We start from the raw sequence: 43,571 nt of genomic DNA, 5'->3' as shown, positions 1-43,571 counted from the left end.
TACGCCTCCGCGCCGAGCGAAAAGCTCTCTTGTCGGCAACGGACCAGTTGAGCCGTTTACCCGATGACGTCCTTGGCGACATCGGCATCTCACGTGACGAAATTATGTGCGATTTGCGAAGCCGCGCCATCCGTCATGCGGAGGCAGGCGCGGCCGGCACGACGATCGAGCGCACCAGGATCGTTTCGGCCTCGATCCCGAGACGGTTGGCTGCCGGCAGTGGCTACGCCTCGGCCGAGATCCCCTTTGGCTGGTCCACGAGCGCGCGATCGAGCCTTACATCGCGGCTTCGACAAGCAGCGGCGCGCGGACGGGACCTTCGAACGGCACTACACCTGCGACCCCAAGGACTGAATGTTGACCGACGGGAGCTGGGGAGGATCTCAAAATGATCATGTCAGTTGTTAAGTCCCTCGCCTGTGACGCTCGGCACCGTGCTGATCGCAATCAGTCCGGCTTCATTGTCGGCTTCTGACGCTCGGGATCTCGCGTTCGCTCACGCTGACATGCCAATCAAACAGCTGAAAGACGTCTATTTGGATTGCGAGCGGGGAGGCCGCCGGTGCGCTGGGGACGGAAGACGTGATGTACTGTTCGATGCGCGAGTTCCGACTAGGCGCGAGATAGCAGTTTGCGCATAATCAACGATGCATGGCCTTCTGCACCGTGCGACGCGGCCCTGCGATCGATCACTTCGAACCATGTTTGCGGTAAAAGGCCATTGCCCGGTCGTTTCCCTCGAGCACTTCGAGTGCGATGCTCGGGATGCCGGAATGGGAGGCAAAGACAGCGTGCAATATATTAGCGGCTAGCCCGGTGCCGTACTCGCTTTGATCGATGTGGAGCCCGTCAAGCATGACGTCGCCGGCTTCATTCAGCCATCGCGTAGCCGGCAATCGAGCCGTCTGGCCGTTCTGCCACGAACGACATTTTGTTGGTGTCTGTCAGTTTCGCCGCAATCCGCTGCAGCGTGTGATCTTCATCCGAAATCCGGGCCGCGGTCTCGGCACCCATGATTGGCGAGTACGTCCTGCGCCAAGACTCTCCAATGAGCAGCGATACCGACGGCACGTCCTGCTCAGTCATGGCTCTGATTTGCGTCATCGATAATGTCCCCTGCCGGTCAATTATAGCGTTGCCGGACGGGCCGCTCAAATTCGGAGCGGCGGCCTACCGCCGCTTCATCGCATGGGGGTCACGCCGTTCCCTTACACCTACCATCAGGCATGGTCCGCAGGTCGACTCCTACCGATGAGCTAACGTCCGCTCTGGAGAAGCACCGCGAATGTCTGAACATGGCGCTCCTTGCCCGTTCGGGTGGACAAACGAACAGCCGCTGTCCACCTCTGAGCGGCAGTTTAGTTGGGTGCCAAGCGTTAGATTTTGGCAGGAAGCGGCCGGCTTTGCGACCGCCAAGCCGACCGCGGTCGATCAGCCCGCGCAGTTCTGGAACAGGTTCGGTAGCCGGTGGACCTCGTCGAGCATAACCAGCTTGTCCTGATGCTCGGCCAAATAAAGCTCCGGCTCGGCAAGCCGTGCGCGGTCGGCGTCCGACTCGAGGTCAAGGTAGATCGAAGGACGCCGTTCGGCTATTTCCGGCGCCAGGGTTGTCTTGCCGACCTGAAGCGGCCCGAGCAGCGCAACAGCGGGCATGCTGTCCAGCGTCTCGGTGAGTTCTAGGCTGATGCGGCGTCCAATTATCCTTGCAATTATGGAGTACAGTTCCAGTTTTGCAAGGAAACCGGCAGCCCAGCCGTGCAAGACGCGCAGAGGCAAGGGCGTTAAAAGGCGCCGACGCCTTAGTTGTGAGATTGGCCCGGAACCGATCCCGCCGATGCTGACCCGGTTCATCACAATAAACAGAGCATTCGCCAAGGCACGACGGACTCTGAAACCGGGTTGATTGTCCGACCATGACGGTCGGATAACTGTCAGGACGAATACCGATCGCGCAGGAACGCGACGAAGATCGGTAAGGCAGGATTGGCGTTGTCGGGTCGCCAACGGGCTAAACTGGAGATCTGAATTGGTTTGCCCCGATCCGCAGCTTACGACAGATCGCATCTTTAAGAACCCTGTCGGCATCTCGGTCGTGGATCAGAGCGACTACAAGCCCGTTTCCGACGAGGCGCAAAGATGCCTGCACTGACGTGATGTTCGAGGATTGGAGGATGCTGCACGCCGCGTCCAACAGCGTCGGCGAGCAGAAATGCTTCGCCTCTGCGGACGAGCAACGTCGCTTGCTCCAGATCCTGCCACTCGATCACGGAATGGCTTGCGAGAGAATGATTTGAAGCAAGAACGACAGCCAGAGTGTCTTTCCACAGTGTCAGTTCGCATGCGCCGCCGGTGAATCGGGAGGAGAAGGACACGACGACGTCGGCCTGGGTGGCACCCAGAGCAGCCTTCGGCGAAGGATAAGAACTCTCTATCAAGCTGACGGTCACATTTGCATGAGATTGCCCGAACTCGATGACTGCATCCAAGCCTCGCCCGGCGAGGATGATTCCGTTGGAGCCGATGGAAAGCTTTCATGTTCATCTTTGGTGGCGGTCCTGGCCAGAGTGAGAGTATCATCAAGCTCGAGCAGCACGGAGCGCGGACGCTCCAGGAAAGCGCTCGCCTGCCGGGGTTGGGCCGATGTCGCGGGCATGGCGGCGAAATCCTCGTTCCCATGGCGTATTCGAGATCGCGTATGCGCCGGCTGACGGCGGAGTGATCGATCCCTGCGCGTCGCGAGGCGCGAAGAAAGCTGCCCTCCTCCGCGACCACAAGTGCATAATTGAGGGTCGCGAGTTGGACGGAGCTCCGCATCTCTGCTCAAAGTCAAGTTGGCGACAAAACGCGTTTGAGCGCTTTTGGCCGCTGCGGACTATCGCCAGATCTCAGTATTGACAAAGGGTGGGCAGTCCAACCCTCCTTAGAAGAACAATACTGAAAACACCGTGCATGGCCGCACTCGTTTCGGATTGCTTGGCGCATGGCCAACCGTTCCCGAAACGAGTGCTGCTGTGTTTAGTCCAGTATTGGAGGCTCCAATTGGTGGGGTAATCTTGTCCGTATCTTTGCACGATGTGCTTGCCAATGGCACTACCAAGATTTGGCGAGTGACAGCACGGGTCAGTCGCACGCATCATCGCCCAATGCCATGGTGAGGAGATGATGCGGTGATACAGACAAGCACACCGAGATCCGGCCAGCAGACACATTCGAGCAACATCAACAACGAGACTGTCGCGTGGCCTCTGGTGGTAGGAGTCGGTCGGGCACACGCCCATCACGGGGAATTCCTCCAAGGCGTCTTTGAAGCGGAAAACGGACGGCTTTGTCGCGGACTCGTCACGCTTCCGCTGACGTCGCAAGAGTCGCTAGTGACCTTCTGGCCGGATGAACAAGATGGCATTCGGCCGCGACCCGCAAACCGGATCAAAGCGGCGCGCGCGGCGGCCCTCACGCTCGAGCATGTCGGGGTAGCTGGAAGAGGGGGAGAATTGACGATCGAAAGCTCTATCCCGATAGGGCACGGCTACGGTTCCTCTACGGCAGACGTCATTGCGTCGATCCGCGCGGTCGCGGCTTCGGCGCGCGTCGCGCTGCGCCAGTCAACTGTTGCGCGACTGGCGGTGGCCGCGGAAGGCGCAAGCGACGCCATCGCCTACTGCGACCAAGCTCTCCTCTTCGCTCACCGGGAAGGCCGTACAATCGAACATTTCGGAGGCGAGTTCCCGCCCTTTCTCGTTGTGGGTTTCAGGGACGGCAGTGCCCGGCCCATCGACACGCTGGGCATGCGACGAGCACGCTACGATAGTGAGGAAATCGGAGTCTTCCGTGTTCTGCGCGGATTGGCGTGTCGCTCAATTAGGCAACAAGATCCCCGCCTGCTTGGACGTGTCGCAACCATCAGCGCCAGGATAAGTCAGAGGTATCTGCCGAAGGCAGCTTTCAACACTGTTCTGGACATAGCGCGCGGGCATGACGCATGCGGCGTGCAAGTGGCTCACAGTGGCACTTTGATCGGCATCCTCCTGGATGCTGCCGCACCGCGACCCGCCATGCGCGCCGTCGAACTCGCAACGCAGTTGAGGGGCGCAGGCTTCACAGATGTTCATACATTTGGCCTTAACGCCGAAACGAGAGTAATCCAGTGAGCGCAGGTGAAGACTACTTACGCGCCTATGAAACACCGCGATTTGCCCAGCTCGCGCCTAACCTCAACGCCGCCTGCTTTTCCCTCATGAAGCTGCTGCCCGCCCGATTCATGGTGGACCGTGCAGAAGCATCAGGACGCCTTAAGCGCGGTGGGCACATCATTGAAACGACGTCGGGCACGTTCGGCCTGGCCATCGCCATGCTAGCTGCCGCCCGTGGGTATGGGCTTACGCTCGTCACGGCCTCCAGCCTCATCGACGTGAAACTCAAGAGACGGCTGGAACAGCTCGGTGCCAAAGTGATGGCCATCGATGATCCTCAGGGAGACGGCAATCAGCGTGGTCGGCTCGAGTACCTTCAGAAGACCTTGCAAGATAACCCGGACACGTATTGGCCACGACAGTACGACAGTCCGGAAAACCGGCTTGCCTACGCGCGCCTGGCGGATCTCGTTGTTCGTTCACTCGGCCGCGTCGATTGCCTCGTCGGCTGCGTGGGAACAGGGGGATCGCTGTGTGGAACCGGAGGTTTCCTTCGTGAGCTCTTTCCAGATCTCAGGATGATTGCTGTCGATACCCACAGAAGCATGCTCTTCGGCCAGCCTGTCGGAAGGCGCATGCTGCGCGGGCTCGGCAACAGCGTTTTGCCGGACAATGTTCGACATGAGATGATCGACGATATTCATTGGGTGGGCGCATTACCAGCTTACGCCATGGCGCATGGGCTTTTTCGCGATCACGGGCTGTTCATGGGCCCGACCAGCGGCGCCGCAGCCCTGGTCGGCGCATGGTTCGCCAAGCAAAATCCCGAAGCCTCCACCGTCGTCATAATGCCAGATGAAGGGCATCGTCATTCCGATACAGTCTATAACCCGGATTGGCTCGCCGGCTTGAAGGACTGGCCAATCTCAATTCCACTTGAGCCAACAGTTCTCAAGCGAATTCACCCGGCCGAGGAGACGGCATGGACCAGATTTCCTTGGGACCGTAGAACTCTAAGCGCCGTTCTCGCAGAGTTTGAGGGCTCGTCCCCGGCGGAGCGACAGGTCTGAATTCAGAGCTTTGACGCGACAAGGCAGCACCGGCCAAGAGTCAGACGGGGTGCATCACCCGGTGAAGAAAATCCCTAGTGCGTTCGTGCTTCGGGTGTCGAAGGAGCTCCTTGGCCGGACCTTGCTCGACGATCCGGCCGCCGTCGAGAAAGAGGACACTATCGGAAACCTCGCGGGCGAACTGAATTTCGTGCGTAACCACGAGCATGGTCATGTTCTCGTGTGCGAGCGCGCGCATGACCTGCAGGACCTCGCCGACCGTTTCCGGGTCAAGTGCGGAGGTGGGCTCGTCGAAAAGAATGGCCTGTGGGCGCATCGCCAGGGCGCGGGCGATGGCCACGCGCTGCTGTTGGCCGCCCGACAATGACGCGGGATAGGCATTCGTCTTATCGGCCAAGCCGACGCGATTGAGCAATGCCGTGGCCCGCTCCCGGACCTGCTTCCTATTTTCCTTCAGTACGTAGAGCGGCCCTTCAATGACATTTTCCAGGGCTGTGCGGTGCGGAAACAGGTTGAAACGTTGGAAAACCATGGAAACGCGGGCGCAGATGGCGTGAACCTGGGGCGAGGCGGCATCGACCACGGTGCCGTCGATGCTGATGCGACCGCGCTGATAGGTCTCAAGCCCGTTCACACATCGTAGAAGCGTCGATTTGCCGGAACCCGAGGGCCCAATCAGACATACGACCTGTCCTTTGGCGATCTCGGCGTTGATCCCCTTGAGGACTTCGTGGGCACCGAAGGACTTGTGCACGTTGTCAAAGGTGATCATCCCGCCGCCCCAAGATAGCTTTCGACTCTGCGCATAAACAAGTTCAGCGGAACCGTCAGGCACAGGTAAAGCAGTGCCACCAAGGTAAAAACTGTCATGTTGTCGAATGTGGACGACGCAAGCATCTTGCCTTGCATGGTCAGCTCCTGAACCGAAATCACCGACACAAGCGAGGAGTCCTTCAGCAGCATGACCATGTTGTTGGCGTAAGGCGGCAGGATAATCTTGAATGCCTGCGGCAGCACGACGCGGCGCATCATCAACGGACGCTTCATTCCGATCGATTTTGCCGCTTCGACCTGACCCTTATCGACCGCCTCGATGCCAGCCCGGAAAGTTTCCCCGAGATAGCAGGAGTGAGCCAGCCCCAGCCCGATCGTGCCAGCCTGGAGCGCAGTCAGGTTGATGCCGATCTCGGGCGCGACAAAGTAGATATAAAAGAGAACCACCAACAGTGGTATGCCGCGCACGAAGTCGACAAGTAGCCGCGTCGGCACGGCGACACAGCGTATCCCCGATGTCCTGAACAGCGCCCAGACAAGGCCGAGCGCCGTCGCAAGACACAGCGCAAGAAAGGTTATCATGACGGTCAGCCAAACGCCGTTAAGAAGAAGCGGCAGATATTCCGTTGCATGCGCGATGAATTTGGTCATGGCCGGCTTCCTCTTGGCACGTACCCCGGCCGTCAAAGCCGGTCATTCCGATGCGATCCTTTGGTCCTGCCAGCCGGCGCTTCTGTCGAGGTCAGTGCGGGTTGGCCTCAAAGGCCATATTTGGCAAATATTCGGCTTAATTCGCCGCTTTCCTTCAGCTTGGCGATGGAGGCATTCACCTTTTCGAGAAGCAGTGGATTTTCCTTGGCAACCGCCAACGCGACCTCGCCTTTTTTCATCGGCTGATAGCCGTCGACGAGGCGAACACCCAGGTCGGGATTCTTTGAAAGCTGATATGCGACGATCGGGGCGTCACCGAAACCGGCCTTGATGCGGCCCAGAACCACATCGCGCATCATGTCAGCGATTGAGTCGTAGAGCTTGACTTGACCGAAGACGCCAAGCGCTTCCAGAGCGTCAGCGTAGGTCGAGCCGATCTGCGCCCCGACGGTCGCACCTCTGAGCTCCTCGATCGTGTAGTTTTTGCTATCGCCGGCAGCAACAAACATCGCCTCGCCATACGCGTAAACCGGCGTGCTGAAATCGATCACCTGCTTTCGTTTGTCCGTTATGAACATGCTGGCGGAAATCAGATTGATTTTGTCGGTCGTCAATGCCGGGATCAGGGCTGGAAAAGCGTTTATTTGAAAATCGGCGGTCGTACCAAGGCTCGCGGCAATCGCACTTGCCAGATCGACCATCGCGCCTGTCGGCTTTTGGGTTGCGGTGTCGACAAACGTGAACGGCACTCCGGTTGGCGTGACGCCGACTCTGAGCGTTTCCTCAGCCATCGTCTGAGTTGCCATTGCGACACTGAGGGCTGCGAGCCAGCCGATGAGTGTTTTGCGAAGCATGAAAATTCCCCTTTCATCATGTTTGAATCGAGGTTCCGCTCGCTAAGCGAGTTGAATTTGCCTCTCGTGGATAGCTTTTGGAAGTCGCAATTACGTCCAGTGGCGGACGAGATCATCAGTCGATCAGAAGTCGTATCTGTTCATGATCGTCTCTATCTTCTCTTCAGGACATCTTGGCCGCGCGTTGTTCATCAGAGGGCGTGAAATAGTCGCTGTCCTGGGCAAGGTGTTCCCACGCTTCGGCAACTGACCGAAACGATTGTTGTGCTTGGCCCGCGCCGGTCGAACGATCCAAATCCTTGAGGCCGCTCGCTGTCACGATGGCAACGACGCTGTCCGACCGCGCGATGGTGCCTTCTCGCCTCAAGGATTCGATAGCTGCAAATGGCGTCACCGAGGCAAGCTCGGCAAAAACACCCTCGGTGGCCGCAAGCTGCTGCTGCATGGCTATCAAGCCGATATTGCCGACCGGCATTGCCGTGCCGCCAGATTCACGCAGGGCGTTGAGCGCCTGAAACGTGCTTCGTGTGGTGCCGATCGAGATGGCAAGCGTGTTGAAGCTTGCGGGGACTTCGGCAACCAGATCTCCCTTGCCGGCAAGGGCTCTGGCCAAAGATCCATGCACTTCCGCCGCCACGAGTCTCGGCAACCGCTCGATCTTGCCTTGGCTAAGAAGGTCCTTAAATCCGGCCCACAGCCCGGCAAGCGCGTCCCCATAGCAAACAGGCAAGGCGCACCAGTCCGGCACGGCACCGTGCATTTGTTCGACGATTTCGTAAGCCAGGGTCTTGTAGCCCTCGATCCCGACAGGATGACTGCCCACCACGGGGCTGTGAAACGGTGATGTTGCAAACCATCCGAGGCGCTCGGTACCAGCGGCAAGCAATGGCCAGCGATGGGACTTGTCGGCCAGGGATACGACGCTTGCGCCGTATTTGCGGATCTGCGCCAACATTGCGCCGGCGGTGCCTGAGAATGTGACAACGACGCATTTCAGGCCCGCCCGTGCAGCATAGGCGGCAAGTGAGGCCCCGGCGTTCCCCGACGAAGCAGTCGCCACCACGCGTGCGCCACTCAAACGTGCCATCGACACCGCCACGGTCGAGAAGCGGTCCTTGTGGGACCAGGTAGGGTTTGCGCCCTCGTCCTTGATAAGAAGCTTGGGGACGCCGAGCTGCTTTCCCAGCTTCTCGGCGCTCAGCAACGGCGTCAGGCCCTCGCCCAAGGAGATTGCATCGCTGAGTCCACAAGGAAGCATGTCGGCATAGCGCCAGAGCGAGGGCAGGGCGGCACCCGCTGCGGAAGCGGCCGATGTAGCTCCGGATGGATCGTAGGCGACCTTAAGATTGGCCGGTGCTTCGGCACAGCATATCGGGCAGCCGCGTGAGTCGATTTTGGTATCGATCCGGAACAAGGCGCCGCATCGAATACAGGAAAACCCTGCCGCGCGGCTCATAACGGCACCCGGGTGATTGCATCGTGCGTCTGCGTCAGCCGCTCCACTCCGCGCTGGCGAACAACCACCGTGTCCTCCACCTGGAGTCCCCAGCGGCCGATTTCGTAGTAGGGGGTCTCCACGCACAGCACCATTCCTTCTTCAAGGATGTCTGTACTGCGCGCCGAGAGCGTCGGCGCATCATAACCATCAAGGCCGATGCCATGTCCGACGTGATCGCGCTGGTAGTGGGCAATTCCTTCGCGCTTCACCACACGCACGACCGTCTCGAAGAGCTGTGCTGCTGCCATGCCCGGCCGGATAATGTCGCAGGCATGCTGAACGCCGCGCAGCAGCGCCTGCTGAAGCCGATGCGCCTGCGGCGGCGGCTCGCCCAGCGCGGCGATGCGGGCAATGTCGGCGCGGTAGTGCCGAAACCGGCCACCGACGTCGAAGCGGATGATTTCTCCAGCGCGCAACCTGCGGTCAGACGGCTGGACGTTCATGAGCGCGCTGCGCTCGCCAAAGCCGATGCATCCCAGTACGGGCAGGGCGCCTTCCTCGACCGTCCTGACATGAAAAGCGCGCGCCAGATCTGCTTCGGTGGCGCCTTCCTGAGCAACGCCGAGTGCTGCTTGAATGGAGCGTTCGGCAATCTGGGCAACTTGGCCGAGCCGTTCGATTTCATCTGCCGTTTTTACGGCACGAACCTCGCGAAGCAATGCGGTGGCTGGTAGGAACGACGCATTGGGAAAATGGGCTCTGAGGGTTTCCTGGTATCCTGGCGCGAGTCCCGCCTCGTCTATGCCGATCCGCCCACGGGTGAGCTTGGCTTCCTCCAATGCGGCGACCAAAGCCGCAATGGCATCGCCATGCCTCGGCAGGTCTCGAAGCTGGAGGTGTCGTTCATTGGCGAGGTCCACGGTGGCCGAGGAACCGACATTGGCGTAAAAGTCGCCATAGCGCCGAACCTTGCTTACCCACAGTTCCTGATCGGCAACGAGGTCGAGGGTGCTGGAGCTGGCGATGATTTCAGGCGTGCCCTTGTCAGGAGCCGGCCACACCACATAAGCCTGCGGGCCGCGACGGATCCATTGCGGCAGAGCCCAGAAGCCGCTCATATAGGTCACGTTTTCCGGGGCAGTCGCTATAATTGCGTCAAGCCCGGCTGCCGTCATGCATTGTTTCAGGCGCGCTTCGTTAAGCAGCATGATGGGAATCCCGTGCCTGTTTTGCTTCCAGAAAGCCGAGACCGGCGGAAATGCGCGCCGCAGCCGCCATTACTGCCTCTCCAATCTCAGCAATCTCCACATGCGGTCCCACTGACCGGGGGTAGGCCGCACTTATCGCCGCGATGATTGTGCCTGACGCATCTCGAAGCGGTGCGCCGACCGCAATCAGCCCGGTAAAGTTCTCGTCCAGGGATGTTGTGTAACCAATGGGCTCGGACGCTCTGATTTGAGCAACGAGCTTGTGCGGATCGGTGACTGTGCGTGCGGCAACCTGCTCCAGTGGACCTCGTCCAAGAATCCCAATGACCGCCTCGCCGCTCAGCTCCATCAGGAGCGCCTTGCCCAACGCGGTGGAATGCAAGGGGAAGGTCTCGCCAGGTGAAGAACGAATGACGACCGGACTCTTGCTTTGCACTGTCAAGAGATAAATTCCGCAGCTGCCCCGCCTGATACCGAGGAATGCGTTGAAGCACCCTTCGGCGGCCAGCGCCTGCAGTTCGATTTCAGCCAAACCAACCAGGCGATCTCTGCCCAGGACCTTCCGCGCCAGCGCCAGCACGGAGTGACCCAGCCGGTAGCGCCGCGAGTCTGGCGACTGCTCGACATAGCCCTGCTCTGCCAGGGTATTCAGAATTCGCTGCACGGCGGGAGCACTCTGCTCAAGCCGGCGGGCTAGTTCGCGCACCCCGACAGCTTCGTCCGCTTCCTTGAGGACATTGAGAACCGCAAGCCCACGTTCCAACGAAAGATTTCCTGTCACTGGCGTTCCTTATTTCGGAATGGCGTTCCGTAATATGACGAGAAAAGCAGCAATGGCAGCGCCTGTCAATGATGAATGTTCACTATAGTGTGTCGTCCTAAAGTGTACGCAGCGACGACCATGCCCTCATGGACCTACGGGTGGTTGTCGGCCTGAACGTACAGAGGATTCGGCGCGCACAAGCCCTCTCTCAAGAGGAACTGTCGTTCCGTTCAGGGTTCACGCGCGCCTATCTGAGCGGTCTCGAGGCCGGCCGGCGCAATCCCACACTCCTGTCGCTCGCAAAGCTTGCCACTGCATTGAGCGTCGACATCGAGGAGCTGACGAAACTGCCCGGCAGAAACGCCCGAGCCTCAGCTGGCGATGGTGCTGTGGCGGCGCGTGAGCGGCGCAAGAGTAAGTGCTGATGCTCTCGGCGGCCTGCTGGCCGGTGCATCATGGCGAGTTTCGACGGATGAGCTGCTCCACGTCAACTTGCAATGCCAGCGCCAGGACCTCCAGCGTGTCGACGGTCGGTGAGTTTTCCTCCCGCTCGAGCTTGCCGACATAGTTGCGATCAAGGCCGGCAAGGTCCGCGAGCTGCTCCTGCGACAAGCCGGTACCCTGGCGAAGCAACCTCAGATTGCGAGCAAAAACAGACCTCAGCCTCATGCGGCGAGGCAGTCAGAACGCGCCCTTTAGTGCCACCTACTATAGTAGTCAAAAGTCATGCCGGACGTTGCGGTCGGACCTAAGTTATTTATTTTGTTTTCTTTGTTTCAGTACATTGAAAGGGCCTACAATGGCGGCGGTTCACGGGAGCGTCTTACAGGATCAGCTAATACAAATCTTTGAAGCAACCGCGCAGATTGACCGTGCAACCAGCGCCGCCGAGATCATTCGGCAACTGCGCAAGAGCATCGAACGTCACGGCTACGCAGCCTGTCTCGTCACCGAATTGCCACGCCAGGACACCGGATCGCTGGATGGACACATCCTTGTCAACGGTTGGCCGCAGGAATGGTACGACCGCTACATGGCTGCCGGACACTATCGCCATGACCCTTGTGTTGCTGTGTGCCGTGGTGCGATCGGGCCCTTCCTTTAGCGGGACGTCCATCACGGCTTGACGGACGGAAATGCCAGGAGGGTGATGGATGAAGCGAAAGAGTTTGGGCTTTGCGACGGGATCTGCATCCCGATCCAGGCTGCGTTTGGCGATCCGGCCTGTGTAACGGTTGCCGGAAATGAAATTGATTTGGCGCCGACGGTGCGCTGCACCATTCATGCCCTTGCGCGCCATGCCTATTCGGCTGCCGAACGACTCGTTGGCAACTCGCGCAGGCGGCCGAGACAAAAGCTTTCCCAACGAGAACGTGAAATCCTGCAGTGGGTCGCGGGAGGAAAGACCGCATGGGAGGTTTCCCGAATACTTGGCATCTCGGAAAACACTGTGACGACCCACCTGCGCAACATCAAGCAGAAGCTCAGCACCGCCAACGTCGTGCACGCAATCGTCGAGGCTTTTCGCAGGCACGAAATCGAGCTTTGATCCATCCTCAGATCTGGGTATTTCACGGGCAATCGTCGCGTGGTCGGATGGGGTTCCATCTCGAGGAACCACAATGATTCAGGTCCATGTCGTCGACGCGTCAAACTGCTTTGCCTATCGAGAGGATCTCGACAGCTACTTCCGCCTGAGACATGAAATCTATGTCGATGAACGTGGCTGGCATGAGCTGAGCCGCCCCGACAGTCGCGAGATCGACCCGTTTGATACATCCGAGGCGATTCATCTGCTCGGCATCCAGCCGGGAAGAGGTGTCGTTGCCGGATCCCGCCTGGTGCCGAGCCTCAGACCGCATCTGATGAGCGAAATCTTTCCGCAACTTGCCGATGGTGGCGTTCCGCGCCGACCCGATATCTATGAGTGGACGAGATTTTTCGTGGCCCGGGATTTTCGCGAGCCCGGCCGGCCCTGCCAGGCCGCCGGCGTGATCTACTGCGGAATTCTGGAATTCTGCATTCAAAGAGGCATTAGCAATCTGACGATTGTCTGTGAGGACTACTGGTTCGACCGCTTGGCATCGATCGGGTGGTGCCCGAAAAGGCTCGGCGCTCCATTCAAATGCGATGACATGACCATCATCGGCGTGATGGTCGACGTCGGCCCGTCCGCCTTGGCCGCGACGCGACAATTCTACCGCATAACGGACCCAGTGCTTTGGGCCGACACGCCAATCAAGCAGCTGGCCTGACCGTAGGCCGTCGCTGGGCGTTACGCCTCGAACGACCATGCTGCCTGGCGGACAAGTTGGTGCATGCCGGCGAATGCGCATCCACCTTTCAGCCATAACGCTAGTCGCAAAATCGGCCGCTCCAGTCACCACCGGGCGAAATCGTGCTGTTCGAAACCGAAAACTAAGCGATTGACTGGCCAACGTTTGGAAAAAATCATGTCTCGACCGGCAGCCGGTTCGACCGCTTGATCTGCGCAAGCGCGAAGCTGGACTCGATGGAGGAGACGCCATCGAGCCGCGTCAGCTTTTCCTTCAGGAAGCGCTCATAGGCGTGCAGATCGCGCACCACCACACGCAACAGATAGTCGCGCTGGCCAGTCATCAGATAGCAATCGACCACCTCCGGCCAGCGTGCGATCGCCGCGTTGAACCGCTTCAGCTCGTTCTCGCGCTGGCGCTCAAGCTTGATTGAGGCAAACACCGAGATCGGCAGATCGACCATGTCCTGGTCAATCAGGGCGGCATAGCCGGTGATCACGCCCATATCCTCCATCAGGCGGACCCGGCGGGCGCAGGGCGAGGCCGAAAGGCCGACCCGCTCGGCAAGCTGCTGCGCCGTCATCCTGCCGTCGACCTGCAGCGCGGCAATGATCTTTCGGTCGATATCGTCCAGTCGACTTTTTGGCATCGAACGTTACTCCATTGGTCGATATTGGCGAAACCAGCTAACGCAGCTGCCAATCTCATGCAAGTTTAGCGACAATTGGTTTTTGCTCAGCCCTATGATTGCGACATCGCAACCGGGAGTCTTGCAGCATGGACAAACAAAAACTGGAGGCACTTTCGGCGCTGGAGAAGAAGGTGCTCTGGCTGTCGACATGGATGATCCATAACGCCAATCACCTGCGGGAAAATACGGACGGCTTGAAGGTTGGCGGACACCAGGCGTCCTCGGCGTCGCTCGCCACCATCATGACCGCGCTTTATTTCTCGATATTGAGGCCGCAGGACCGTATCGCGGTGAAGCCGCATGCCTCGCCGGTATTCCACGCCATCCAGTATCTTCTGGGCAATCAGACCAGGGAGAAGCTCGAAGGTTTTCGCGCCTTCGGTGGCGCGCAAAGCTATCCGTCGCGGACCAAGGATGTCGACGACGTCGATTTCTCCACCGGTTCCGTAGGCCTCGGCGTCGCGCAGACGCTGTTTGCCTCGCTTGTGCAGGATTATCTCGTTGCCCGCGATGAAACCCTGTCCGAGGGCCGGATGGTGGCGCTGATCGGCGACGCCGAGATGGACGAAGGTAATATCTTCGAGGCGCTTTTGGAAGGGTGGAAACACGGCCTGCGCAACTGCTGGTGGATCGTCGACTACAACCGACAGAGCCTCGACGCCGTGGTTCGCGAAGGTCTTTGGGAACGCTTCGAAAACATTTTCCGGAATTTCGGCTGGGATGTCGTGATCCTGAAATACGGCTCCTTGCTCGATGCCGCTTTTGCCGAACCGGGCGGCGAGGCGCTGAAGGTTTGGATCGACGCCTGCCCCAACCAGCTCTATTCGGCGCTGATCTTTCAAGGCGGCGGCGCCTGGCGCAAGCGGCTGTTGGCCGACATTGGAGACAAGCCGGGCCTGGCATCGCTTCTCGACCGGCGCTCCGATGCCGAACTCGCCGCGCTGATGACCAATCTCGGCGGCCACGACCTACCAGGCCTGATCGAGGCCTTCGGGACGGCACGCGGCAACGATCGACCGACATGCTTCATTGCATATACGATCAAGGGCTTCGGCCTGCCGCTCGCCGGCCACAAAGACAACCACGCCGGCCTGATGACCAGGGATCAGATGGCGGTCCTCCGCGCCTCGATGTCGGTCGGCGACGGGCGGGAATGGAACGCCTTCGAGGGATTGGCTGTTGGGGATTTGGAGCTGCAACGGTTCCTCGATGCCGTTCCGTTCGCGGCAAAGGGCCAGCGGCGCCGGCACGCCCAGCGCATCGTGGTCCCTGGTCGTCTCGTCGCGGAAGCCAAAGGCAGCGTCTCCACGCAGGTCGGCTTCGGCAGAATTCTGGACGAGATTGCGCGGGCTGGCGGGCCGCTCGCCGACGCGATCGTCACGGCATCGCCCGATGTCACGGTTTCGACCAATCTCGGCCCCTGGGTCAACCGGCGCGGCCTGTTCGCGCGTCAGTCACTCGCCGACACTTTCCGCAGCGAACGCATCGCCTCGGCGCAGAAATGGGAATTCGGCACCTCCGGCCAGCACATCGAACTCGGCATCGCCGAGAACAATCTGTTCATCCTGCTGTCGGCACTTGGGCTGTCGCATTCGATTTTCGGCAAACGGCTACTGCCGATCGGCACGCTCTACGATCCGTTCATCCAGCGCGGTCTCGATGCGCTCAATTACGCCTGCTATCAGGACGCGCGCTTCCTGCTGGTCGCCACGCCGTCCGGGGTCACATTGGCGCCGGAAGGCGGGGCGCATCAGTCGATCGCCACACCGTTGATCGGCATAGCGCAAGACGGGCTTGCCGCCTACGAGCCGGCTTTCGTCGACGAGTTGGGCGTCATCATGCGCTTTGCGCTGGATTATATGCAGCGCGACGGCGACGCCGTGCAGTCGGAGCGCACCTGGCTGCGCGACGAGACGGGCGGTTCGGTCTATCTGCGGCTCTCGACGCGCCCGGTCGAGCAGATCACGCGTAGCGTGACGCCCGTACTCGAGCAGGACATCATCGACGGGGGCTACTGGCTGCGGCCTCCGGGTCCCAATGCCGAAGTGATTGTTGCCTATACCGGCGCCGTTGCGCCGGAGGCCATCGAGGCTATCGGCATGATGGCGGAGGACCGTCGCGATGTCGGTCTCCTGGCGGTGACCTCGGCCGATCGGCTGAACGCAGGCTGGACTGCCGCGAGCCGGGCACGCGAACGCGGCGTTGTTCACGCCAGGAGCCATGTCGAAAGGTTGTTTGCCGACCTCCCGGCGCATTGCGCCATCGTCACCGTCACCGACGGCCATCCGGCCGCGCTCGGCTGGTTGGGCTCGGTCTACGGCCATCGCACGCGCAGTCTCGGCGTCGAGCATTTTGGCCAGTCGGGCACGATCGGCGACCTTTACCGGCATTTCGGCATCGACGCCAATTCCATAGCCACAGCGGCCGACCGGATTGCCGGTGGCCGCCCTATCCGCTATCTGCGCGCTCTAGATTGATGCTGGCGACATTCTCTGGCCGGGGCCTGATCGTGGATCTGAAGTCATGCCACTCGCTGCTCGGGTAAGGCAATATCTGAACGGCGCGCCTCTGTCGGACCGGGCTAGTGCTGAAGCCCGGTGATCATGGCGACGATCTCGTTCTTGTCGGTCTCGCTGGTCTTGCGCACGCCGATCTGTTTGCCACGTCTCAGAACACAGATCCGATCTGAGAGCCTGAACACCTGGTCGAGGCTGTGGCTGATGATCAGCACGCCGATATTGCGCTGCTTCAGCGACAGAACAATCGTCTCGACCTTGGCGGTCTCGGCAACGCCGAGCGCGGCGGTTGGCTCGTCGAGCAGGATCAGCTTGCTTGCCCAGTGCGTGGCGCGCGCGATCGCCACGCCCTGGCGCTGGCCGCCCGAAAGATCGCGGATGGTAGCGTGAGCCGATGGGATGCGAACGTCGAGATCCTTCACCAGCTTTTCGGTGTCGTCGATCATCCGGCGTCGGTCTAGCAGGCCGAAGCGGTTCACCGGCTCGCGGCCAAGAAACATGTTCATGTAGACGGTCTGCTGATCGGCGAGCGCCAGGTCCTGATAGACCACCTCAATGCCGTGTGCGCGCGCCATGGTGGCGCTCGACATTGCCACCGCCTGCCCCTCGATGATGATCGTCCCGGATGTCGGAGCATGCACCCCTGTCACGATCTTGACCAGCGTCGACTTGCCGGCACCGTTATCACCGACCAACGCCACTATCTCGCCGGGATAGAGCTCGAGCGAGAAATTTTCGATGGCGGTGAGGCCGCCGAAATTCTTGCGGATGTCGCGCAGCTGCAAAACAGGGGGCGTGCCGGTCGTGGTCGCGTTCATCACTTGCTCCTAGACAGGCCAGGCAGCGGTTTCGCCAAAACCGTTTTCGATCGTTTCGACTTGGGGCGCCCCCTTTGAGACACCGGAGATGCCGACCACGTAGGCGCGGGTCACGAACGCCTGGCCGCGAAAGCCGAACACCGCCGTGTCGCCGGGGCGTGGAGCATTGGCGCCGCTAGCGTCAATCATTGCGTAATAGTCGATTGCCGCAGGCGGCGGCACCTCGACGCTTCTGAGCGCGGCGGCGGCCGTGGTGGGTTCTGCGGACACGATTGCCTTCACCTCGTAGTCCGGAAAGATCGGATCGATATAGAAGCCGCCACCCAGGCAGTAGGCTTTGCCGCCAGACAAATGCGAGACCTCGGTCAAATACAGAACGGCAGGGAGCTCCGGCAGATCCTCCATGACGTGCAGCGCGGTGGTGCCGGCCAAGCCATTGCCCGGTTCACATTGCGTGGCGCCGGCTTCGGCCAGCGCGCCAAGCAGGACACTCGACGTTGTGCCGGGCGCGTTCACCTCTATGTTGCTGCGGCCGGACTTGGCGAGCGCTTCGGCAGCTCTGCCCAGTGTCGCCAGATTGTGTGTCGGCAGGACTGTTCGCGTGGTCTGGTCGAACAACAGCGCCGGGAAGGTGGTGATACCAGCGAACCGTGCGCCGTCGAGACCATCCAGTTTTTCGGCGACCGCGGCGATATCGGCCGCCTCAAAACCACCTTCGTGGCCGCGGTAGAAAACGTCACCATCGGCGCGGATGCGGGCAAGCAGGTTTTGCGTGTACCCGGCGAGCCTTGCGCCGGCAGCGGCTTCTTCAGCCTTGGTGTCGTTGAAGACGGTCCAATAGTCCGGCCTGAACGTTTTGGCCGCCGCATTGGCCTCGTGCCTTGCGATCTGCTGCAGGTGGCCAAGATGACCGAGCCTCAGGCCGGCTCTGTGCGTTGCCCGCGCGCAGGCCATGTCGACGGCAACGGCCTGATCGATGCCGCCACGCTTGAGCGCATGGCAGAACGAACTGGCGCGGCCGACCTGCTTGGTCATGGCGAAAATCTTCAGGCCGAACCGGTCGGCCTCGCGCTTCAGGACCCGAGCGTTGCTTTCGACGGCATCGAGGTCGAGCACATAGGAATTAGCCGGCAGCTTTCCTTCCTGGTGCAGGCGCGTGGCGCTTTCTATAAAGCTCGGATTGCGGCGCCGCAGAACATCGAGGAACATGACAAAACTCCTTCAACGGGACTTTTCGCGCAGCGATACGGCGACCGCCGCAAGAATGATCAAGCCGCGCACGATCATCTGGTCGGAGACGGACAGGCCCATCAGGATGAGGCCGTTGTTCAGCATGCCCATCATCAGCGAGCCCACCAGCGCACCGACAATCGATCCCTTGCCGCCGTTAAGCAGGGTTCCGCCAACAATGACGGCCGCTATCACCGTCATAAGGTCGGTTTCGCCGAGCGTATATTTCGCGGCCTGCAGCCGGCCGGCATAGAGCAGCCCGGCAAGGCCGGCGAGCCCGCCGCTTATGGTCAGAACGGCCAGCCTTATCTGCGCCACGCTGATGCCGGAAACACTGGCGGCACGGCTGTTGTCGCCGGTGGCCAGCACATGGGCGCCGAAGCGCGTCTCGCGAAAGATGAGATGCGCGATCGCAACGGCAATGACCGTCCACCAGATCAACGACGGAACACCCAGCAAAGAACCTGAGCCGAAGAAGCCGGTGAAGGCGTCGTTGGTGACCGGGATCGACCGCAAATCGGTCATCGAGCGAGATACGCCGGCAAACAACCCGAGCGTCGCCAGCGTTACCAGGAATGAAGGCAACTTGACGTAAGCCACGAGGGCGCCGTTGAGCAGGCCGATCAGCAGGCCGGCGCCGAGGCCGGCCAGTACCCCGGCCAACAAGCCGTAGGCGTTTATCGCCACCGCGGCGGCAAGGGCTGCCACGGCAACGATCGAACCTATCGAAAGATCAATCTCGCCCGCCGACATGACAAAGACGAGGCCGATCGCCATGATCGTCACGGGTGCCGTCTGCAGCACGATGTTCGATAGGTTGCGGACCGTCAGAAAACCGCTGTCCTTCAGTATGATCGCGAAGAACAGAAAGATCGCCAGAAATCCGAGATAGACGACATATTGCTGCAGGTTGAAGCGGCTGACCAAGCTCGCTGCCCGGCCGGGGCTGGTGTTGACACTCGACATTCTCACTTCCTCCGGCGGGGCGCCATCGTCTGCCGCTATTTCATGGCGGCCGCGATGGTCGCGGGCACGTCCTTGTTGAGGGACCGCTTCCACCCGTCTTTGACAGTGTCCTTGGTGACGGCGATGGAATCGACCACGATGAACGGCGCGGCCTTCTTGCCGATCAACGAGGCGGCCGTGGCGCGCGCCAGCGTCACGCCGATATCGTAGGCTTCGTCTGCGATGAGTGCCGCAACGTTGCCGCCTTTCACCATGTCCAGTGCCGCCGGTTCGTTCAGGTCGAGCGTGACGATTTTGGTGTGGCTGTTGCCGGCCGCCCGCAATGTGGACAGCACGCTAAGCGCCGGCTCAGCCCAGGTAACGTAGATACCGTCGAGGTCTGGGTGCTGTGTGATCATCGCCTGCGCGATTTCCTCGCTGCGCGCGGGGTCGGCCATTCCGGCCTCGGCCACGATCTTCATGCCCGGATAGTCCTGCTCGATCGTGTGCTTGAACGCTCCATCGCGCTGGTTGGTGACGTAGAAATCGGCATCGTGAAAGATGTAGCCGACCTTGCCCTGCTTGCCGAGCGCGTCGGCCATTGCGATCCCGGCCTTGTTGCCCATCTGGAAAAGGTCGTCCGAAACGATGGTCACATAGTCCTTGTCCTGAACGTAGCCTGCCGGCGAATTGTCGACGAATCCCAATTTCACGCCGGCCTGGCGCGCAGGATCATAGACGGTGGCCGCACTTGCGGGATCGACCGGTAGGGACAGTATGATCGAGGGCTTTTTGGCGAGTACTGTCTCGACGTCGGATTTCTGCCGGGCTGCATCAAAGCCAGCGTCGGTTTGAGCGACCACCCTGATGGCGAGCCGCTTCAACTCGTCCTGGGCGCCGCTGTTCACCGCGTTGGTGTATTCGCTCATCTCATGCCAGACCAGCGCGGCGGTGTATTTGCCGTCCTTGATCTGCTGCTCCTCAGCTGGTGTGAGCACGACGCTCTTTGCCGGCGTCGGCTTTTCCCCGTTCGGTCCCGTGGTGGTGCCCTCGGCTGCGAAGGCGTTGGCGGCGACGAGCGCTACCAGTGCCGACAACATTCCAATTGCTGTGCGCATGTCAGTTCCCCTTGCTTTTATGGTGTCGGCGGCCCTGATTGGCCGCCGGGCATTCGCCTGTCACTTGGCCGCGTCGAGCACCGATTGCGGCGCGTCGCGGTTCAACGAGTCCTTCCAGCCCTGCGCAACGTTCTGCTTGGTCACGGTAAGCGCCGGGGCAACGACGAAGGCCGGCGTCTCCTGGCCGAGCAGCGCCTTGATGCCGACAGCGGCCATGGCGCGACCGAGCTCATACGCCTTGTCGGCCACCAGTGCGGTCACGTTGCCGCCCTTGACCATATCGAGCGCGACCGGTTCGGCGAGGTCGAGCGTAACGATCTTGGTCTTGGTGTTTCCGCTTGCCCGCAAGGCCGACAGCACGCCGTCGGCCGGTTCGGCCCAGGTGACGTAGATGCCGTCAAGGTCGGGATGCTGCACGAGCATGGCGCTGGCCAGCTCTTCTGCCCGCGCCGGATCGGAGATCCCCTGCTCGGCGACGATCTTGATACCGGGATAATCCTTCTCGATCGTTGTCTTGAAAGCCTGGTCGCGCTGGTTCGTCACATAGTAACTGGCGTCGTGGAAGATGTAGCCGACCTTGCCCTTGCCATCGAGCGCCTTGGCCAGTGCATCGGCCGCCTGCTTGCCCATCTGGAACAGGTCGTCAGTGACGATGGCGGCATAGTCGGTTCCGTGCTTGTAGCCTTTCGGCAGATTGGAAAGGAATACCAGCTTGGTGCCGTCGGTGAGCGCCTGACGGAACGCCTCGGCCGAAGTGACCGGATCGAGGGGCAGCGACAGGATGACGTTTGGCTTCGCCGCGAGCGCGGTTTCGATGTCGCTGCGCTGGCGCGCGGCGTCAAAGCCCGCGTCGGTGGTGGCGACGATTTGAATGCCGGCACGGGCAAATTCATCCTTGGCACCGGACGTGACCGCATTGGTGAAGTCGGAGGAGGTGTGCCACAGCAGCGCCGCCTTGTAGCCCTTCTCCTTTACTGCGGCCAGGTCTGCGTCCGACAATCTAACCTCGGCGCTGGGTGTCGCCGTCTCGCCGCTTGGTCCCACTGTCTGTGCGCCGGCTCCGCCGGCCAACAGCATAAGGCTGCCTGCAAGTGCTGTAGCAACAAGTCTGTCTATCAGCATGGTAGTTCTCCCATTTTCGCTCTCAGTTGTCCTTCATTCCGTAACGCCGCAATACTCCACCATGAACCGGGCGAAGCCTACGACGCCCGCCAGATATTCCTCGACATCGACGTGTTCGTCGAAGGTGTGGCAGTTGCGAATGTCGCCTGGCGCGCAGTACACGGCGGGGATGCCGAGCCGGTTGGTGAAAAATGACGACTCTGACCAGAATGGCGCGCCTTCGATGGCGCCGCGACCAGCCATCGATCGGGCCATGGCGGCAGCAAGAGCGCCGACCTCCGGCCTGTCAGGTGCAATCTCGGCGGCGTTACCCCCGAGCGGATGATCGCGGCCTGCCAGATAGGCGAACGCCAACGTAATTTCGGGATCGGTGATGGCGCCGCGCACCACTGCCTCGATTTCGGCGGCGGCCTCGTCCAGCGACTCGCCGGGCAACAGCTTGCGGATCAGCGACAACGTGCAGCGTTCGGGCACAGCGATGTAGCCGCCGCCCGCAAGCCCGGTGATCAGCAGGAAGCCACGCCCAATCAGCGGGTGCTCGGCTCTTGTTGCAACATCTTCCGAATGCTTCCATAGCGCGCTCATGACGGCGTGGCTTGCACGCAAGGCATCCTTGCCGAGTTCGGGTACGCCGAAATAGGCTGATCGTCCGGTGATGGTGATGTCGGTAATGAAGAAGCCAATTTGGGCCGGATAAACCGAAAGGCGGGTAGGCTCCACATAGACGACGAAATCGGGCGCCAAGACTTCGCCTCTCTCAATGCGGCCGACGAAGTCCTTGATACCGGCGGAGACGCCGGTTCCAGGCTGGCCGCTCTCCTCGTCGCCGACGAAGGCAAAGGCAACGTCGCTGGCCAGTTGGATGTCGGCTGTGTCGAGCAGAGAGAGTGCCGACAGCGCGGAGCAGATCCCGGCCTTGAGGTCGCCAGCGCCGCGGCCCCAGATCTGCCCGTCGATCATTGGCGCGGCAAACGGATCCCGCTTGGCGGTGCCAGCCCAGTGCTCGCGCCAGCCCTCGACATGGACCGTATCGGTGTGGCCGATGAAGAGCAGCCGCTTGCCGGCGCCAGCACCTTTGCGCTCACCCCAGACGTTGGGCCGGCCGGGCGCGAATTCCGCACGCCGAATTTCGCTCAAGCCAAGCACGCGCATCCGGTCTTCAAGGAAGGCGACAAAGTTTTCTTCGTGACCGGTTATGCTTTCGCGGCCGATTGCCCCCTGCAGAAGCTTCACCGCTGCGTCGCAATCGAGGGCGTCGCGCAAGCGGGCGGTAATGTCCTTTAAGGCGGTCATAACGTGGCCTCGCGCAGCACGGCCGAACTGGCTGGGGGAAGCGAAATGCGTCCGTCGGGCGCGTCGACGCCGAACAGTGTGTTGTGCAGCTGGCCGAGCCCGATGGCGGCAGCGCCGATGAGCGCTGCCCGCGACCCGAGTTCGCTGGCCTCAACGGCGATAGGATAGGGGAAGCAGCGCGGCAGCAGGTCCCTAACGCGCAACAGGATTTCCGGCCGCAGCCCGATCGAGCCGCCCAGGACGACCTTTTGCGGATTGGCAATTGCCGCTATGGCCACAATGCCTTGCGCGAGGTAGCGTGCGGTTTCGTCGAGCACCGTCGCGGCATGCCGGTCTCCGGCCAATGCACTGTGGAAAATCGTCGGCACGTTGACGATGTTGCCCGTCAGCGCTGCGTAGCGTTCAACCATGGCGTTGGTTGCGACCACGCGCTCGAAAGCGCCGGCGCGCAATGATGTCGGCGCGAAAGGATCGGCGCCAATCGGCAAAAAGCCCATCTCGCCGGCTGCATTGCTGGCGCCCCGCACCAGATTGCCTCCAACCATGAGGCCGCTGCCGATACCGGTACCCAGCGCTATGAAGGCGAGATTGTCGATACCGCGGCCGCACCCCTGCCAGTTCTCGCCGAGCACCGCCAGGTTGACATCGTTCTCGATCACCACATGAAACCCGAATGCGTTCTCGAAAGCGCGAACGACATTCATCGTGCCAAAGCCGGCAATATTCGGGGCAAGCAGGACGCGGCCCGTCTTCTTGTCGGGTGCACCGGGAACACCAATCACCGCCAGCCTTATCTTTGTGCGCGAGATTCGGTGCCTCTCGGCCGCCTGAAGCGCTAGATCCACGATCTGGTCGACGATGAACTGTCCGCCCCGAGGATCGGTCGGCGCCGTTTCCTCTGCGAATATCTGGCAGGCAAGATCGGTGAGGGCGACCCGGACTTTGGCGCCGCCGAGGTCGACCGCCGCGATGTAGGCCGCGTTAAATACGAGTTCGTAAGTGACAGCCGTGCGTCCGACATGTCCGCTCGTGCGCCCTGTTTCCTGTACCCAGCCTTCCTGCTCGAGTGTCCTGACGATCTCGGAGATTGTCTGCTTGGACAAGCCGGTCTGCTTTGCGATTGAAGCGCGCGAGATCGGCCCGCCTTGCACGATCGCCTCCATGACGGAGCGCTGCGAGAACTGACGAGAAATGCGCGGCAAGTCGTTCAACGGCAGCTCCGATTAATTCGTTCTGTGACCGAACTTAATAATCATTTTAGACGGCAGTCAACTGGCCGCTCAAAAAAGGGTTTTTTTGCCACAAGCTCGCGCTGCAGATCTCGCGGCAAGCTCCAAGGTGCGCAAGTACGCAGACGTGATCGGTCGCCTTACAGCTCCGGTCGTCGCGGGCGACCATGTGCATGTTCACAACCTTGAAAGTCTGCGCGAAGTTTGAACTGCGCCCGCTCTCGAAGCGCACGGCGATGTGTGCGTGATGTACTTGGGGTCGACCGTCGAGAGCGGGTCGACTGATCTCATTTTTCTTCTGAGCCAGGCGTCAGTACACCGCAGTCGGTCCTTGGAGCGATCTAGCGTCAAATAATCGTTGTTTGCAATTGCGCAGGCCGAATTTTCCAAATAGGAACGCCGGAGATCAACAAGGGAACGATTTTGATGGATGAAGCAATTGGGCAGAGAAGGGCTGATCTGCTAGGGATGACAGCAGATATCGTCGCAGCCTATGTCCAGAGCAACGCAACGCCCGTGGCGGATCTGCCGAATTTGATCGCCAGCGTTAATTCTGCGTTGTCTGGCCTGGCTAAGCCGGTCGCTGCACCATCGCCAATACTTACGCCCGCGGTAAATCCTAAGAAGTCGATCTTTCCCGAATACATTATAAGCCTTGAGAACGGGCGCAAGTTCAAGTCGATGAAGCGCCACCTGGGCTTGCTTGGCATGACACCTGATGAGTACAGAGCCAAGTGGGGTTTGGCGTGGGACTATCCTATGGTAGCGCCCAGCTATGCGGCTCAGCGGTCTGCGCTTGCCAAAGCTGCCGGTCTCGGCCGCAAGGCGGTTGCCAAAACGCCAAAGAAAGCACCAGCAAAGCGCAAGGCCAAAGCCTGACAGTGCACGACTTCGGGCCATGCCATCAGGTCTGGATGGTCCAGATGGCCTGACTGGGAATGAGCTACCTAGTTTCGCGGTTCAGTAAGCACCGCTCACGCCACAACACAAGCTTCAGCACGGCTTGCGTCTTCACGTCCTCGCATCCTGGCGGGGCAGGGGAGGCCGATCAATGTGCGATCGACAAGTCGAGCCGATACATCGTCGCCCTCGACAGACAATCAAATCATATCGATAAAATCGCACTACATCGACACATCACGCTCTGCTCGATGCCACAAAGCAACAACGCCGCTGAATCCAGCAGCGCTCCGTGCTTCAAGGGCATGGCCATACGGATGCTGGGTAAGCCTAAATTTCTTCCCCGAGCAATATCCTGGCCTCCTTGGCAGCAGCGATGAAGGCCTGGCGCGCTATCCTTGGTGGTTTTTCTCCACGGATTACGGCGAGGCATGCTTCGATTGCGGCGAGCCGCGACTTGCCCTCCGGCCTCGGCCAATCCCTCAGCAGAACTTCGGCCGCGTCGGATACCGACGCAACAACTCTGTCGCGATCGATCCGGCCGGGTTGAACGACGACGGGCTTTCTGAAACGTTTCGTACGCACGACAGCCTCCAAGAACAAGATATGTTAACTTCTGCTGATCCTTTGCGCCACATCAAACGTCCGCAAGTAACAGAAGGCATCCGCTTGGCCCAGAAGCTGCCGCCGCGATGGACGCTGGCCAGTGCTTCAGCCGTCGGGCTTGGCCCCGACTTCGAAGAGCGCATCGCCAATAGCGGCGTTACCCAATAAATGATCCACAAATAACCATTGAAGGGGAGTTCTCCGAACACCGCGAAATGGAATCTCGGGGCTGAATTTACTCCATATCCGGCACGTCACCGCTGGTGAATAGCACGGTCGGCGGGCCATAATCGCCAATGGCCGGGTCGGCGTCGCGGCTCCATGCTATTACGCCAACGTGCTTCACTGCGAGCGCCTGACCGGTGCGGATTGCGCGTTCCTCGCTTTGCTGATCGGCGGGACCAAAGGCGGGAAACAGTTCGCCGTCCTCGCCACGATCGAACGCCACTACGACGATTAGCTTGGGCTTCTTTTGACCGGGCAGAATATGATCAGACATGGCAGGAACCTATCACATGACCGAGAATTGAGTCGCGTTTCGAGACTCGGGAGGTGCGCGTGCAAGACCACCGTTTTGAGGAGCCTGTGCGCGTTGCACTCGGCAGGTCGCGGAACACTGTCTACACCGTGGAGCGGGTTGCCCAAGCCGCCGATATCCTTCTGAACAGATGGCCGACGACGACCAGCAAGAAGCACGTCGCGGCCCGGAAAGCCTGTCTTGGTGCTCTCCAAGGACTGAAGGAAGCTCACCTCGTCCGTAAGGCTTTCGTTGAGGCCGCGAAGGAGGCGGACATCTTGGTTGAACTGGGTCCGCGGGCCTGAGGTGGCAGTCAGAGGAAGTGCTCTCCGTCGGCACGGTGTTCAAAACAGAGCCCAATGCAATGGCTGTCTGGACTTGGCGCATCCCCATCCAACATCCTTGCCACAATCGGCATGCTCGCACTTATGATGCTGAATACCTGGGCGCGTGTGACGGGTTCTATGGCGCTGGGAACGCGAATGACCTGTTCGTTGCTCATTGGCAAGCCCGTTAGAGTAGCCACCCTTGTGCCGGGCTCTGCTGCGGGATTTTGATCTGGGTGGCGGGTTTCTCGACGATCACCAAGGCGTCGTCGGGAGCTGGGCGCTGTAGCTGCTTTGCTTCGGTCCATGGCGCGGTCAACCAAGTCTCGATGTCCTCTCGCGTGGTCAGGATCACCGGCATCGCCTTTTCGTGGATTGGCGCGATCAGCGCGTTGGGTTTGGTGGTCATGAATGCGTAGACCTCGTGTTCGCCCGGACCTTCCTTGACCTTTCGGACTCCCTGCCAGCGCGGCCAGAGGCCAGCGAAGAAGAACAGCGGCCGCTCCTCGCTGAGCGCGAACCAGAAGTTCCGCTGTACGCCGCCTGTCTCCGGGTCCCTATCGCCAGGCGTGGGGCTGCTCTGCGAAGCTCGTCACTGGCACCACGCAACGATGCTCGATGCCGACATATTGCTGCCAGTGGCCATATTGCGGGTTGCGGATATTCGTCGTGCCGGAATCGGCGTTGCCTTTGACGCGCTCCAAGGGCGTCGGCATTCCCCAGCGCAGTTTAGCCAGTTCGCGCTCCCCGTCCGCTGCGTTGCGAACGATCGGGCCGAACTGGTTGGGGTAGATGTCGATCGACGGCTCCAGGTTGCCCAGAATGTCGCGCAACGCCCCGGTCCATTGGCGGATCGCCTCTTGGCTGGTGGTGATGCTGTAAAGATTACACATGTCGTTGCCTTAGTTGCGGAGGGCCTCGGGAACACTCAGCGGCCCGAGATCGAGAATTCTCTTGTATTCGCCTGTCCGGCGCCAGACCCCGTTTGGGTGGCCGTTTTCTCGATCACACCTAGGATCGAATGATGCCTCCGAAGTGCTGAAGGAACAGCTGTGCGGACGCCTGGTCGGCGAAGCAGTAGAGTCTCCAGTTCTTTTTTTAAGATTCGGCCATGTCGCCTGCACCCGCCTTACCATTCCGGCCAGCCCGCGCTCTCCGCAGAATTCACGGATCAGCGCAAAGCTGTGTCCGGTACATAGGTCGTCGGGCAGCACGATCTGACTAGGGCCATTCCCGGTCGATCCTGGCCGGCGTGGGCCCTGGGCTGCGCATCGCATCACTGCGCGGTCGGTTTCTCTATCGCCTTCTCCAGTGCCTCAATGGCGTCCAGCACGGCTTTGCGCTTGGGCTCGATTGGCTCGTCTGGATGGAAACCGGCAAGTGCGAGCGTGGTGAAGGCGACCGTCACATCGGAAACCAGATCTCGCGCCAGAAATTCGTCGAGCGCGGCAGCAACACTCCAGGCCAGCGTGCCGGCGGCTGAATCCATGAACTCGCCGTTGCCGTCCTCCGCCTCGGTCAGCGCGCGAAGCTTTGCCAGAGCTATGGCCCTGTCGGCGAGTTGTGCTTCCGGGTCGGTCGGCAATTCCAAATCTGCGGCAGCCGGCCTTTTCTCGGCAGACCAACCAGCGCAACATGCCTCAAGCGCCGCTAGCTGGGCTTCCATCCAGATTTGAGCGGCTTTGTCTTCTTTTTCTGTCGGCTGGCCGTCATCGGGAAAACCACTTATGTCCCAGCCCTCGAGCGCGAACATGCCTTCTGCTGCTTGTCTGCTTGCTGTGATGCCGGCACGCTCCAATACAGCCTCGGCGGCCAATAACCCACGCAAAATCTCCTCGCCCGAGGCACCCTTGACGCGCAAAAGCAGGTTCATATCTGCCTCCTGTTGCTGTTAACGTTGCAAGTGAACAAAAACAGAACAAAAAGTCAAGAGCGCCTTGACGGACGAGGAAAATGTTCCTCATTTTTAGGCATGCCAGAACAACCCGAAAAGTGGCCGAGGGGCGCGCCATGGACGTTGATGCATGCCCATAATACGGGGCAGGTGGCCCGCATCAGCTGCGGCCACTGCAACATCAAGCGTTTCTACAAGCCGCTGGAGCTGCGCGAGGTGATCGGCAACGTCACCATTGACCAGGTGCGGGCAAAGGTCCGTTGCGAAAAATGCGGTCGCAACGAATGGATGAGAGCCGAACTATTCCATCCTGTCGGTCAGGAATTGGAGACGATCCGCTACCGCCGCCTGGTTGAAATCAGATGGGAGCGGCGCGTCGTATGGAGGGACGAGTGACGGCATTTTTCGATCGAACCCGGCTGCGGGAATGCGGCCGTTGGCCGGCACACCGCTGGGCCGCCAGGGCCGGGCGCGTCTCGGCCGTCGCTGGCGCCGGCCACCAATGGCAGCACCGGCCAGGCGAAGGAAGTTTTCCGGCAGACTTCGGCATGCATGTAAGATCGGCATGCGCGACCAGATAGATCGCCGCCAGAATGTGGGCGCAACAAGCTAATGGTTGTAAATGTTTTCCTGTTGCCCTTCCCTAAGTGCCGCCCGAAACAAAGCACGTGCGCTTTGAATGCGGCGCCTTGAAAGACGCGGAAATCGGTCATCCGTTGGACGTCGGAACTAGCAGACCTGTTTAGGCGCTCCCGTCAGTCTCGCTTTCCTCGTCGATAGTCCGAAACGGCAAATACGCGTTGGCCTCAAGCCATTCTCGCAGAATGATCTGGATAAGCTCCGGCCTGCCGATTTTCATCTCGGCTGCTATGGAATCGAGTGCGTCTGCGGTTGCTGGCTCAAGCGGCACGCCACCGACGTTTCTTAGCATCAAAGCAGCGCGACGCAGGATAATCTGCAAATCCGCGCGAGGCATGTCGGCTATGCGCTCGGCGGCGCTTTCGAGATCTTCCGCGAAAGATCGGCGTGTCATTGGCCCCGGTCCGTGGTGGTACTCAATTGCTACTGCCGCAAAGGTTTTCGCAGGGTGCTCCGTCGCAATCGCGGTCGAGATTGCCTCCCCACGGACAATTCTGCAGGTACCAGATTGCCTCCGCACAGGACCGAATCTTTCCGCACGTCAGTCGCGGGCTACAGCTCCACGATTGAGCGATGTGTTCATTTGACGAAGCGCTCATCGGATAAGTTGGATAGGTTGTCGCGCTGGCAGAGAAGCAAACCGCCACGAAGAACAGCATTTTCAGCCCTCCCAAGCCCCATCCGAACATGCGGCAAGCTAAGCGGGCATGCAATACGCCAAGGTAGCGACGCAGTTGCCAGTCGTGCCGGGTGGGTTTTTGAAAATCGGCCAAAGTCTCGGCTAGACCGTTCGCCCACGGAGGGCCGCAGATGCTGTCGAGATGATTGCCTTGATGTCGACGACAGACGTGACGGCGATGATCGCCTCAACCAGCGCGTTAGCGCAGTGTCGATCCATTCGCCCAGTGGCTCTCGTGCGTTTCCCGACAAGCCGGATGGCTGCCCTTTGACACGCTCATTGACTTCCATTGGCAGTCGCCCGGCCGCTTCTGCATCGAGCTTGTCCAATTCACTTCGGTTGGTGGGACCAATTGCAACAGTACCGATTATCGGCACCATCGGCGGCTCCGGATCTTGCACTTTCTTCTTTGCTTTTAGTTCAGTAATTTCCTCGTCACGTCTGGCAATGCGGCTTTCCAGATTCGCGAGACGTTCGGTCAACAAATAGCGGCCGACCACAAATCCGCCTCCTCCGAAGAGAACGGCAAAACTGGCAAAGACGGCCGGGTTCGCCAGCACCAGCGTGGAGTTCGCTTCCAAAAAACTGATAACATCGTGCATCGTCAACTCGACCCCGTCGTGCCGCAAACAAGATAGCAGTCATGACCGGCTGGCTCGGCCTCGAATTCTCCGCCCGGCATTTCTTGTTCCGGACCGTTTGGGTTCCTTGTAAGTCAAAAGTCCCGGGTCGCTCGCCGTCATGACAGACGTCCATGGCTCATTCCAAGGTTGGCGGCGTGTCGTCATACCCGAGGGTCACCAATCCAGGGTGCCGGTGAGCGAGAGCCAGAATTTGAGTCTCAAGCTCGCACTTATACGCCATGAGCGCCTTTATCGTCTTTAGGGGGCTGCCGTACCGGGCGATGAGCTTAACCGCTTCAGAATGCAGTTCAGCTTTGGTTTCGCCATCCAGGCGAATGATGCCCATTGTCGTTCCTCTTAGCGGACCGCCCGACGCGATGTCGAGAGTGCGTCAAGACGGCCCTGAAGATGGCCGTTGAGGACGATCATTTACTTGAGCGCTTTCGGAAACAGGTGAGCAGGAATATTATCGGCAGCTTGGCGGCATGAAGAAATCTCAAAAAATGCATTCCGAGATACGTTTCTGGATGTGAAGCTAACGACAATCTTCAATTTGATTCGTATAGAATCGCGTGTTGTGAACGCGTAGTTGAGGAGCCCGCGAAATGAACGCAAAGCTCAAGAGCGAAGCCCGTCGCAAGGTAATTCTTCATGGATACCTTAATAACGAACCGTTGAAAGATATTGCGACCAAGATCGGATGCTAGTTTAAGAGTCAGAGCCAGTAAACTCGGTTGCACTCGAACCCCGACGGAGGCGCGGAATTTCGGCGTGGCTTTCATATGCCGGAACACAAACGGGAAGATTACAACCAGTTGATGATCTCTGGACGGTATAAATCTCGCGATTGCGCCCAAATTCTGGGAATCTTAACTGTGTAATCATCAGATTTCCAGTAAGATTATTGCGAACGGATATTATCACTTGAAGACTTCTGTAGATCACGAATAACTTTATTCTGGTGGGTGAAACGTTGGGTAGGGGTAGAAAATGACTCTGATGGATAGACACAGTGATTCTGTTTCGGGTAGCCGATACATTGCGATAACGACCAAGTATAACCATGAGGCGCGCACGACGCGGCCCTCTTATGTTTTTCCTCCAGATCGTGCATCGGGCGCAGGGGTCGGGGAGCCAAGAGCACGCAGCCTGGAATCCATAACCGGCATGCTTGATCGCATCGGCTGCGGCTATCTCGTGCTGAACCGCGAGAGGAAAGTGGTCGAATGGAACGCAGCCGCTCAAACCACACTGGAGCGCCAGGGAGAAGTGGCCGATACGGCCAGCGGTCTTTCGGTGGCCTTGAGGCGGCTGATCGCGAATGTTCCGGCCCATTTCCTGCCGGGCTCACTATCGTGGGTGGTGATCCGCAGCAACGGCGACAGGCCGGTGATATTGAACGAGAACGGGTTTATCGCTCCTGACGGAACGAGCATTGTGGCGTTACTGGACCGCGAGAACAGGTCGGGGCCAAATCCTCAGACACTGCAAAAGATGTTTTGCTTGACGAGCGCGGAAACGCACTTGGCGTTGCGCTTGGCTCAGGGCGATGCGCCGCTGGAGATCGCCCGCAGTTGGCGCCTCAGCCGCACCACGATCCGCTCCCAGCTTGCCTCGCTGTTCGCCAAGACCGAAACGAAACGTCAGGCGGAACTGGTGGCTCTTCTTGGGCGCATTTCAGTCTTGCCATAAGGGCCGTCGTTTGGATGCATCTCAGCAGACAGCCAATCCCGAAACGCTTTGATTTTCCGCTGGGCGATGGCGCGGGGCGGGCAGAGGAGTATGAATCTCGAAAAAGAGAGTCACTCGCAGGCACCAAAGCCGCAATGGCGTCTACGGACAAGCACACAGGCAGGTGGTTGATAGCTACTGCTGTGCTTGGGATCGCCTACTTCGTAGCCTATTCATATTCCCCTGGTTTGATGCGCCTCATCGGCATCGCGTTTGTAATTTGCGGCTTCTACCGCACGCAGAATCCTTAGATATCACCGGCCTTGTGGTTGCCCTATTATGCCCCGGCCGCTTGTTCCTGACGTAGTCCAAAGCCTCGACGTGCGTCCCGTCGACATCTGCGACGAGCACAAGTTTCGGCGAGAATGCGCTGGTGCCGTCGGTGCCGACGACCTTGACTATCCGTCCGCTTTCCGAGTGGATGGCATCGAATTGGGTGGTTAGGGCGATCATGTCGTTTTCTATTTTCTCTCCTCAGATTGAACCGCCGGTTGTCACGTTGTGATTATGCTTTTTGCCTGCCTGTCTGTGCCCCTCATAATGGCCAAAGAACCGGATTCAGAAGCATGCTCACAACGTAACAACGAGAGAAAATATATCTTCCACATGGTCATCAGCTCTTCTGGAAACGGCTTCATGAGATGTTCCGGGTCGGGGTCGTCAGCCAGGTCATGTAGTCTTCGGGCGTCAGAATCACCGGCATAGGGTTGTGGATCGTCGCCATGAGCGGATTCGGCTCACAGGTCAGCAGCGTGAAGGTGCGATGTTGTCGCCGGTAGCGGGGTCGCGCCAATCCTCCCAGAGCGCGGCCAAGGTAACGGCTCGCCCGACTTCATCGCGATGGCATAGGGCTGTTTGTTCTTGCCCGTGCCGGAGATGTCCTTCCATTCAAAGAAGCCGTCGATCGGCATCAGCGCGCGGCGTGACTGATAGACGGCCTTGAACATGCCGTTGGTCTTTACGGTCTCGCTCTTGGCGCGCTGCGCTTCGAGCTGATGATAAACGTGGTCTGCATGGGCAGCCACAAGCATCAGAAGGGAGAAGCGCAGCATGAATCATTACGCGGGATTGGATGTGTCAGTGAAAGAGACCGCCATTTGCATTATCGACGAAACAGGCCAGATTTGCCGCCAGATTTGCCGCGAGATAAAGGTGGCTAGCCATCCGGAGGATCTGGCACGGGTGCTCAAGGAGCCCAGCTGGCGGGTTGAGCGGGTTGGGCTTGAAGCCGGGCCCTTGTCGCAGTGGTTGTTCGAAGGCCGGCCAGGGCCGGCCTGCCGGTGATCTGCATCGAGACCCGCCACACCAAGGCATTCCTTAAGGCGCAGGTGAACAAACCGACCGCAATGATGCTCGCGGCGTTGCGCAGATGCGCAGATGATGCGGGTCAACCTGTTTCGCCCGGTGCATGTGAAGACCCTGACGAGCCAGAAGCGCCGGGCGCTGCTGACCGCCCGCAAGCTCTTGCAGGAAAAGGCCATTGCCGTTGAGAACGATCCCCGCGGCTTGCTACCGAACTTCGGAGCGGCTGCATCTCGCGTTCGACGCCGCGCGGCTTGCATTCGGCGTACGGGACACGCACATCGCGGATTCCTGCCTACATACGTGAGCCGGTCGCGGGGCTGCTCGACAAGGGCTTTGCGAGGAAGCTCGCGAAGTTGCTTGATCCCGGCAAGCGCGTGCCACTGCCGAAGTCGCCCGCGCCGTCGAGCGACACGATCTATCTCACGGTCGTGGACCGCGACTGCACGACGCCACACTGCGCAGCGACGGCTGATCGGCACAGGCGGCCCGACATCCCCCCAACCCGGACGCCTGCCGCCTGTGCCAGCCCCCGCCAAGTCATTGCGAGCATCTGCGCACGTGGCCAAATTGTCGTTAGCCTCGCATCCGAATACTTATCCGGGCGTACATATCTCGCTCTTGCAGCGCTCTTGCACGCCGTCCTTTGGCTAATTTCGGACGACCTTCGTCAGTCCATCAAAAGCACCACAGCGGGATGCAGCTTCTTCAGATTCGGCAATGATTTCGATTGCCAGGGTATATCTGGCGTTCCACGCACGACGAGTCGAACATCGGGACGCTTGCGCACCTCGATGGTAAATTTCGCGAGCAGGTTGATGCCGGAAGAGTTTAGAAAGTGAAGATCCTTAAGATTGAGCGTAATGGAAGCGGGATTACAGGCAAGAACACTGGTCGCCAACGCCGAGATAGGCGCACCGGCCTCGGAACTGGCAAGCCGCATTGCACCGTCGAAGAAAATTTCGCTTCCTTCAGTCCACACACGGTAGTCGTCTGTCTTGATTTCCATAGCCGGGCTTCGTTTCTTCTAGTTGTGAATTTGCGAGATCGGAATAGAGGCATATGTCTCCACGCAAAGCCGATCGCTTTCGTCGGCGGCGCTGAATATCCAAGCCAGGCGTGCGCCGTAGTCGCTCATCAACGTCAGCAATCCAAGTCCGGAGCCTGCCAGGTCGGGGTTCGCGGCATTCTCTTCAATTCGCTGTATCAGCAGATCCATGGGGTCGCCAACCGTGAGATCTGCCAGGAGACTTTGGAACTTAGAGGCATCTTCACCATCGACGTCGTTCGACACTTTGAGCTTGAAGCACTCCGAATCCATCGACGCCTCGATCAAGATCTCACCTGGTGCGCGAAACTTGACCGCATTTTCGATGAGTTCGTTGACCAGATATCCGATACTGTGCCGCACTTCTATGTAGTCATTGCGGGACGACCGGAAGCGCAACGCGAAAAGATCGGCGATGAAGTCCGAGGTCGTGGCACAATGACGCCAACTCAAGTCGAGAGGTCCGTCGAACAGCCGCACGCGACTGACGCTCTCCTTCATCCCGATTGCAACGTCAGGGGTCCCGAACAGCGTTGTCATGGCTATGTGTGCCTTATGATCACGAGGGTGATGTCGTCGTGGATCTTCTGGATCCCGATATGGGCCATGAGATCCTCGATGATCCCGGTTTTGATATCCTCGGCGCTGCTGCTGTGACGTTTTTGTGCGCTCTGGCAGAGGCGCTCGAACCCGAACAATTCTCTGTCTTGGTCTTCGGCCTCGGTCACACCGTCTGTGTGCAGCACGATCACGTCGCCACTCCCGAACAGGATGTCACGCGTAGCAATGAACTTCGAGATGTCATTCTCCAAGCCAACCGGCAGACCCAGATCAATTGTATCGATACGTTCAACTTCCCCATCCGCACGCACGACGAGAACGTCCTCATGCTGGCCGGATAGCGTTACCCGCTCATCCTCGAAGTCAAGAAAGGCCAACGAGAGATGCTTGCCGGTGTTCGTCCGCTCGATGTTCTTGTAGATTGCCCTGTTCAATCGATCCAGAAACTGGTGCGGGTCCCCATCGTTGGTCTCCTGCAGCGCACGTGCAACAGATTGGACCATCAGCATCAGCACGCCGCTCTCGAGACCATGACCGGTGACGTCGCCGATGCCGATCTTGACCCGGGACCCGTTCTGCAGGACGTCGTAATAGTCGCCGCCGACCTCGTCGGCCGGCCGCATGTAGGCCGCGATCTCCAGCCCCGGAATCGCTTCGAGTTCGAATTGTTTCGGCAGGACCATCATCTGGATCTGCCTGGCGACCGCGAGTTCGGCGCCAAGGCGGACGTTCTCGTCCTGCAGCTTTTCGTTGAGTGCGGAAATCTCCTGATTTGCGTCCCCAAGTTCCCTGGTTCGTTCGTCGACGAGTTGCTCGAGGTTTTCCGTGTGAAAGCTGATCTGCTCAGCCATGCGGTTGAAAGCGACCCCTGCCGCTCCAACTTCGTCGCGCGTTGGGATGCTCACTCGGACTGAATAGTCTTTGGACTGGAGCCGCTGGGCGGCGCTGGCAAGCGCCCTGAGGCCCGCGGTGATCCGCTTCGAAATTCCGAGCACGGCGGCAAAAACAATCAGAAGCGAAACGACGATCGCGGCGATCTGAAAGAGCAGGATACGGTTGGTTGCACGGGAAATACTCTTCTGCGCGGCGAACAGGGATGCATAGATCTCTCGTTCGGGAACGACGATCCCGACCGACATCATTTCGGACTTGATCGGTCCCGAACTCCACAGATTGGTCGGCTTTAATCTTTTGAGGACAACAATGTAGGGTACGCGTTCGCCCTTGTCGGCGAGCATGACATGCTGAATGACGCCGTCATTGTTCTGGTCGAGAGGCAGCGACGCGATAGCCGGCTGCGTACTTCCCCGCAGGGACCTCTCCAGGCCGGTGACGCCCTGGGTGCCCGCATCGCTCGATGAAGTCAGGCCGATGATTGCCTGGCCTGACGGATTGATCGCCACGACGTTGCCAGTCGACATTGTGAGAAAGCCGAACCCGGTCTCAGCGATCTTCACACGTTCGACGACTTCCGCGAGTTGATCGAGAGTGATGTCTGCTCCCGCCGTACCAGCGATACCGGTGCGATCGCGCGTCCACAGCGGGTGGAAAAAGCTGACGATTAGCTTTCCCGTGATCGCATCGGTGTAAGGCGCTGTCTGGGTGATATCGTCAGAGACCGGACGTGAGGCTGGATCCCTGGCCCATTGCTGCCATGACCCATAGATTCCCGGAAAGAAAAACTCCCAGAACTCTGCCTTGTTGTGGCCTGGGTAGAGCCGGTCGAAGGTCTGTGCCTGGTCCGTATACGGTACCGTCCTGAAAATCGGCCGTTCCTTTGGACCAATATAATACATTTGCAGCTTGGACGACCCGCTGGCCATGAGCGTCGGCGCAACGAGGTCCAGCACGGTGCTGTCTTCTATTTCCTGCTGAACGCTTGGCAGCGGACTGTGGTCGGCGCCCAGCAGGTAGCCCCAGACGCTGACCACGGAAGGCGCTCCCGGCAGGTTCTGCGCCCAATCGCCCCGCGAGTCGTAGACGACCTTCACGGAGCCCGGCGCCTCCTGCGAAAGCGTGGCTCCGACCTGTTGTTGCCTGCTTGGATCGTCGATCTGGGCCTGCAGCACGCCGGCCAACGCCTTGACGTCCCCATGGACTCGATCGAGCAGCAGGTCGACGCTTAACGCTGTCGATTCGGCATAGGAACGAATGTATTCCTGGTTTGCGATCGTCAGGCCCTCACCGACTTCGGAGGTTGCGTCGCGCGACAGCTTTTGAACATTCCAAAGCGCCAGGCCACCGCTCAAAAGGAGGTCGAACAATACCGCGCCGCCAACGACCAACACGAATTTCGCTCGAAAGGAGCGCAGGCCGAATCGCGGTGTGGGCTCATCGTTGGCTTTCATTGCGGCCGTCGCCCCGATGCGACCCAGATCGGCCAACCCGCATAACCCTTGGGGTGGAGCGCAGCGAAAACATGATCCTCGAAGCCCTGCCGGAAGCGTGCGACGAACTCCGGTCCATCGCCGCGTCTGGTCGCCATCTCGCCCGCATAGACGTCCGCCCAGGCCGCAATGACATCGGCGAAGTCCTGCGGATCCCCGTCCAGGTTAGTGACCATGAAGGTCTCCACACGGATGTCTTCGAATCCGGCTTCGATCAGGTATCGCCGGCTCTTGGGCCCAAGCTCGACATCCATCTCGAAATGCCCGAACAGCTTCGCCACCTCGTTGTAGGTCCAACGAATGCTTTCGGCGCGCGGCTCGCCGAGGCAATGCGAATTCTTCTCGTTGGTGATATAGACCCGCCCGCCTGGCTTGCAGATGCGGTAGAGCTCCTTGAGAATGAGTTCAGGTCGATTGAAGATTTGAAGGGAATGTCGGCAGGTGACCAAGTCGAACTGCGCTTCGTCGAGCAGCATCTCCGAGGCATCGCCATAGGTATATTCGATGCCCCGGATGTCGAATTCCCGCATCACTTGTCGAGCATAGTTCAGGCTTGATATGGAGTGGTCGAGGGCGACGATCCGCGATGGCTGGAACTCCTTCTGCGCGAGCACGGCAAAATCACCGATCCCGCAACAGATGTCGGCCATGACGATCCCGGGCCTCATGCCGTGTCGCGGCAAGATTGTGCGCTCGTGGCGCCAAGTCATCTTTGTCTGAGTGCGCAGGATTGGTACGAACCCGCCTTCCTCAAGAAAACCCTGCCCCGGATAGAATTCAGTGTCATACTCCTCGACCGTGATGTTCGGTTCGATTCCGCTCAGGCGACCGAATTTTCGCGAGGTCCATCCGACGACGCTTGACGTGATGACCACGAATTTGAGATCGGGTCGAGCGCGACAAGCGTCGATGATGATCCTCGAAAAGCTGTGAAACGCAGCGTTGTTCATCTGCGTCAGGCGCCTGACATTGACGTAGAGAACGCCGCGCACATGGCCGATCGCATCGCGGAGCAATGCTATGCTCGGCCCAAGCTCATCGATCGCCTGAGGCCGGACCACTCCCGAAATGGAGAACTCCTGGTTGTTGGCGTCGTATTGCGCCTTGAAGCGCGGGAGAAGGTCGTAAGGGCTCAATGTTGCAAGCCCTCAAGCGGAAGGTCCACTACAAGCTTGATTGCATCGCCGTCGGCGTCCTCGATCCAGAGTGTCGCGTTGTAGTCAACAGCCAGTTCCAGGAGTACGACCTCGCGGCTGGGCGCGAGATCCCCCGACACCGAATTGAGATACCGCTCTCTGGCCTCGATTCCTACGAACTGCGACACGGCTTCTTCGTAGAATTGGCGCTCCTCTGGCACGCAAGGAAATGTTAACTCGATCCTATCCGTCGCGCCATGGCGAGACACCCTGCATGCCAGTTCGCCGTCGGCATGGCGAGTACGAAAGGCGACTTCCAGCAATTCGTTGAAGGCAGAGGAAAAGAGATTTGAATGGTGGACCGAGTCTGACCTGTTTTGACTGATCATCCGGGCCACGTATGTCGAGACATAATCGCAATGCTTCCAAGCGGAGACAAAAGCTTTGATTTCCATGTCGATCTGGATCATCGGCTCAAAGGTCGGCTCGCCAGCCAGGTCATGATGAACAGGTCCCATCGGCATCCTCACTTGTTCCATCAGTATTGAGCTCTCGCGGGGTGATGGCCTCCGCCATGAAAAATTTCTCCGCGCCCCGTAATGAGTCAGTCTCGAACCGACTCGAAGAATTGCGCGATATCTGCCTCGATCGTTCTAGAAATCTCCGCCTCACCGTTAACGAAGGGCGCAAGGCGCTAGAGCGCTTGTTTTGATTCCTCCATCGCGCGTACCACCCTCAGCGGGGACCGCCTGATGAAACCGCTGATCGCCTCGGCTCCAAGCGGCTTACCCAGGAAGTTGCCTTGCAGGCAATCGCAATTCTCCTTGATCAGCCACCGTGCCTGTGCCGGGGTCTCGACCCCCTCGGCAGTGACATTTATCCCGAGGCCGTGCGCCAGATTCATGATCGATCGCACGATCGTTTGGCTTTTGAGATCGGTCTCCAAGTCCGCAATAAAGTACTGATCTATCTTCAACGTATCGAAGGGAAAATTTTTAAGGTAGCTCAACGATGAATAGTATGTCCCAAAATCGTCTAGCGATATTCGTATTCCCAAGACGTTCAGCGTATTCAATGTGTCTATATTGTCGATCGTCTTCTCAAGTAGAACCCTCTCGGTTATCTCAAGTTCAAGTCTGTCGGCTTCAATCCCAACTGCGTCGATGACCTGAGCGACGGTGTCCGTCAGCGAACCGCTAAGGAACTGAGCCGGCGACAGGTTCACTGCGACTGTCAGCGAGGAAGGCCACGTCAACGCCTGGCGACAGGCTTCCTCGAGCACCCATCGTCCAATCTCGTCCATCAGACCGTCGGCTTCGGCGATCGGTATGAACACGTTGGGTGGAATGATTCCGACCTCAGGGTGCCGCCACCGCAGCAGCGCTTCGAAACCGGTCACTGACGAGGGAGGCCGAATGAGCGGCTGATACTCCAAATAAAGCTCGCCGCGCTCCAGCGCGGTTCGAAGGCTGCGCCTGAGATTCTCGCGTTGCTCGAGCAAGAGCAGCATCGAACGGTTGAATGTTCGAGCGCAGCCGCGTCCATCTGTCTTGGCCGCGTAAAGAGCAATGTCAGCGGCTTTCATCAACTGTTCGCCATCGGTCCCGTGCTCCGGCCCGAAAGCAATTCCGATACTCGAGCCGACGAACACGGGAATGCCGTTGATGACGAATGGGTCCTTGAACGCGTCGACTAGAGATCCGGCGAGGCGTTCAGCCTCTGCTGGCTGCTCCTTTCCCAATTGGATGACAGCGAACTCATCGCCCGCATACCGGTATGCGGATTCGCCGTCCTGCAGCGCGTCGCGGATACGACCCGCCGCGAGTTGAAGAAGAGTGTCGCCTGCTCCATGGCCGAGCGTGTCGTTGACCGCTTTGAAATCGTCAAGGTCGATTTGCAACAGGGCGGCTTTAGGCTTTGGTCCGCCGAGGGCCGCCAGTGCTTGCTGGAGCCGCTCGCCGAATTGCCGCCGATTCTGCAGTCCGGTCAGCACGTCGTGCGTCGCCTGATGGAGCAGAATTACATGCTCTTGCTCCTCCGCAGCGCTCCGCCCGCCGTGCGCCCTTGATTCGATGATTCCCACACCATTTGCAGTGGCGAAGACGAAAACGGACCGGGGCGCTTCGCCTGATGATGGCGGCAAGTCGATCCGCGCCGGAGAGCCGCCCTGGAACACATGAAGGAAATCGTCGCGATACGTCGCATTGAGAAAGCTCGGGTAGATCTCCCAGATGGCGGCGCCCAGCGCCACCGCGCCTCCGTACACGCCCTTGAGCCTGGTTGCATAGTGCGTCAGGCGGAAGTCGCGGTCATAGATCGACAAAAGTTCGGTCGTGTTCGCCAAAAGGTCAGCGAGAACCCCATCGCCGCCGCGTAGAGCATCGCTCGAGGAAGGCCCCTCACTCTCCGTGCCGACGCCTGATGCCTTTGGGCGCAAGAGCCACCTCCATAGGCGGTGCAAATTCGCGCCCCCCAGTCTAGAAATAGCATAACTGTCAACCTTAGCAAACTTTCAACTCGAAGTCTTAACAAGCGCGGCATGCAGCGTAATTGCAATGTACGCTCCGCCGTGATTGGCGGCAAATTATCGGTAACGACGAACAGTCACAGTTCGTTAATAAATCGTGAATTGGCGGGAATCAGCTATGTGATTGATGGCGCGGTGGTCGCGACACGAAGATATTGTGCGGCGTGGCCTTCCCCGCTGTTTTGAGCCCGCTCGGCCGATCCTGTACTCAGCTTCCGAGCGCTTTGAGCCAATCTTCAAAGGAAGAGGCCTTCTCCTGTCCGGCAAGCGGAACAGAGTTGGCGGGGCGCGGCAACACCACAGTGCTGCGGCCTTCGCGGGGGCTGTAACCGAATTCCTTGCTGAATGCCCGGCTGAAATTAGCCGCTGAACTAAACCCGAAGGCTTCAGCAATTTCAACAATGCGCCGGCTGTCCGCCGGATCGCTTAGCGCAATATGGGCTGCTAGAAGGCGGCGACTTTGTATGTAATGGAGAACACCGCCGCTTGGTTCGAACAACTGATAGAGACGAGAGCGCGAGACGCCGAGCGCCCGGCACATTGAATCCGGTGTCAAATGAGCCGCATCCAGATTGTGGTGGACGTATCGACGCGCTCGCTCCATTAGCGCGACACTCGTCAATAGTTCGGCGGCCGCAACCTGTTCCGCCGGAGGCCCGAGGCAGGCAATGATCATGCTGCGTGTTGCGTGCACGATGCGGGGCAGATCGTCAGCCGTGAGGCTGCGCAGTCTTGCTTCGATGCTGTTGACGTAATCGAGCAAGAGGTTGGCAAAGTTGCCCGACAGAATTGAATTGTTCTTGGCGTCCAGGGTTGCCGCCGCATCGGCGAACAAATCGCGCGGCAAATAGACAAAGAGACTTTCGGAGTCCGTTGTCCTCCCGCGAAACGGGTAGCCAAGCGATCTGATCTCCAATTTACCCGGCTGGTTCTCCGCTACACGGCGATCGACCTCCGTCCACGACCGGCCAGTACGTGGCAAGGCGATATACCAGTGATCGATCGAGCTGGACCGAAGCTTCGCGGCAGAACGCATATAACTATGTGCCGGTGCGCGCTGTTGAACGATCAGCATGCCGTCGAGGTTCCAAGCCGTGTGGTCGGCGGGAAAGCCATCGTCGAGCGATTTGTCATCCGGCAACCTGACCTCGACGAGCGGTGCCATATGCGCCTGCCAAGCGGCGAATTGATCCTCTGGCGCCAGTTCGAGCGTTGAAAAGGGCAAAGGTTCGAGCGCCGGCGCGAGTGACGGGGCACCCTCATTGTAAGGTTGAGCTTCGCGCGGCCAACGACGTCGATCACGCTCCAGCGCCTGCCTCGCAAGCGCCTCCTCTTGCCTTTTAGCATCCATCGCGTGGTGTCATATCCGATTCGGGTATGCCCATGCCCCTCTCAATCATGTGGTGTACGTCAGGCATCTGGCAAGACTGGCCGACTCGAGGCGACTGAAACGGCGATCACGCTGGATTACAGTCAGAAATGCATGCCGAGATAAGTTTCTGGATGCGAAGCTAACGACACTCTTCAACCTGGTGCGTATAAAATCGGGCATCGTGAAAGCGTAGTTGAGGGGACCGCTGAAATGAACACAAAGCTCAACAGCGAAGATCGTCGCAAGATAATTCTTGATGGGTACGGTAACAACGAACCGTTGAAAGACATTTCGGCAAAAATCGGATGCTCACTCGGGAGTTTGAAGGTCGCGGCCAGTAAACTCGGTTGCACTCGAACTCCAAAAGAGGCGGCCGAATTTCGGCGCGGATTTCACGTCCCGGAAAACAAGCGGCAGGATTACTATAGACTTATGATTACCGGACAATATAAAGCCCGTGAGTGTGCGTTTATGCTAGGATTGATAAAGGAGCAATCAGGAACCAAGTAAATTGATTCCTAGTCACTGCAGATGACAACGTCATTTTGACACGCCATCGCTTCAGCGGTTCATCAGCAAAAAGCCCGCCGCAAGCACGGTAGCGGGCCCTGAAAGGTTCGCACAGATGCTGCCTCGGCATTTCAATCGCACCTGCCTCAGCCCTCATGATCTGGCTATTTGCGAACGCGTGTTCGATCAGGTCTGCGCGGATGAGCACCTCGACCCTTTGGACCCGGCGGCCGAAATCTTGACAGTAATGGTCGTGGCCATTTTTCGAAATGCTCACACCAGCGAGCGCGAACTACTTGTGGCTGTCAAGTCTCATCGGCAAAAGGCTGCGGGAAGGCGCGTCGCATGAATCCGTTCAGTCGCGACGCGCTGTTGCCAAGACACCGGACTTGAAAACCGCCGCGGGCACGGGTTCACAGTGGTTTCAATACTACTCCCTCCAGCGGTTGATATTTGCTTCGGAAGATCGTTTTTGGTGCAAGCGGACCTTGCTGTCGCGGAAGTCTCGATTGCTGCCATCTTGGCGCAAGCGAGTGCGCCGATGGTTTCGCGGCTATCACCTAACAGGCTGTTGAAAAAGGCCCTCGCCACCGGACCGCAGCAATGATTCACTGGCTCCGAAGGGATTCGGAGGTGGCGAGTGCGCGGCGGCGACGATCGAACTGGCGAACTTTTCAGCTACGTGGA

46 protein-coding genes and 5 pseudogenes are annotated in these 43,571 nt (G+C 59.3%); 16 read left to right on the top strand and 35 right to left on the bottom strand.

The features are described from left to right. On the top strand, positions 1-392 hold a 392-nt coding region (locus NKJ91_RS27595), incomplete at its 5' end, for a YjiS-like domain-containing protein (RefSeq protein ID WP_352458038.1). A gap of 297 nt (positions 393-689) precedes the next feature. Here the strand turns inward: NKJ91_RS27595 and NKJ91_RS27590 are convergent. From NKJ91_RS27590 to NKJ91_RS27570, 5 genes and pseudogenes are all read right to left on the bottom strand, one after another. Then, positions 690-857, bottom strand: coding sequence for a GNAT family N-acetyltransferase (locus tag NKJ91_RS27590; protein ID WP_352458037.1), 168 nt, complete (start codon positions 855-857; stop codon positions 690-692). 13 nt (positions 858-870) lie between these two features. Continuing rightward, a complete protein-coding gene (locus NKJ91_RS27585) occupies positions 871-1,104 on the bottom strand; it encodes a GNAT family N-acetyltransferase (protein ID WP_352458036.1) in 234 nt (77 codons plus the stop codon). Between the two features lie 327 nt (positions 1,105-1,431). Then, complete coding sequence (locus NKJ91_RS27580; protein ID WP_352458035.1) at positions 1,432-1,875, bottom strand: AAA family ATPase; 444 nt, start codon at positions 1,873-1,875, stop codon at positions 1,432-1,434. A 191-nt stretch (positions 1,876-2,066) separates the two neighbouring features. Further along, on the bottom strand, positions 2,067-2,522 hold the full coding sequence (locus tag NKJ91_RS27575; protein WP_352458042.1) for a LysR substrate-binding domain-containing protein: 456 nt from the start codon (positions 2,520-2,522) through the stop codon (positions 2,067-2,069). Between the two features lie 154 nt (positions 2,523-2,676). Further along, positions 2,677-2,814, bottom strand: a pseudogene (locus NKJ91_RS27570) (helix-turn-helix domain-containing protein); the annotation flags it as partial. A gap of 353 nt (positions 2,815-3,167) precedes the next feature. Between NKJ91_RS27570 and NKJ91_RS27565 the strand changes: the two are divergent. Then, the gene (locus tag NKJ91_RS27565; RefSeq protein WP_502903639.1) at positions 3,168-4,148 is read left to right on the top strand and encodes a GHMP family kinase ATP-binding protein; all 981 of its coding nucleotides are present in this window, start codon (positions 3,168-3,170) and stop codon (positions 4,146-4,148) included. Next, positions 4,145-5,200 carry a cysteine synthase family protein gene (locus NKJ91_RS27560; protein WP_352458033.1) on the top strand — a complete coding sequence of 352 codons (1,056 nt, stop codon included), beginning with the start codon at positions 4,145-4,147 and terminating at the stop codon, positions 5,198-5,200. Before NKJ91_RS27565 ends, NKJ91_RS27560 begins: the two co-directional genes overlap by 4 nt. 40 nt (positions 5,201-5,240) lie before the next feature. On the opposite strand, the gene NKJ91_RS27555 is transcribed toward NKJ91_RS27560, so the two are convergent. From NKJ91_RS27555 to NKJ91_RS27530, 6 genes are all read right to left on the bottom strand, one after another. After that, positions 5,241-5,972 (bottom strand): amino acid ABC transporter ATP-binding protein, encoded by a 732-nt coding sequence (locus NKJ91_RS27555; protein ID WP_352458032.1) that lies wholly within the window; start codon positions 5,970-5,972, stop codon positions 5,241-5,243. Further along, positions 5,969-6,625, bottom strand: coding sequence for an amino acid ABC transporter permease (locus NKJ91_RS27550; protein ID WP_352458031.1), 657 nt, complete (start codon positions 6,623-6,625; stop codon positions 5,969-5,971). Before NKJ91_RS27550 ends, NKJ91_RS27555 begins: the two co-directional genes overlap by 4 nt. Positions 6,626-6,732: 107 nt before the next feature. Next, a complete protein-coding gene (locus tag NKJ91_RS27545) occupies positions 6,733-7,479 on the bottom strand; it encodes a substrate-binding periplasmic protein (RefSeq protein ID WP_352458030.1) in 747 nt (248 codons plus the stop codon). Between the two features lie 163 nt (positions 7,480-7,642). After that, positions 7,643-8,935, bottom strand: a complete 1,293-nt coding sequence (locus NKJ91_RS27540) for a threonine synthase (protein WP_352458029.1) — start codon at positions 8,933-8,935, stop codon at positions 7,643-7,645. Beyond that, a complete protein-coding gene (locus tag NKJ91_RS27535) occupies positions 8,932-10,125 on the bottom strand; it encodes a M24 family metallopeptidase (RefSeq protein WP_352458028.1) in 1,194 nt (397 codons plus the stop codon). Before NKJ91_RS27535 ends, NKJ91_RS27540 begins: the two co-directional genes overlap by 4 nt. Beyond that, positions 10,115-10,906, bottom strand: coding sequence for an IclR family transcriptional regulator (locus tag NKJ91_RS27530; protein WP_352458027.1), 792 nt, complete (start codon positions 10,904-10,906; stop codon positions 10,115-10,117). Before NKJ91_RS27530 ends, NKJ91_RS27535 begins: the two co-directional genes overlap by 11 nt. Positions 10,907-11,034: 128 nt before the next feature. Between NKJ91_RS27530 and NKJ91_RS27525 the strand changes: the two genes are divergently transcribed. Continuing rightward, positions 11,035-11,313 carry a helix-turn-helix domain-containing protein gene (locus tag NKJ91_RS27525; RefSeq protein WP_352458026.1) on the top strand — a complete coding sequence of 93 codons (279 nt, stop codon included), beginning with the start codon at positions 11,035-11,037 and terminating at the stop codon, positions 11,311-11,313. 28 nt (positions 11,314-11,341) lie between these two features. Here NKJ91_RS27525 and NKJ91_RS27520 read toward each other — a convergent pair whose 3' ends face one another. Continuing rightward, positions 11,342-11,557: a helix-turn-helix domain-containing protein gene (locus NKJ91_RS27520; protein WP_023679380.1), complete on the bottom strand. Its 216-nt coding sequence runs from the start codon at positions 11,555-11,557 to the stop codon at positions 11,342-11,344. On the opposite strand from NKJ91_RS27520, the pseudogene NKJ91_RS27515 reads away from it, so the two are divergent. The 3 genes and pseudogenes from NKJ91_RS27515 to NKJ91_RS27505 form a co-directional block, all read left to right on the top strand. Further along, positions 11,556-12,188 (top strand): annotated as a pseudogene (locus NKJ91_RS27515) (autoinducer binding domain-containing protein); the annotation flags it as partial. The gene NKJ91_RS27520 and the pseudogene NKJ91_RS27515 overlap by 2 nt on opposite strands. Then, positions 12,168-12,437 (top strand): LuxR C-terminal-related transcriptional regulator, encoded by a 270-nt coding sequence (locus tag NKJ91_RS27510; RefSeq protein WP_352458041.1) that lies wholly within the window; start codon positions 12,168-12,170, stop codon positions 12,435-12,437. The pseudogene NKJ91_RS27515 and the gene NKJ91_RS27510, both read left to right, overlap by 21 nt. 73 nt (positions 12,438-12,510) lie before the next feature. Next, positions 12,511-13,143 carry an acyl-homoserine-lactone synthase gene (locus NKJ91_RS27505; RefSeq protein WP_352458025.1) on the top strand — a complete coding sequence of 211 codons (633 nt, stop codon included), beginning with the start codon at positions 12,511-12,513 and terminating at the stop codon, positions 13,141-13,143. A gap of 196 nt (positions 13,144-13,339) precedes the next feature. Here NKJ91_RS27505 and NKJ91_RS27500 read toward each other — a convergent pair whose 3' ends face one another. Further along, a complete protein-coding gene (locus NKJ91_RS27500) occupies positions 13,340-13,813 on the bottom strand; it encodes an Lrp/AsnC family transcriptional regulator (protein ID WP_352458024.1) in 474 nt (157 codons plus the stop codon). A 128-nt stretch (positions 13,814-13,941) separates the two neighbouring features. Between NKJ91_RS27500 and NKJ91_RS27495 the strand changes: the two genes are divergently transcribed. Further along, positions 13,942-16,332 (top strand): thiamine pyrophosphate-binding protein, encoded by a 2,391-nt coding sequence (locus NKJ91_RS27495; protein ID WP_352458023.1) that lies wholly within the window; start codon positions 13,942-13,944, stop codon positions 16,330-16,332. Between the two features lie 104 nt (positions 16,333-16,436). Here the strand turns inward: NKJ91_RS27495 and NKJ91_RS27490 are convergent, their stop codons facing one another. From NKJ91_RS27490 to NKJ91_RS27460, 7 genes are read right to left on the bottom strand one after another with little or no spacing between them, the layout of a single operon-like run. Further along, the gene (locus NKJ91_RS27490) at positions 16,437-17,189 is read right to left on the bottom strand and encodes an ATP-binding cassette domain-containing protein (protein ID WP_352458022.1); all 753 of its coding nucleotides are present in this window, start codon (positions 17,187-17,189) and stop codon (positions 16,437-16,439) included. Positions 17,190-17,198: 9 nt separating this feature from the next. Continuing rightward, positions 17,199-18,398 carry an alanine racemase gene (locus NKJ91_RS27485; protein WP_352458021.1) on the bottom strand — a complete coding sequence of 400 codons (1,200 nt, stop codon included), beginning with the start codon at positions 18,396-18,398 and terminating at the stop codon, positions 17,199-17,201. Positions 18,399-18,410: 12 nt separating this feature from the next. Next, positions 18,411-19,385, bottom strand: a complete 975-nt coding sequence (locus NKJ91_RS27480; RefSeq protein ID WP_352458020.1) for an ABC transporter permease — start codon at positions 19,383-19,385, stop codon at positions 18,411-18,413. A 35-nt stretch (positions 19,386-19,420) separates the two neighbouring features. Continuing rightward, positions 19,421-20,482, bottom strand: a complete 1,062-nt coding sequence (locus tag NKJ91_RS27475) for a substrate-binding domain-containing protein (RefSeq protein WP_352458019.1) — start codon at positions 20,480-20,482, stop codon at positions 19,421-19,423. A gap of 60 nt (positions 20,483-20,542) precedes the next feature. Continuing rightward, complete coding sequence (locus NKJ91_RS27470) at positions 20,543-21,604, bottom strand: substrate-binding domain-containing protein (RefSeq protein WP_352458018.1); 1,062 nt, start codon at positions 21,602-21,604, stop codon at positions 20,543-20,545. A 33-nt stretch (positions 21,605-21,637) separates the two neighbouring features. Next, positions 21,638-22,897 (bottom strand): M20 family metallopeptidase, encoded by a 1,260-nt coding sequence (locus NKJ91_RS27465; protein ID WP_352458017.1) that lies wholly within the window; start codon positions 22,895-22,897, stop codon positions 21,638-21,640. Next, positions 22,894-24,108 carry an ROK family transcriptional regulator gene (locus NKJ91_RS27460; protein WP_352458016.1) on the bottom strand — a complete coding sequence of 405 codons (1,215 nt, stop codon included), beginning with the start codon at positions 24,106-24,108 and terminating at the stop codon, positions 22,894-22,896. Before NKJ91_RS27460 ends, NKJ91_RS27465 begins: the two co-directional genes overlap by 4 nt. Before the next feature lie 85 nt (positions 24,109-24,193). On the opposite strand from NKJ91_RS27460, the gene NKJ91_RS27455 reads away from it, so the two are divergent. The 3 genes from NKJ91_RS27455 (at position 24,194) to NKJ91_RS33895 (ending at position 25,800) form a co-directional block, all read left to right on the top strand. Then, complete coding sequence (locus NKJ91_RS27455; protein ID WP_352458015.1) at positions 24,194-24,334, top strand: SAF domain-containing protein; 141 nt, start codon at positions 24,194-24,196, stop codon at positions 24,332-24,334. A gap of 218 nt (positions 24,335-24,552) precedes the next feature. After that, complete coding sequence (locus tag NKJ91_RS27450) at positions 24,553-25,005, top strand: Ros/MucR family transcriptional regulator (RefSeq protein ID WP_352458014.1); 453 nt, start codon at positions 24,553-24,555, stop codon at positions 25,003-25,005. Between the two features lie 174 nt (positions 25,006-25,179). Then, the gene (locus NKJ91_RS33895; RefSeq protein WP_502903638.1) at positions 25,180-25,800 is read left to right on the top strand and encodes a hypothetical protein; all 621 of its coding nucleotides are present in this window, start codon (positions 25,180-25,182) and stop codon (positions 25,798-25,800) included. A gap of 67 nt (positions 25,801-25,867) precedes the next feature. On the opposite strand, the gene NKJ91_RS27440 is transcribed toward NKJ91_RS33895, so the two are convergent. After that, positions 25,868-26,131 carry a hypothetical protein gene (locus tag NKJ91_RS27440; RefSeq protein WP_352458013.1) on the bottom strand — a complete coding sequence of 88 codons (264 nt, stop codon included), beginning with the start codon at positions 26,129-26,131 and terminating at the stop codon, positions 25,868-25,870. Between the two features lie 53 nt (positions 26,132-26,184). Between NKJ91_RS27440 and NKJ91_RS27435 the strand changes: the two genes are divergently transcribed. Beyond that, complete coding sequence (locus NKJ91_RS27435; RefSeq protein WP_352458012.1) at positions 26,185-26,454, top strand: DUF982 domain-containing protein; 270 nt, start codon at positions 26,185-26,187, stop codon at positions 26,452-26,454. Positions 26,455-26,662: 208 nt separating this feature from the next. On the opposite strand, the pseudogene NKJ91_RS27430 reads toward NKJ91_RS27435, so the two are convergent. Further along, positions 26,663-27,368 (bottom strand): annotated as a pseudogene (locus tag NKJ91_RS27430) (SOS response-associated peptidase). A gap of 383 nt (positions 27,369-27,751) precedes the next feature. Further along, positions 27,752-28,336 carry a hypothetical protein gene (locus NKJ91_RS27425; protein ID WP_352458011.1) on the bottom strand — a complete coding sequence of 195 codons (585 nt, stop codon included), beginning with the start codon at positions 28,334-28,336 and terminating at the stop codon, positions 27,752-27,754. A gap of 42 nt (positions 28,337-28,378) precedes the next feature. On the opposite strand from NKJ91_RS27425, the gene NKJ91_RS27420 reads away from it, so the two are divergent. Next, positions 28,379-28,765, top strand: a complete 387-nt coding sequence (locus NKJ91_RS27420) for a hypothetical protein (RefSeq protein WP_352458010.1) — start codon at positions 28,379-28,381, stop codon at positions 28,763-28,765. 346 nt (positions 28,766-29,111) lie between these two features. On the opposite strand, the gene NKJ91_RS27415 is transcribed toward NKJ91_RS27420, so the two are convergent. From NKJ91_RS27415 to NKJ91_RS27405, 3 genes are all read right to left on the bottom strand, one after another. Continuing rightward, positions 29,112-29,402, bottom strand: coding sequence for a hypothetical protein (locus NKJ91_RS27415; protein WP_352458009.1), 291 nt, complete (start codon positions 29,400-29,402; stop codon positions 29,112-29,114). A 185-nt stretch (positions 29,403-29,587) separates the two neighbouring features. Continuing rightward, positions 29,588-30,289 (bottom strand): hypothetical protein, encoded by a 702-nt coding sequence (locus NKJ91_RS27410; protein ID WP_352458008.1) that lies wholly within the window; start codon positions 30,287-30,289, stop codon positions 29,588-29,590. Between the two features lie 157 nt (positions 30,290-30,446). Then, positions 30,447-30,656 carry a hypothetical protein gene (locus NKJ91_RS27405; RefSeq protein WP_352458007.1) on the bottom strand — a complete coding sequence of 70 codons (210 nt, stop codon included), beginning with the start codon at positions 30,654-30,656 and terminating at the stop codon, positions 30,447-30,449. Positions 30,657-31,477: 821 nt separating this feature from the next. Here NKJ91_RS27405 and NKJ91_RS27400 point away from each other — a divergent pair. Continuing rightward, positions 31,478-32,002: a helix-turn-helix transcriptional regulator gene (locus tag NKJ91_RS27400; RefSeq protein WP_352458006.1), complete on the top strand. Its 525-nt coding sequence runs from the start codon at positions 31,478-31,480 to the stop codon at positions 32,000-32,002. 237 nt (positions 32,003-32,239) lie between these two features. Here the strand turns inward: NKJ91_RS27400 and NKJ91_RS27395 are convergent, their stop codons facing one another. Together NKJ91_RS27395 and NKJ91_RS27390 are read right to left on the bottom strand one after the other, a co-directional pair. Beyond that, entirely contained in the window at positions 32,240-32,494 is a 255-nt protein-coding gene (locus NKJ91_RS27395) for a chitinase N-terminal domain-containing protein (RefSeq protein WP_352458005.1), read from the bottom strand. Positions 32,495-32,535: 41 nt separating this feature from the next. Next, positions 32,536-33,072 (bottom strand): annotated as a pseudogene (locus NKJ91_RS27390) (SOS response-associated peptidase). A gap of 19 nt (positions 33,073-33,091) precedes the next feature. Here NKJ91_RS27390 and NKJ91_RS27385 point away from each other — a divergent pair. Further along, positions 33,092-33,565, top strand: a pseudogene (locus tag NKJ91_RS27385) (transposase); the annotation flags it as partial. Positions 33,566-34,013: 448 nt separating this feature from the next. On the opposite strand, the gene NKJ91_RS27380 reads toward NKJ91_RS27385, so the two are convergent. From NKJ91_RS27380 to NKJ91_RS27350, 7 genes are all read right to left on the bottom strand, one after another. After that, complete coding sequence (locus NKJ91_RS27380; RefSeq protein WP_352458004.1) at positions 34,014-34,352, bottom strand: slr1659 superfamily regulator; 339 nt, start codon at positions 34,350-34,352, stop codon at positions 34,014-34,016. Between the two features lie 18 nt (positions 34,353-34,370). Beyond that, the gene (locus NKJ91_RS27375) at positions 34,371-34,931 is read right to left on the bottom strand and encodes a slr1658 superfamily regulator (protein ID WP_352458003.1); all 561 of its coding nucleotides are present in this window, start codon (positions 34,929-34,931) and stop codon (positions 34,371-34,373) included. 2 nt (positions 34,932-34,933) lie between these two features. Further along, a complete protein-coding gene (locus NKJ91_RS27370) occupies positions 34,934-37,300 on the bottom strand; it encodes a SpoIIE family protein phosphatase (RefSeq protein ID WP_352458002.1) in 2,367 nt (788 codons plus the stop codon). Further along, positions 37,297-38,475 (bottom strand): class I SAM-dependent methyltransferase, encoded by a 1,179-nt coding sequence (locus NKJ91_RS27365; RefSeq protein ID WP_352458001.1) that lies wholly within the window; start codon positions 38,473-38,475, stop codon positions 37,297-37,299. Before NKJ91_RS27365 ends, NKJ91_RS27370 begins: the two co-directional genes overlap by 4 nt. Continuing rightward, complete coding sequence (locus NKJ91_RS27360; protein WP_352458039.1) at positions 38,472-38,993, bottom strand: ubiquinone biosynthesis methyltransferase UbiE; 522 nt, start codon at positions 38,991-38,993, stop codon at positions 38,472-38,474. The genes NKJ91_RS27365 and NKJ91_RS27360 overlap by 4 nt, the downstream gene beginning before the upstream one ends. Before the next feature lie 176 nt (positions 38,994-39,169). Next, positions 39,170-40,912: a putative bifunctional diguanylate cyclase/phosphodiesterase gene (locus tag NKJ91_RS27355; protein ID WP_502903637.1), complete on the bottom strand. Its 1,743-nt coding sequence runs from the start codon at positions 40,910-40,912 to the stop codon at positions 39,170-39,172. Between the two features lie 298 nt (positions 40,913-41,210). Further along, positions 41,211-42,353: a helix-turn-helix domain-containing protein gene (locus tag NKJ91_RS27350; protein ID WP_352457999.1), complete on the bottom strand. Its 1,143-nt coding sequence runs from the start codon at positions 42,351-42,353 to the stop codon at positions 41,211-41,213. A 231-nt stretch (positions 42,354-42,584) separates the two neighbouring features. Between NKJ91_RS27350 and NKJ91_RS27345 the strand changes: the two genes are divergently transcribed. Then, positions 42,585-42,884, top strand: a complete 300-nt coding sequence (locus NKJ91_RS27345) for a hypothetical protein (protein ID WP_352457998.1) — start codon at positions 42,585-42,587, stop codon at positions 42,882-42,884. Positions 42,885-43,571: the final 687 nt, after the last annotated feature.

Source organism: Mesorhizobium sp. M0040, from assembly GCF_040323505.1.
Classification (GTDB): Bacteria; Pseudomonadota; Alphaproteobacteria; order Rhizobiales; family Rhizobiaceae; genus Mesorhizobium.
Note: the sequence above shows the minus strand (reverse complement) of the source record. Positions and strands in the feature narration are given on the sequence as shown.

Excerpts from the sequence above, each read along its gene's own strand:
- NKJ91_RS27590 (WP_352458037.1), bottom strand. The coding sequence starts at position 857 with ATGCTTGACGGGCTCCACATCGATCAAAGCGAGTACGGCACCGGGCTA.
- NKJ91_RS27585 (WP_352458036.1), bottom strand. The coding sequence starts at position 1,104 with ATGACGCAAATCAGAGCCATGACTGAGCAGGACGTGCCGTCGGTATCG.
- NKJ91_RS27555 (WP_352458032.1), bottom strand. The coding sequence starts at position 5,972 with ATGATCACCTTTGACAACGTGCACAAGTCCTTCGGTGCCCACGAAGTC.
- NKJ91_RS27550 (WP_352458031.1), bottom strand. The coding sequence starts at position 6,625 with ATGACCAAATTCATCGCGCATGCAACGGAATATCTGCCGCTTCTTCTT.
- NKJ91_RS27545 (WP_352458030.1), bottom strand. The coding sequence starts at position 7,479 with ATGCTTCGCAAAACACTCATCGGCTGGCTCGCAGCCCTCAGTGTCGCA.
- NKJ91_RS27540 (WP_352458029.1), bottom strand. The coding sequence starts at position 8,935 with ATGAGCCGCGCGGCAGGGTTTTCCTGTATTCGATGCGGCGCCTTGTTC.
- NKJ91_RS27535 (WP_352458028.1), bottom strand. The coding sequence starts at position 10,125 with ATGCTGCTTAACGAAGCGCGCCTGAAACAATGCATGACGGCAGCCGGG.
- NKJ91_RS27525 (WP_352458026.1), top strand. The coding sequence starts at position 11,035 with ATGGACCTACGGGTGGTTGTCGGCCTGAACGTACAGAGGATTCGGCGC.
- NKJ91_RS27520 (WP_023679380.1), bottom strand. The coding sequence starts at position 11,557 with ATGAGGCTGAGGTCTGTTTTTGCTCGCAATCTGAGGTTGCTTCGCCAG.
- NKJ91_RS27505 (WP_352458025.1), top strand. The coding sequence starts at position 12,511 with ATGATTCAGGTCCATGTCGTCGACGCGTCAAACTGCTTTGCCTATCGA.
- NKJ91_RS27500 (WP_352458024.1), bottom strand. The coding sequence starts at position 13,813 with ATGCCAAAAAGTCGACTGGACGATATCGACCGAAAGATCATTGCCGCG.
- NKJ91_RS27495 (WP_352458023.1), top strand. The coding sequence starts at position 13,942 with ATGGACAAACAAAAACTGGAGGCACTTTCGGCGCTGGAGAAGAAGGTG.
- NKJ91_RS27490 (WP_352458022.1), bottom strand. The coding sequence starts at position 17,189 with ATGAACGCGACCACGACCGGCACGCCCCCTGTTTTGCAGCTGCGCGAC.
- NKJ91_RS27485 (WP_352458021.1), bottom strand. The coding sequence starts at position 18,398 with ATGTTCCTCGATGTTCTGCGGCGCCGCAATCCGAGCTTTATAGAAAGC.
- NKJ91_RS27480 (WP_352458020.1), bottom strand. The coding sequence starts at position 19,385 with ATGTCGAGTGTCAACACCAGCCCCGGCCGGGCAGCGAGCTTGGTCAGC.
- NKJ91_RS27475 (WP_352458019.1), bottom strand. The coding sequence starts at position 20,482 with ATGCGCACAGCAATTGGAATGTTGTCGGCACTGGTAGCGCTCGTCGCC.
- NKJ91_RS27470 (WP_352458018.1), bottom strand. The coding sequence starts at position 21,604 with ATGCTGATAGACAGACTTGTTGCTACAGCACTTGCAGGCAGCCTTATG.
- NKJ91_RS27465 (WP_352458017.1), bottom strand. The coding sequence starts at position 22,897 with ATGACCGCCTTAAAGGACATTACCGCCCGCTTGCGCGACGCCCTCGAT.
- NKJ91_RS27450 (WP_352458014.1), top strand. The coding sequence starts at position 24,553 with ATGGATGAAGCAATTGGGCAGAGAAGGGCTGATCTGCTAGGGATGACA.
- NKJ91_RS27440 (WP_352458013.1), bottom strand. The coding sequence starts at position 26,131 with ATGTCTGATCATATTCTGCCCGGTCAAAAGAAGCCCAAGCTAATCGTC.
- NKJ91_RS27415 (WP_352458009.1), bottom strand. The coding sequence starts at position 29,402 with ATGACACGCCGATCTTTCGCGGAAGATCTCGAAAGCGCCGCCGAGCGC.
- NKJ91_RS27410 (WP_352458008.1), bottom strand. The coding sequence starts at position 30,289 with ATGCACGATGTTATCAGTTTTTTGGAAGCGAACTCCACGCTGGTGCTG.
- NKJ91_RS27405 (WP_352458007.1), bottom strand. The coding sequence starts at position 30,656 with ATGGGCATCATTCGCCTGGATGGCGAAACCAAAGCTGAACTGCATTCT.
- NKJ91_RS27400 (WP_352458006.1), top strand. The coding sequence starts at position 31,478 with ATGCTTGATCGCATCGGCTGCGGCTATCTCGTGCTGAACCGCGAGAGG.
- NKJ91_RS27395 (WP_352458005.1), bottom strand. The coding sequence starts at position 32,494 with ATGATCGCCCTAACCACCCAATTCGATGCCATCCACTCGGAAAGCGGA.
- NKJ91_RS27380 (WP_352458004.1), bottom strand. The coding sequence starts at position 34,352 with ATGGAAATCAAGACAGACGACTACCGTGTGTGGACTGAAGGAAGCGAA.
- NKJ91_RS27375 (WP_352458003.1), bottom strand. The coding sequence starts at position 34,931 with ATGACAACGCTGTTCGGGACCCCTGACGTTGCAATCGGGATGAAGGAG.
- NKJ91_RS27370 (WP_352458002.1), bottom strand. The coding sequence starts at position 37,300 with ATGAAAGCCAACGATGAGCCCACACCGCGATTCGGCCTGCGCTCCTTT.
- NKJ91_RS27360 (WP_352458039.1), bottom strand. The coding sequence starts at position 38,993 with ATGGGACCTGTTCATCATGACCTGGCTGGCGAGCCGACCTTTGAGCCG.
- NKJ91_RS27350 (WP_352457999.1), bottom strand. The coding sequence starts at position 42,353 with ATGGATGCTAAAAGGCAAGAGGAGGCGCTTGCGAGGCAGGCGCTGGAG.
- NKJ91_RS27345 (WP_352457998.1), top strand. The coding sequence starts at position 42,585 with ATGAACACAAAGCTCAACAGCGAAGATCGTCGCAAGATAATTCTTGAT.